The organism is Streptomyces sp. NPDC102278 (assembly GCF_044766345.1).
In the GTDB taxonomy this organism is placed as follows: domain Bacteria; phylum Actinomycetota; class Actinomycetes; order Streptomycetales; family Streptomycetaceae; genus Streptomyces.
In genome coordinates this window covers 56435-104644 of sequence record NZ_JBIWLV010000020.1, presented here as the reverse complement: position 1 = coordinate 104644, position 48210 = coordinate 56435, and the positions used below count along the sequence as shown (strand labels likewise).

Genomic DNA, 48210 nt, shown 5'->3' with positions numbered 1-48210 from the left:
GACACCCCACCCCGTCCCCGCCCCCGACCAAACCGTCCACCCCCGGTCGGATCAACCTCCCCGGCAGGACCGAGCCGCTTCGCCTTCCGGTACGGGCCGGCCAATCCCAACCCCGCCGGCGTATGAGGCGCAGGAGTACGGGCCGCTTCTCCGGCACGGTCCGGCAAATCCAGCCCGGCCGGCGCTTGAGGCGCACGGATACGGGGCCACCCTCCCGGTCCAGGCCCGCAATCGAGCCTCGCCGGCGTTTGAGGCGCGCGTACGGGCCCCTTCCGGGTTCGGGGCCGGCCAATCCCAGCTCCGCCGGCGCTTAAGGCGCAGGGTACGGGTCACCCCCCCCGGTTTGGGGCCGCCAATCCAGCCTCGCCGGCGTTTGAGGCGCGGGGTACGGGGCGGAGCCCCGGAAAGCGCGACGGAGTCGGGGCCGCTTCGCGCGACGGCGCGGAGCCGCACATTCGGGCCTCCGTTGGCGCGGAACACCAGTCGGGTACGGACCCGCACATCCAGCCTCGCCGGCGTTTGAGGCGCGGGGCGGGGCCCCGTGAGCAGGGCGCGGGTCCGGCCCGTTACGGCCAGAGGAGGGTTCGGGTCCAGGGGGTGGTGGGGGTGCGGCGGTAGTGGAGGCGGGTGTGGCGGCGGGCCGCGTCGCCCTGGAAGAACTCGGCCTCCGTCGCGTCGAGCACGTACCGCGTCCACGTCGGTGCCACCGCGTCAGGCTCGGCGCCCGCGCGCTCCCATGCCGCCGCCGAGGCTTCGGCGAGGTCCGTGAGGGAGGGCAGGACCTCACTCTGGTGTCCCGTCAGCGCGGCGGCGAGCGCACCGCGGGACCTGACCGCGAGGTCCGCGCGGCTTTCCTCGGGTCCGCATGCCGTGACCCGGCCGCGGAGTCGGATCTGTCGGCCCACGGTGGGCCAGTAGAAGCCGAGTGCGGCTTCCGGTCGCGCCGCGAGCTGGCGGCCCTTCTCGCTGGTGGCGTGCGAGGCGAAGTGCCAGCCGCGTTCGTCGGCGTCGTGCAGCATCAGCGTGCGGACGTCGGGCCGCCCTTCGGCGTCGACCGTGGCCAGGGTCATCGTGTGCGGTTCGAGCTGTCCGGCCTTGGCGGCGTCCACGAGCCACTCCCGGAACAGGGGCAGCGGGTCGGTCGGTGCCGTGTCGGGGTCGAAGGTGGGCAGCCGGGTGTCCCACACGCGCAGGGAGTGGAGGGTGGCGTGGAAGTCGGCGTCGCTCGTCTCACTGGTCATGGCGCCATCGAACACCATCGCACCAAGGGGTGGATTGTCATTGGATGGGTCGACATGAGCGTCAGGCGGGCGCCCGGTGCGGCCCCCGTTGGCCCGGGTGGTCGTGGCGTGCGGGCCGGCGGAGAGGGTAGGCCGAGGGTGGGCCGGCCGGCCGGTTCCCCGTCGGGATGCGGTCGTCGGCTCCGGTGGAGCCGATGCCGAGGGTCTCGCCGACCCGCGGTCGTGGCCCCGACGCCCACCCGCGCGTCGCCAACCCGCGCGTCGCCGCCCGCGACGCCCACCCGCGCGACGCCAACCCGCGCGTCGCCGCCCGCGCGACGCCAACCCGCGCGTCGCCGCCCGCGGCGATCCCGGCCGCCGGGGCGTCCGTTGCGAAGGTGCCGTCCGGGCCTGCGGGCGCGGTCCCGGCGAAGGTTCCGGCTAGGGGCCCGGGCAGGGCGCCGGCGAAGGTCCCGGCGATGGCTCCGGGTACGGCTCCCGAGCAAGGTCCCGAGCAAGGTCCCGGCGCAAGGCCGGGCACGGCTCCCGAGTCGCACGGCGGGCGCGTAGAGGGTTTCGAGCGCGGCTCCCCGCACGGTTTCGGGCACGGCCCCCACGGAGGCGCCGCCGGAGGTGGTGGTGGGTGGGTGATCGTCTCCTGGGTCGGGAACTGTCGCCGCGCCGGGCGGTTCTGCCGCGAGGCCGACGGGGGGCGGCCCCGCGCACGGGCAATGGCCGGGTTCATCCATTGACGGCAGGACGGCAGGACGGCAGGACTGCACGCGGCCGCGCCGGCCGTGCCGAGGTCTCAGCCCCGGCCCAGGATGACCGTCCCCGAGGAGCAGAACCAGCCGCCCGTGCCCGAGGCCAGGGCCACCTCGGGGAGTCGGCCGCCCGCCTTGGTGACCTGGCCGGCGCCGGCCTCGCCGCGGAGTTGGCGTACGGCCTCGACCAGCAGGAAGAGGCCGCGCATGCCGGGGTGGCAGGCCGAGAGGCCGCCGCCGTCGGTGTTGACCGGGAGTTCGCCGTCGCGCAGCAGTCGGCCCTTCTCGACGAACGCCCCGCCCTCGCCCTTCGCGCAGAAGCCGAGGTCCTCCAGCGTCACGAGGGTCATGTACGTGAAGGCGTCGTAGATCTCGGCGAGATCGATGTCCGCGGGGGTCAGCCCGGCGCGCTCGAAGGCCTGGCGGCCGGAGACGGCGGCCGGGGAGACGGTGAAGTCCTCCCATTGCGACATGGTGGTGTGGGAGACGGACGCGCCGGCGCCCAGGATCCAGACCGGGGCCTTCGCGGTGTCCGGTACGAGGTCCTCCGCGACCAGCAGTACCGCGCAGCCGCCGTCGGAGCGGATGCAGCAGTGCAGTTTGGTGAACGGGTCCGCGATCATGTCGGAGGAGAGGACCTCGTCCACGGTCAGCGGGGTGCGGAACATGGCGTCCGGGTTGGTGGCGGCGTTCGCCCGGGCCTGTACGGCCACCGACGCGAGCTGTTCCAGGGTCGTGCCGTACTCGTGCATGTGGCGACGGGCGGCCATCGCGTACTTGGCGACCAGCGTGTGTCCGTACGGGACCTCGAACTGGAGGGGTCCGCGCGCGCCGAAGGAGAGGTTCGCGGTGCGCCGGCGGGCCTTGATGTCGGCGCGGGCGGTGGATCCGTAGACCAGCAGGACGGCCCGGGCGTGGCCGGCGGCGATGGCGTCGGCCGCGTGGGCCGCCATGACCTCCCAGGTGGAGCCGCCGACCGAGGTGGAGTCGACCCAGGTGGGGCGCAGTCCCAGGTACTCGGCCACCTCGATCGGGGCCAGGGTGCCGAGGCCGGCGGAGGCGAAGCCGTCGATGACGCAGCGGTCGAGGCCGGAGTCGACGAGGGCCCGGCGCGCGGCCTGCGCGTGCAGGGCGTAGGGGGTGGGGCCGTCCACCCGGCCGCAGTCCGAGAGGGCGACGCCGGCGACCGCGACCCGGCGGCGCGGTGTGGGGGCGGTGGGGGCGGTGGGGGTTCGGATCGGTCCAGGCAGTCCAGGCATGGGGCGACGGTATAGCTGACGATGCGTCAGGCGCCAGGGTGCGAGCCGTGGTTCGGGTGGTTGTTCTCTTTCGTCGCGACCGTTCGCGCCGGAAGTCCGATGCGGGTGCCGCGCCCCGGTTCCTACGGTGTCCCCATGACCTCCTCGCCCTCCGCCGGCCACCCGCTCAAGGGGATGGTGGCCCTGCTCGGCGGCGCCCTCCTCGTCGGTGGCGTCAGCGCCCTGTTGCACGAGTGGTTCGGCTTCATCCGCTTCCTGGGCTTCCTGCGGTTCCTCGTCCCCACCGGCCACGAGATCCTCGGCAACGCCGTCATGGCCGGCCTCGGCTGCGTGCTCCTCGCGGTCGCCGGGCTCCTCGGCGGGCGGGGCCGCCGCTGACCGCCCCCTTCGCGGGTCGTCGAACCCTCCTCGCCCGCCCCCTGTGCATCTGGCTCCCACCGCCCTAACATGACGGCCCGTCAGATACGGGGAGGAGCCCGACGATGGATGCCGCCTTCACCGCGGAGCAGCACGAGATGCGCCGCACCCTGCGCGAAATCCTGGGCAAACGCTGCGGCCCGGACGAGGTCAGGGCCGCCGTCCGGACCGCCGCCGGACACGACCGCGAACTGTGGCGACAACTGGCCGGCCGACTCGGCCTGCCGGGCATCGCCATCGCCGAGGAGTACGGCGGCGTCGGATGCGCCCCGGCCGATCTCGCGCTCGCCTGCGAGGAGACCGGGCGGGTCCTGCTGCCCTCGCCGCTGCTCGCCACCGCCGTGCTCGCCGCGCCGCTGGTCACCACCCTCGGGACGGAGGCCCAGCGCGCCGCGCTGCTGCCCCCGCTCGCGGCCGGCGGGCTGACCGCCGCGCTCGCCGTACCGGGGCCCGCGCTGGCCACGGCCCTCGCGCTGACCGGGGACAACGCGGCGGGGGAGTGGGCCGGCGGCGGGCGCGCCGGCGGGGTGCAGGCCACGCCGGGGGAGAACGGCTGGCGGCTCTACGGGGAGGTCCCCCAGGTGCTGGACGGCCACAGCGCCGGACTGCTCCTGGTCGCCGCGCACACCGGCGGCTTCGCCCGCAGTCGGACCCTGCTGTTCCTCGTGCGGGAGGACGCGCCCGGACTCGTACGGGCCCGGCAGTCCACCCTGGACGAGACCAGGCCGCAGGGCCGTGTCCAACTGCGGGACGTGGCGGCGGAGTTGCTGGGGGACGGGCTGGGGGACGTGCCGGCGGCCCTCGCCGCCGCGGGGCGCACCGCGGCCGGCGTGCTGGCCGCCGAGGCGGTCGGAGCGGCGGCGCAGGCGCTGGCCCGCACCGTGGACCACGTACGGCAGCGCGAGCAGTTCGGCCGCGCCATCGGGTCCTTCCAGGCGGTCAAACACCGCCTCGCGGACCTGTACGTCCAGGTGCAGGCGGCCCGCTCCGCCGCCTACTACGCCGCCTGGGACCCCGACCAGGGCGCCCTCGCCCTCGCGCAGGCGCTGGAGGCGCTGCGCATCACCTCGGGCGAGGCGATCCAACTGCACGGCGGCATCGGCTTCACCTGGGAACACGACGCGCACCTCTACTTCAAGCGGGCCGCGGCCGACGAGCTGCTCTTCGGGCCGGTGCACCGGCTGCGGGCGCACGCCGCCCGGCGGGCGGGCCTCTTCGGTCCGTCCGTACCGACCACCACAACGGAGAGGGTGGCCGTCTGATGGCTCCCGTCGGCGTCAGGCTGATGCAGAAGGTCTCCTCGACCATGCTGTTCGCCAAGATCGCACCGCACGTCATCCCGGCGCTGGACAAGGCCGTGCACCGGCTGACCCGCGGCAAGGTCATCCTGAGCGCGCGGATGCTGCCCGGCGTGATCCTCACCGCCAAGGGCGCCAAGTCCGGCCTGCCGCGCACCACGCCGCTCGCCTGCATGCCGGAGGACGACGGCGCGAGTTGGCTGCTGATCGGCTCGAACTTCGGCCGCCCCGGACACCCGGCCTGGACCGGGAACCTGCTCAGGCACCCGGACGCGGACGTGAGCTGGCGCGGTCGGGACATCGCCGTGCGGGCCCGGCTGTTGCAGGGCGAGGAACGCGCGGCGGCGTGGCAGGCGGCGCTGAGGTTCTGGCCGCCGTACGCGACGTACCAGGCGCGCATCGAGCGCGAGATCCGGCTGTTCCGCCTGGAGCGTCGCTGATCGCGGCGGAGATCCGGGATCCGGTTGAAGCCCGGCGGAGAGCCGGTGGAGTCCGGCGGGAAGCCGGTGGGTGCCGGCGGGGTGGTGGGGGCTGCGGGAGCGGGCCCGGGCGGCGGACCAGGACCCCTGGCGGGGGCCCGGGGTCCGCCGCTACTTGGTCGGCTTCTTGCCGGTGATGCCGAGGTGGACGAGCAGCGCCAGGTTCGGCTTCAGCTCGGCCTGCTTGACGCCCCAGGTCTGGAAGCCCTTCTGGTGCGAGGCGACGGCGGCCAGCATCGCGACCAGCGATCCGGCCATCGCCGCCGGGCTGAGGTCCTTGTCGACCTTGCCCTTGGCCTGGAGCTCCTTCATCGACTCCGTGAGGGAGTTGGTGACGGAGTTCAGGATCTTCATGCGGATCTTGTAGAACCGCTTGTCGCCCTCGGCCGCGCCGAGGTCGACGACCCGGAGGATCGCGTCGTTGCGCCGCCAGAACTCCAGGAAGCCTTCGACGAGTTCCTCGGCCGCCGCCCAGCCGGCCTTGCCGACCCAGTTGCGACCTTCGACGAGCGCCGTCAACTGCGCGCCCTCCGTGGCCATTTGTTCGGCGATCTCCAGGACGGCGCCCTCGACGTCCGGGAAGTACTGGTAGAAGGTCGCGGGGGAGGTTCCGGCCTTGCGGGCGACGTCGATCACCTTGACGTCGCGGTACGGCGAGGAGCTGAGCATCTCGCCGAGGCAGTCGAGCAGCTTCTGCCGCGTCGCCTGGCCGCGCCGGCCGGCGACACGCCCGTCGACGGTGCGTACTTGTCCTGTCATGCCGTCAGCTTACCGAGGGGTGATCGGCGCGCTATTCGGCCGCCTGCAAATGGGGTTACGGGGCCGCCGGCCTGCACGGGAGCGGCTGCGGGCCGGCTCCTCGACCGGTCTCGCGGGAAGCGGATCCGCCGCCCCGGGGAAAGGTTCGCGCCGGCGGTTTCCGGCCGGCGCGCATCGGCGGCGCCGCTCCCGTGCCCCGCCCGCGCTCGCGAGCCGCCCCCGCCCCCCGCCTCCGCCCGCGCTCGCGAGCCGCCTCGCAGACGAGCGCGATGCGCCCACACCCCCGATCGGGACCCCGCGCGTATCGTGACGTATCCCCCGAATAGTCTTGTCAACAGGCTGTGGACAAGTTTTCGGACACATCATGGCTGGGAGGTACGGAGGGTACACACCCCCGCACAACGGAAGGAACCGGGCTGATGGCCGCATTCGCGGAAGGCTCCCCCTGCTGGGTGGACGCCTCGCTTCCGGACGTCGAGGCGGGCAAGCGCTTCTACGGTGAGCTCTTCGGATGGTCCTTCGGCGACAGCGCGGGCGCCCAGTACGGCCACTACACGCAGGCCTACGCCCGGGGCCACAACGTGGCCGCCCTCGCGCCCAAGCCCGACGGCCGCATGCCCACCGTCTGGGGCGTCTACCTGTACACCTCCGACGCGTACGCCTGCGCCGCCCGCATCCGGGCCGCCGGCGGCCAGATGGTGATGGACCCCCAGCCCGTGGGCCCGTACGGCACGGCCGCCATGGCGGCCGACCCCGGCGGGGCCGTCTTCGGACTGTGGCAGCCCGGCACCCACTACGGCTTCGAATCGCAGCAACAGCCCTACACCTACTGCTGGTCGGAGGTCTACACGCGGGCCCGCGACGCCGTGGACGTCTTCTACGACAAGGTCTTCGGCTACGTCCCCGAGGACCAGGACGACGCCGAGACCGGCATCGAGTACCGCGTCTGGTCCCCGCCCGGCACCCGGCCCGGATCCGACACCGCCGTGCTGGGGCGCAGCCTGATCACCGACGCCTTCCCGGAGATCATGCCCGCGCACTTCCTCGTCTACTTCGCCGTCCCGGACTGCGACCAGACCGTCGCCACCGTGCAGCGACTCGGCGGCCGCGTCACCGCAGATCCCTTCGACACGCCGTACGGGCGGATCGCCGTCGTCGCGGACAATCAGGGGGCCGTCTTCGGCCTGCTCTCCGAGCCCCGTACGAAAGCCGCTCCCGAAACCCACCCCTGACCCGGGGCCGGACCAGGCGCGGGCCTGACAGAATCGAGCATGCGCGACGTCCGGCACCGCCGGGGTGAGACGCTGCACGGGTGCGGTGGGGCGAACCTCCGCACGGGTGAGACCCGCACGGGCGGCCCTGCGCGAAACCGACCGCCGTGCCGGTGCGCGTGCTGGTGGAAGCGGGTCCGGCGTGGGCCCGTACGGGGAGGTGTGGAGGCGAGTGGTGGAGCAGCTGACGCAGCACGACCCGAGACGGATCGGCCCCTTCGAGGTGCTGGGACGGCTCGGCGCCGGCGGCATGGGGCTGGTCTATCTCGCGCGGTCGGCGTCCGGACGTCGGGTCGCGATCAAGACGGTGCGGACCGAACTCGCCGAGGATCAGTTGTTCCGGGTGCGCTTCACCCGCGAGGTGGAGGCGGCGCGCGCCGTCTCCGGCTTCTACACCGCCGCCGTCGTCGACGCCGACCCGCGCGCCGCGGTGCCCTGGCTGGCCACGGCGTACGTCCCGGCGCCCTCGCTGGAGGAGATCGTCAACGAGTGCGGGCCCATGCCCGCGCAGGCCGTGCGGTGGCTCGCGGCCGGCATCGCCGAGGCCCTGCAGTCCATCCACGGCGCCGGACTCGTCCACCGCGACCTGAAGCCGTCCAACGTGCTCGTCGTCGAGGACGGCCCGCGCGTCATCGACTTCGGCATCGCCAGCGGGGTCTCCAACACCCGCCTGACCATGACGAACGTCGCCGTGGGCACCCCCGCCTACATGTCGCCCGAGCAGGCCAAGGACTCGCGCAGCGTCAAGGGCGCCAGCGACGTGTTCTCGCTCGGCTCCACGCTGGTCTTCGCCGCGACCGGCCACCCGCCGTACCACGGCGCGAACCCCGTCGAGACGGTGTTCATGCTGCTGCGCGAGGGTCCCAACCTCGAAGGGCTCCCCGACGAACTGCGGCCCCTCATCGAGTCCTGCATGCAGATGGAGGCTGGCCGGCGCCCCAGCCCCGCCGACCTCCAGGCGCAACTGGCCCCGCACCTCTTCGACGGCGACGACGACAGCGGGACCGCCTCGGCGTGGCTCCCGGGCCGCGCCGTCGCGATGATCGAGGCCCGGCGCGCGGGCCTGCGCACGGCGGCCGTCCCGTCCGGCCGCCCCGGATCCGGTCGTCCCGCGCCGGGCCGGCCCGCCTCCGGGGACGGCGGCCACGGACCGGTCTCCGGCCCCGCCACGCACCGCCGCCAACGCGGGAGCGACCCCTGGGCGGACCCGCGCACCGGCCAGGCCGCCCCGCCGCGCCCGCACCACCCGCCGCAGCCGGGCCTGGTGCCCTCCGGCGATCCCGTCCGGCTCGGCGCCTCGCCCGTGCCGATCGGGCCCGGTCCGCGCGCCACGGCCGCCGCGTCCTCCGCGATGGTGGCCGACAAGGCGACGGGCTGGATCCGGCCGCCCGGCGGCGGCGCCTCGGCGGTGGAGGCCGTACCGGCCGTGACCGGTGCGCCCGCCGTCCCGAGCCCCGGCCCGTCCCCGGACAGCGGCCGCTGGCGCCCGTGGCGCTTCCGCATGTCCAACGAGGTCTGGGGCACCCCGACCGTCGCGGGCGACCTGCTCTACGTCACCTCCTTCGAGGTGCACGCCCTGGACGTCGGCAGCGGTCGCCGGCAGTTCAAGACCCGGGACGTCGCCTGGTCCATGGCCGTCTCCGACGGGCGCATCCACGCCTCCGACGGCCCCTCCCTGTACGCGCTGGACTCCTCCGACGGCTCCGAGCGGTGGCGGCTGGCCACCGACGCCTGGGTGTACGCGCTGCGCGCCGAGCGGGGCACCGTCATCACCGCCACCCGCGGCGGCGGCGTCCAGGGCTGGGAGGCCTCCAACGGTCAGAAGCTCTGGGAGCTCGCCGGCGCCCAGAGCGACTTCGAGACCCCCGAGGCGGCGCCCGTCCTGCACGAGGGCACCGTCTACGTGTGGCAGGACGCCCGGCTGCGGGCCCTGGACGCCCGCAGCGGCCTGGAGGCCTGGTCGTATCCCGTCGGAGACGCGGCCGCGTGCGGCAACGTCCCCGTGCGCGTCACACCGGCCCCCGACGGCAACGTCTACGTCGCCGCCGGCACCCGCGTGCTGTCCGTGGACCGGGCCTCCGGCCGGGTCCGCTGGCACTTCGAGGCCCCGGCGGTGTTCCTGGCGGCCCCTGCCTTCGCGCCGGGCGCGGCCGTGACCGGCGGCGGGGTCTACCTCGTCGACTACCTGGGCACCGTCTACGCCCTCGACGCGGTCACCGGCAAGGACCGCTGGCGCATCGCCACCGAGCCCCGTCCGGCGGCGGACCCGGTGGTCGTGGCCAACGGCAACGTCCACCTGGGCTCGGGCAGCGCCCTGTACACGCTCGACGCGGTCACCGGGACCCCGAAGTGGCGGTTCGCGGCGGGCGGCGAGATCACCGGCCTGCCGGCGGTCGCGGACGGCCGGGTGCACTTCGGCTCGGCGGACCACTGCCTGTACACCCTCGACGCGGCGGGCGGTCAGCTCCGCTGGAAGCTGGCGACCGGCGGCGAGATCACCGGGGCCCCGGTGGCGGAGGCGGGGGTGGTCTACGCGTGCAGCAAGGACCGCTGCGTGTACGCCCTGGACGCGGCGAAGGGGACGGGTACCCGTACCGGCACGTGACGGCGGCGCGGCCCCGCCGATTCGCGTACCGCACCGGGAGTGACAGGATGGACCCCATGAGCAACGTTTACTTCGACATCAACATCAACGGCGAGGCCGCCGGCCGCATCGTCTTCAACCTCTTCGACGAGGTCGTTCCGAAGACGGCGACGAACTTCCGCGAGCTGGCCACCGGTCAGCACGGCTTCGGCTACGCGGGTTCGCCGTTCCACCGCGTCATCCCCCAGTTCATGCTGCAGGGTGGCGACTTCACCAACCAGAACGGCACCGGCGGCAAGAGCATCTACGGCGAGAAGTTCGCCGACGAGAACTTCGACCTGAAGCACGACCGCCCGTTCCTGCTGTCGATGGCGAACGCCGGCCGCAACACCAACGGCTCGCAGTTCTTCATCACCACCGTCGTCACCCCGTGGCTCGACGGCAAGCACGTCGTCTTCGGCGAGGTCGTCGAGGGTTCGGACCTGGTCCAGAAGATCGAGTCCCTCGGTTCCCAGTCCGGCGCCACCCGCGCCAAGATCGAGATCGCGGCCTCGGGCGTCGTCGAGAAGTGATCTGACCCACCCGCCTTCCCGCCGGACGGCCCCGCCCCCTTCGGGGGGATCGGGGCCGCCGCCATGTCCGGGCCCGTTCACCCCCGGCGGTCGGGCGCGCGGCGGTCAGTGGCCGGCGAAGGCGGCGGCGTTCTCGCGGGCCCACCGGGCGAAGGTGCGGGCGGGGGTGCCGAACAGGGTCTCGGTGGTGTCGGCGAGGGCGACCGGGGTCACGGTGGCGGCGGCCCACAGGTCGAGCAGGGAACCGACCACGGGAGCCGGCATGTACCGGCCCATCTCCCGCTCGGCCTCGGCGCGGGTGATCTCCTCCACGGGGACGTCCCGGCCGAGGACGTCGGAGAGGACGGCGAGCTGCTCGCGGAACGTCAGCGACTGGGGGCCGGTCAGGGTGATCGCACGGCTGGCGAGGTCGTCGCCGGTGAGGGCGCGGACCGCGATGTCGGCGATGTCGTCGGGGTGGATGGGGGCGAGGGCGGCGTCGGGGTGGGCGAGCCGGACCGGCTGCCGACGCCCGATGGGGTGCGCCCAACCCAGCGCGTTGCCGGCGAAGGCGTCCGGGCGCAGCAGCGTCACGGTGAACGGGGCGTCGGCCAGGGCGCGTTCGACCCGAAGGCTGTGCGAGGCGAGCGGATCCGTGTCGGCGCCGGGTGCGAGGACCGAGGCGGAGGACAACAGGACGACGTGCTCCACGCCGGCGGACCCGGCGGCCTCGACCAGGTCGTGGATGCCGGCGGGCTCGGGGTAGAGGAACACCCGACGGATCCCGGCGAGTGCGGCGGCGAAGGTCTCGGGGCGGTTCAGGGCCAGCTCGACGGTGTCGACGCCGGCCGGGACGGCCGGTTCGGCGGGTCGGGCACTGGCGGCGCGGACGGCGGTGCCGGCCGCGTGGAGGCGGTCGACGACCGCCCGCCCGATCCTGCCGCGGGCTCCGGTGACGAGGACGGTCATGCGGGGTCTCCTTCACGGTGATGTACATGGTGACGTACATATGCATGCTTGCATGCACACAATTTCAGGTCAACACATATATGGCCACCTTCATGAATGTACGATGCGACACATGACGACGAACGAGCCGAACGAGCCGAAGACAGCCGAAGAGCTGCTGGACGCCGTGGGCCCGGCCTTCTCCAAGCTGCGGCGCACCTCACTGCTGGAGGTCGAGAACCCCGTCTCCGCGAAGGACCTCAGCCGCACGCTGGTGCTCAACCACGTCATGGAGGCCACCCGGGACCCCGGGCAGGAGATCACCGTCGGAGGGGTCGCCGAACTCCTCGCGGTGGACCCCTCGGTCGCGAGTCGGATGGTCACCGACAACATCAAGGCGGGCTACCTGGTCCGCGGCGCCTCCCAGCAGGACGGCCGCCGCAGCGTGCTCCACCTCAGCCCGGCCGGGCGCGAACTCATGGAACGCTTCCGTCGCCATCAGCGCTCGGCCTTCGAGTACATCACCGCCGACTGGCCGGAGAACGAACGCCTGGACTTCGCCCGCCTCATGCTCAAGTACGTCGACTCCCTCGGCGACCTGCGCCGGCGCGGCCCGGCCGCCGACGCGCCGCGCTGAACCGACGGACTACGGCTGCTCCCGGTGCGGGGGCGGCCGGTGCCACGGCTCGGTCGCCGGGTCGGCCGGGCCCGAAGGCGGCGGGTACGGAGTGGTCGAGCCCGGGGGATACGACCCCTGCGGCCGGTCGGGTGCCGGCGGGTACGGGTCGCCCTGCGGGTACGGGTCGCCCTGCGGGTACGGGGTGTTCGGCGGGTACGGATCGCCCTGCGGGTACGGGGTGTCCGTCGGGGGGAGGTCCCGCGGCCGGCGGCGCGCGGGGCGTCCGCGCATCACGAACGCCGCGAGGATGAGCAGCGCGCCGCCCCCGAAGGCGTTGGCGACCCCGTCGCCGAGGCCCCCGCCGTCACCGCCGACCGAGAGGCTGCCCGCGGCCTGCCCCTGGCGGACCATCCACAGCACGGCGAAGCCGATGACGACCACCCCCGCGAGGGCCATCAGCAGCCGTGAGCGCAGCAGGACCGCCGTGAGGGTGAGCAGCGCGGCGAGGACGAAGGGCATCAGGAACGAGGCGAGCAGCGCGCCCCTGGCGTCGGTCACGCCGGCGGACGAGAAGAGGTCCGCGAGGCGGTAGTCGAGCCCGCGCCGGCCCTCGTACCAGACGCGGAAGGGGCTCCACACGGCCACGGCCGCCCCGATCAGACCGAGCAGGGAGCCGAGTACGTTGCGGATCAATGCCCGGCCCTCCGGGGTAGCGGTCCTGATCGAGCGGTCGTGATCCGACGCTACGCCCCCGCCCCCGGACCCCGCACGCCGGACGGGGCGGGCGGGGGGCCCGGCGAAGACGCCGCAGGGGCGGGGCCGACTCAGGGGGTGGTGTGCACGGCTTCGACGCGGGCGCGCAGGGCCTCGTTCATCGCCGCGAAGTCCCGGGCGTTCCTCGCCGCGAGCCTGCCGAGGAAGGGGGCGAGCAGCCCGCGGACGCGTTCGCCGTGCTCCAGCCGGGTGGTGCGGCCCGGCCCCTCGGCCAGGTGGAAGAAGTGCTCGGTGTCGAGGAGGCCGGGTACGAGCGTCCTGCGGACCCAGCGCAGTTCGACGGCGGGCCTGGCCGTCAGGACCCGCGGCCGCAGCGTGACCGGGTCACCGGCCTCCGGGTACGTCCGCAGGATCAGCCGCTCGCCCGGTACCGGTTCGCCGTACGCCTCGCGGATGTACGGGTTCCAGACGCAGTGGCGGGGCAGGTCGGACAGGGTCGCCCAGACCTCTTCGGGCGTCGCGCCGATGGTGATGGTGGTGGAGATGGTGCGCACTGGTGCCGTGCTCCTCGTGGTGGTCGGTGTGCACCGAAGGGACGCGGGGGTGTGCGGTTCCGCCACCGGGTTCGGTCGTCGGGATGGAACCACGGATTCCGTCCGATGTGGCCGGCGGTCCGCGGATCTTCGCCGGCGGCGAAGAGAGCGGAATGAATTGTTCCGGTCATGGGTGGACGAATGCCGATACGTCCGGCTGCCGCGTCGTCCGGCCCGGTCCACCGCCCCCGCACGGCTGGTAGCGTGACGCGCCGTTGTCCAGGGGGAGGGGTCAGGCCATGGTGGCTGGACGTCGTGTCAGGTTCATCGCCGTCCTCGTGGGGGTGGTGCTCGCGCTCACCGGCTTCTCCTCGCACGGCGGGTCGAGCGGCAAGAGCAAGAGCGGCGGGGGAGGCTGCTCCAGCTCCAAGAGCGGCTCCAAGAAGAAGTCCTACAGCGGCAGCAGCGGAAGCGGCGCCAGCGGGAGCAGCGGGACCGCGACGTCCTCGCCCACCCCGGCCCCCACCGCGGCCGGCGCCCGCGCCGAGGTCGTGACCTGCGCCGGTCCGGGCCGGCCCGAGGCCACGCTCAAGGTCACCTCCGAGTCGGGCGTCGAGCGCACCTTCTCGGTGTCCGTGGTCTTCGAGGGCGCGAACGGGCGGGTCGACTCCGGCTCCGCCGAGGTGCGGCTGAAGGCCGCCGAGAGCCGCGTCGTGGACGTGCCGATGACGTTCCCGGACCGAGCCGCCGACGTCCTGCGGTGCGTGGTCGGGCGCGTGGAGGCCGTCTCGTCCTCGACGGCCGGCCCGTCGTCGACCCCGACCGGCGGTTCCGGCGGCGTCTCCAGGCCCAAGTCCACGAGCAAGCCCAAGAGCACGACCAAACCGAAGTCGAGGTCCACCCGCTGAGCCCCGGGCGGACCGGTCGGCGCCGTACGGTCAGCGCACCCGCGGTCGTGGCGCCGATCGCCGGTCGGTGAACAGGGCCGCCTGTCGCTCCGGCGCCAGGTTGCCCAGGGTGATCAGCGCCGGCGCCTGGTCCAGGGCCTGGTGCAGGGCGGCCCGTTTCGCCGACCAGAGCGCGCGCACGGTGCCCTGTACGGCCTCCGTCGGGTAGCCGGCCAGGACGTGCGCCGACCGCAGCGCCGCCGGCAACAGTTCCTCGGGCGTGGTCAGTTCCGAGACCAGGCCGATCTCGTACGCCCGCCGCGCGGAGAGCCGTTCGGCCGTGCCCATCAGCGACATCCGGGCGACCTCGCCGAAGGGCATGCGCTGCGCCATGTACACGGCCTCGTAGGCGCTGACCATCCCGTAGGTCGTGTGCGGGTCGAAGTACGTCGCCGTCGAGGAGGAGACGATGAACTCCGACTCGCCCAGCAGGTAGAACGCCCCGCCGCACGCCATGCCGTTGACGGCGGCGACCACCGGTTTCCACAGGTCGGCCGCCTTCGGGCCGATCGCGATCAGCGGATCGTCCATCGCGTACGGGGACGCGGGTTGCGGCACCTGCACGGACCGGTCGATCCCGGTGCAGAAGGCCGCGTCGCCCGCGCCCGTGAGCACCACCGCCCGCACGTCCTCGTCGAAGCGGAACTCCCGCCACGTGGCGCTCAGTTCCGCGGCCGTGTCCAGGTCGACGGCGTTGTGCCGGTGTTCCCGGTCCAGGGTGACGACCGCGACCCCGGTCGTCTTGTCCCGCTCCACCCGCACCGTCACGACTTCTCCAGGATCCAGCGCGGCACGGCCATCCCGCCGGTCTCGGTGAACACGACCTGGACGCGCGCCCCGATGCGCAACCGGGCCGGGTCCACCGAGTCCAGCGGGGCGTCGGCCGCGGTCACGAGGTTGCCGACCAGCCGGATCCGCGGGGCGTCGGCGAGCTCGACGAGGATCACGTTGTACGGGGCCTGCGCGGCGTAGGCGGGCAGCAGGGGCGGGTGGGGTCGTACGTAGGACCAGATGCGGCCCCGCCCGTTCGTCAGCCGCCACGTGGAGGCGAAGGACTGGCAGTGCGGGCAGCACGGGCGCGGCGGGAAGCGGGGTTCACCGCAGTCGGAGCAGTCCTGGACGCGCAGTTCGCCCCGGGCGGCGTACTCCCAGAAGGGGGCGCCGTCCTCGTCCGGTACGGGGAGGAGGAGCGCGTCGGTACCGGCAACGGCCGCGTCCGCGGTCGTCGCGGAGGGGGGCGTCGCGGACGGGGTCACGGCGGCGGTCACGGGGATCAGCTCCTCAGCAGGATCGCGGACGTCGGGACACCCTCGCCCGCCGTCACCAGGCAGGTCGCGGCGTCCGGCACCTGGGCGGTGGAGACGCCGCGCAGTTGCTTGACGCCCTCGTTGATCAGGTTGAAACCGTGTACGTAGGCCTCGCTCAGGCCGCCGCCCCCGGTGTTGATCGGGAGCCGGCCGCCCATCTCCAGCGCCCCGCCCTCGGTGAACGCGGCGCCCTCGCCGCGCCCGCAGAAGCCGTAGCCCTCCAGGGAGAGCGGGATCAGCGGGGTGAAGGCGTCGTAGATCTGGGCGACGTGCACGTCCCGGGGCCCGAAGTCGGCCTGCTTCCACAGGTGTCGGGCGGCCGTCCAGGCGGGGCCGGAGAGCGGGTCGTCGTTCCAGTAGTTGACCATCCCGTGGTGCTGGGCGGGCAGGCCCTGGGCGACGGAGTGCACGTAGACGGGTCTCTGGCGGCAGTCGCGGGCCCGTTCGGCGGAGACGATCACGCAGGCGAGCGCCCCGTCCGTCTCCAGGCAGTTGTCGAAGAGGCAGAGCGGGTCGCTGATCATGCGGGAGGTCATGTACATCTCGCGGGTCAGCGGGCGCTCGTACATCATCGCGGCGGGGTTCTCGTTGGCCCGGTTGCGGCAGGCCATCGCGACGTTGAAGAGGTGATCGCGGGTGGCCCCATACTCGTGCATGTAGCGCCGGGCCAGCATGGCGATCTCGTCGGCCGGGCGCAGCAGTCCGAAGGGGCGGGTCCACTGGCCGGGCGTGGGCAGTTGCACGGCGGTGTTCTTCCACGGGCGCGGGCCGGAACCGCGTTTGCGCGAGCGCCAGGCGACGCCGACGGAGGCCTGGCCGGTGGCGACGGCGGCGGCGAGGTGGCCGACGGTCGCGCAGGAGCCGCCGCCGCCGTAGCCGACCTTCGAGAAGAAGGTGACGTCGCCGGCGCCGATGGCCTTGGCGACCTCCACCTCGTCGGTCTCCTCCATCGTGTAGGAGGCGAACGCGTCCACCTCGGCGGGTTCGATGCCCGCGTCCGCGAGCGCCGCCAGGACGGCCCGGCAGGCCAGTTCCTTCTCGGAGCCCGGCAGTCGTTTGGCAAAGGGGGTCTGGCCGATGCCGACTATTGCCGTAGCGTCCTTGAGCGTTGCCGCCATCGCCACCTCCGGGGCTGCACCAGTACTGACAGCCGCGAAGGCTACAGCTAATCTGACGGATAGTCAGCTACTGGGCTTCGGGGAGGCGCACGATGGGCGAGCACCGGCGCGACGACGGCACCACGCGAGGCGACGCGAACGATGGAGGTGTCACCGCCGCGGCCGGGCCCGGTGCCACCGCCGCGGCCGGGCCCGGTGCCACCGCCGCGGCCCGCTCCAGCGGGGACGCCGACCCCCGCGGCGATCTGCGCTGGCGCAGCATCCCCGGCCTGGTCCGCGCCGCCGCCGCCCGCCACGCCGACCACGAAGCCGTCGTCGACGGCCGCGTCCGCGTCAGCTACGCCCAGCTCGGAGAGCGGGTCGAACGCGCCGCGGCGGCCTGCATCGCCGCCGGTGTCGAACCGGGCGACCGGGTCGCCGTCTGGGCACCCAACACCCTCGACTGGATCGTCTCCGCGCTCGGAGCCGTCTCGGCCGGCGCCGTGCTCGTCCCCCTCAACACCCGCTTCAAGGGCGCCGAGGCCGCGTACGTCCTGCGACGCAGCCGCGCCCGACTCCTCTTCGTCACCGGCACCTTCCTCGGCACCTCCTACGTGGCCTCCCTGCGCCGCGCCACCGCCGAAGGCACCGGCACCGGCCCGCTGCCCGGGCTGCCGCACCTGGAACAGGTCGTCGTCCTCGCCGACGACGCCCCCGAGTCCTTCCGCACCTGGAAGGACTTCCTGGCGGGCGGCGACCGCGTGCCCGCCTCCGTCGTCCGCGAACGCGCCGACGCCATCGCACCCGACGCCCCCTCCGACATCATCTTCACCTCGGGCACCACCGGCAGCCCCAAGGGCGCCGTCATCACCCACGCCCAGACCCTGCGCTGCTACGAGGTGTGGAGCGAGCTCGCCGGGCTGCGCGAGGGCGACCGCTACCTGATCGTGAACCCCTTCTTCCACACCTTCGGCTACAAGGCCGGCATCATCGCCTGCCTGATGCGCGGGGCCACGATGGTGCCCCAGCCCGTCTTCAACGTCGACACCGTCCTGGCCAACGTCGCCGCCGAACGGATCTCCGTCCTCCCCGGGCCGCCCACCCTCCACCAGTCCCTCCTCGACCACCCCCAGCGCGACCACCACGACCTGTCCGCCCTGCGCCTGGTCGTCACCGGCGCCGCCGTGGTGCCCCTGCGGCTCGTCGAACGGCTGCGGGCAGAGCTGCGCATCGGGGTCGTCCTCACCGCGTACGGGCTCTCCGAGGCCGGCGGCATCGTCACCATGTGCCGGCGGGGCGACGAGGCCGAGGTCATCGCCGCCACCTCCGGCCGGGCCATCCCCGACACCGAGGTGCGGGTCGCCGGCCCCGACGGCCTGCCCCGACCGGTCGGGACCGCCGGCGAGGTGTGGGTCCGCGGCCACCACGTCATGCGGGAGTACTTCGAGGACCCGGTCGAGACGGGCCGCGCCATCACCCCCGAGGGCTGGCTGCGCACCGGCGACGTGGGGGTGCTCGACCGGGCCGGGAACCTGCGCATCACCGACCGGATCAAGGACATGTTCATCGTCGGCGGCTTCAACGCCTACCCGGCCGAGATCGAGCAACTCCTCGGCCTGCACCCGGACATCGCCGACGTCGCGGTGGTCGGCGTCCCGGACCCGCGCCTGGGCGAGGTGGGCAAGGCCTACGCGGTCCGCCGCCCGGGCTCCACCCTCACAGCCGACGACCTGATCGCCTGGTCCCGGCGGGAAATGGCCAACTACAAGGTGCCGAGGGCGGTGGAGTTCGTCACCGACCTGCCGCGCAACGCGAGCGGCAAGGTCCTCAAGACGAGACTCCGGGCGCGCCGGGCCTGAGACGAGCAGCGGCGCCGCGGCAGCCCCCCGCGCCGGGGGATCAGGCCGCGGGCACCGGGCGGGCGGCCGGGCGTCGGGCCAGTGCCAGGCGCCAGCGCGGGCTGCCGTCGGGGCGGCGACCGAAGTGTTCCAGCGGGGTCGTCTCCACGGTGAAGCCCGCCGCGCGCAGGTCCGCGCGGACCGGGCCCCAGGGGAAGGTGCGGTAGTACATGACGAACGGCGGCCGCCACACGGCGTTGCGCACCCGCATCGCCGCGTCGAAGCCGGCCGTCGCCCACCACAGCGGCGAACCCGGCGGCAGCGGCGCCCCGACGGGGAAGGCGAACACCCCGCCGGGGCGCAGCACGTCGTGCACCGCGCCGAAGAGGGCGGGCCGCTCGGCGGGGAGGAAGTGACCGAAGGCCCCGAAGCTGACCGCCAGGTCGTAGGTGTCGCGGAGCGTGTCGGGAAGCGCCCGAGCGTCCGCCCGTACGAGATCGGTCCCCTCGGGGAGGGTCAGGGCGGCCCGCGCGAGCATGCCCGCGCTGAGATCGACCCCCGTCACCCGGCCCCGGCACAGCCGGCGCAGCATCGCCAGCCCCGCACCGGTGCCGCAGCACACGTCCAGCCCGGCGTCGAAGGACCCCTCGCGCAGGGCCAGGGTCTCCTCGACGGAGTCGAGGATCCGGTCGGGGGTGCGGAAGGGCGTCTCGTCGAACGTCGGCGCGAGCAGGTCGTAACCGCGCTCGACGGACGAGAGGGCCTGTACGGCCAGCTCGCGCAGGCTTGGTCCCTGTGAGGTGAACACGCCCTCAGCCTAGTGCGGTGAACCTTTCCGGTCAGAGCACCAGTGACCGGTGGACGCGCACGTGCGGCGGCCGCGGTGGTCCCCCCGGGCCACCGCGGCCGCCGTCCCCCGTACGTTCCCCCGAGTCGTTCCCCGCGGGTCCCCCGTACGTTTCCCCCGTACGTGCCGTGCTCGCCTCCGCTACGGACGCGGACCGGACGCGTGGTTGTCCAGCGTCACGATCTCCTCGCCCGCGGCTTTGTCTTCCTGCCCGAGCAGCGGCGTACCGCCCGAGGCATGGTTGTCCAGCGGTTTGATCTCGATGCCCGACGCGTGGTTGTCGAGCGGCTTGATGTCGCCTTCCTTCGGAAGGGCGTTCTCGTTCGTCGTCATCGGATCTCCTGATGGATGAGTCGGGCCCGTTCGGCGATTCCCCCGTGGACCGCCGAACGGGTAGTCCTCCAGTCGACCCGCGAGTCCCCCCGACGCGTCGAGTCGATGTACCCATGATGACGTGCGGCGATAAACGAACGATGAACGTCCCGTTCATCCGGCGAAAGCGCTGGTCAGGCCGCTACCTGCGAGGCCAGCAGGGAGCGTACTTCGGCCAGTTCCGAGGAACCGAGCCGGTCGAAGACCGTCTCGGCGTCCCGCCAGCACACCCGCGCCCGGTCCGTCTGCCCCAACCGCACCAACGCCTTGCCCAGCACCGTCAGCACCGTGGCCCGTCGCCACTCGCCGCCGATCCCGCGCAGGGCGATGGCCTGCTCGGCGTGCGAGGCCGCCAACGTGGGCCGGCGGGCCGCCAGATGGGCCTCCGCGAGCCGGAAGTGCGTGACGCCCTCCCACAAGGGCTGCCGGTTGTCGTGGAAGAGCGTCAACGCCTCCGCGAGCTGCGCCAGGGCCTCGCCGAGCCGTCCCGCCTGGGTGAGGGCGATGCCCAGCGCGTACCGGCCGTTGGCCAGCCGCAGGGTCAGGCCCATCCGGTCGTAGATGTCGATGCCCTGCTGGGCGAGGTCTATGGCGCTGGTGAGCCGGCCCAGCATCACGTGGATCCGGGAGAGGTTGCACAGGGCGCTGGCCTCGCCGACGAAGTTCCCGTCGGCCCGGAAGTTCTCGATGGCCTCCAACAGGAACCGTTCGCCGTCCGCGTGCCGGCCCTCGTACAGGGCGATGATCCCGCGGTCGTTGGGCGCCCAGCAGTTCGGCAGCGGGTCCTCGGCCTCGCGGGCCAGCGCCATGGCCCGACTGGCCTCCCCGTCGGCCTCCGCGAACCGGCCCGCGACCAGGTGGACGATGGTGAGGGTGATCCGCGCCCGTCCCTCGGCGTGCGGATCCCCGGCGGCCCGCGCGGCCTCGCACAGGGCGACGGCGGCCGACTCGTACTGCTTGGAGTTCGCCCCCGACTCCGTCAGGTCCTTGGCCGCCCACAACAGGTCCACGGACCGGCGCAGCACGTCGACCAGGCCACCGCGCCCGGTGGTGCGCACGGAGGCCTGGCGGACGCACGCCAGCAGCGGGCCCGCCTCGGCGAACAGCCAGTCCAGCGCGGCGCGCGGCTCGGTGAACACGAGGCCGGCGTGGTGGGTGGCGGCCATGTGGGCGGGCAGCCGGTCGCCCGGCCGTTCCAGGGCGTACACGCCGGCGGCCGTGGCCAGGTAGAAGTCCAGGAGCCGGTCGAGGGCGGCGTCGCGGCCGCTCGGCGGGAGTTCGTCGCGCTCCGCGCAGGCCCGCGCGTAGAGACGTACGAGGTCGTGGAAGCGGTAGCGGCCCGGTGCGGCGGATTCGAGGAGGGAGCAGTCGACCAGAGCCTCCAGGAGGTCCTCGGTGTCGTGCTCGGGCCGGTCCAGGACGGCCGCCGCCGCGGCGAGCGAGATGTCGGGCCCGTCGGCGAGCCCGAGGAGCCGGAACGCCCGCTGCTGGGCGGGCTCCAACTGGCCGTACCCCAGCTCGAAGGTGGCCTTCACGGCGAGGTCCCCGGCCTGGAGTTCGTCGAGGCGGCGACGCTCGTCGGCGAGCTTGGCCGCGAGGACGGACACGGTCCAGGTGCGGCGGGCGGCGAGCCGGGACGCGGCGATGCGGATGGCCAGCGGCAGGAACCCGCAGGCGCCGACCACGTCGAGGGCGGCCTGCCGTTCCGCGCCGACCCGTTCGGCGCCGACGATCCGGGTGAAGAGCTGGAGCGCTTCCTCGGGGCTCATCACGTCGAGGTCGACGAGGTGGGCCCCGGCGAGACCCGACATCCGGACCCGGCTGGTGACGAGCGCGGCGCAGCCGGCCGTGCCCGGCAGCAGCGGGCGGACCTGGGCGGCGTCGCGGGCGTTGTCGAGCAGGACCAGGACGCGCCGGCCGTCGAGGATGGACCGGTACAGCGCGGCCCGTTCGGCGGGGGAGTCGGGGATGGCGGTGTCGGGGGTGCCGAGGGCCCGCAGGAAGGAGCCGAGGACGGCGACGGGCTCGGCCGGTCGCGGTTCGGTGCCCTGGAGGTCCACGTACAGCTGGCCGTCGGGGAAGTGCGGGCGGGCGGCGTGCGCGACGTGCACGGCCAGGGTGGTCTTGCCGACGCCGCCGATGCCGGCGAGCGCGGACACCGCCATGACCTGGCCCTCGGCGCCGGACAGGATCTCGCCGAGTTCGGTGACGAACGGGGCGCGGCCGGTGAAGTCGGGGACGGTCGCGGGCAATTGGGCCGGCCTCACGTGAACGGGCGCGGCGGCCGGCGCCGGGTCCTCCGCGAGGGCCAGTTCGGCGTCCGCGCACAGGATCCGGTTCTGGAGGGCGGAGAGTTCGGGCCGGGGGTCGACGCCGAGTTCGTCCGCCAGGAGCCGGCGGGTGTCGGCGTACACGGCGAGCGCCTCGGCCTGCCGGCCGCTGCGGTACAGGGCGAGCATCAGCAGCTCGCGCAGCCGCTCCCGCAGGGGGTGGGCGGCGGTGAGGGCGGTCAGCTCGGAGACGGCCTCGGCGTGGTGACCGACCTCCAGGTCGAGGTCCAGGCGGGTCTCCAGCATCTGGAGGCGCCATTCCGCGAGTCGGGTGCGCTCGGTGTCGGCGTGCGGGCCCGGTACCCCGGCGAGGGGTTCCCCGTCCCACAGGTCCAGGGCGCGGGCCAGGAGCGTACGGGCGAGGGCGCGGTCCCCGGCGGCGCGGGCCTTGTCGGCGTCGCCGGCCAGGGCGCGGGCGATGCCCAGGTCCAGGGCGCCGGCGGGGGTGCGGATGGCGTAGCCGCCGGCGTCGGTGACGAGCAGCCCGGGGTCGAGGACCTTGCGCAGGCGGGAGGCGTACGTGCGGATGGTGGCGAGGGCCTGCTGCGGCGGGTCCTCGCCCCAGATGGCGTCGATCAGCTCGGGCGCGGTGGCGGTGCGGCCGTCGCGGAGCAGGAGCGCGGCGAGCAGGGCCCGCTGTTGGGGGCTGCCGGAGGGCAGCAGCTCGGGTCCGCGCCAGGCGCGGATGGGGCCGAGGACGGCGAAGCGGTTCCCGCCGGGGGTGGGTCGGGGCCGGTCGGTGTCCTCGACGGCGGACCGCGGGGCGGCGGTGCTCCCGGTGGCGGAGGTGTTCTCGGAGACGGCCGCGGCGGTGCTCCCGGCGACGGTTCGGGAGGAGTTCTCGGGCGGGGCGTCGACCGCGTCCGTGGTGGTCCGGGCTGCCTCGGGGTGGTTCCGCTGGTGCGGGATGGCCGGTACGCCGTCCATCTGTCGTCCCCCCTGCCTTCCGTCGTTGTAAGGGTCAGTCTGCCCTGTCTCGCACGTACCCGTCAGCCCGCAGCGGACTGATCGCTTCCCCGGTGCCGTCCAAGTAGCTGACGGTTCGTCAGATGAGCGCTACCGTGGTGCACATGGAGACCTTCCCGAAGATCATCTCGGTGGACGACCACACGGTGGAGCCCCCTCATGTCTGGCGGGACCGGCTCCCGTCCAAGTACCACGACGTCGGCCCGCGCGTCGTCCGCGCCCCCCTGAAGGAAATGACCTTCCTCGGCGGCAAGTTCGCCCCCGTCATGGGGGCGAAGGGCGACGACGGCCCGATGGGCGACTGGTGGGTCTACGAGGACCTGCACCGCCCGCTCACCCGCCTCGACACCGCGGTCGGGTACGACCGCGACGAGATCAAACTGGAAGTCATCACCTACGAGCAGATGCGCCCGGGGTCCTTCTCGGTTCCCGACCGGCTCGCCGACATGGACGTCAACCACGTCCAGTCGGCGCTGTGCTTCCCCACTTTCCCGCGCTTTTGCGGGCAGACCTTCACCGAGGCCAAGGACCGGGAACTCGGACTGCTCGGCGTACGGGCCTACAACGACTGGATGGTGGAGGAGTGGTGCGGCCCCGAGGCGGCGGGCCGGCTCGTCCCGCTCACCCTCGTCCCCCTCTGGGACGCCCGCCTCGCCGCCGCCGAGGTCCGCCGCAACGCGGCCCGCGGCGTGCGCGCCGTCGCCTTCTCGGAGATCCCGCCCCACCTCGGGCTGCCGTCCATCCACACCGACGACTGGGACCCGTTCCTCCAGGCGTGCGACGAGACCGGCACGGTCATCGCCATGCACATCGGCTCCTCCTCGCGCATGCCCTCCACCTCCGCGGACGCCCCGCCGGCGGTCGGCTCGACCATCACCTTCGCCAACTGCTGCTTCTCGATGGTGGACTGGCTGATGAGCGGCAAGTTCGAACGCTTCCCCAACCTGAGGATCATGTACGCCGAGGGGCAGATCGGCTGGATCCCCTACATCCTGGAGCGCGCGAACGTGGTGTGGGAGGAGAACCGCGGCTGGGGCGGGGTGGCCGACAAGGTGCTTCGCCCGCCGTCGGAGCTCTTCGCCGAGCACGTCTTCGGATGCTTCTTCGACGACGCCTTCGGGCTGAGGAACCTGGACTCGATCGGCGTGGCCAACGTCCTCTACGAGACGGACTACCCGCACTCCGACTCCACCTGGCCCAAGTCCCGGGAGGTCGGCGAGGCCCAGATGGGGCACCTCGCCCCGGACGTGGTCGACCGCATCGTCCGCGGCAACGCCATCGACCTGCTGGGCCTCACCCCGGAGGGCCTCTGGCCGGGCGCGTAGCCCGCGTGGCCGGCGCCCCACCCGGCCCACCCCGACCACCGGTCCGCCCGTCCCACCCGGTCCCGCGCCACCACGATGGGCCCCGCGCCACCACGGTCGGCCCCGGACGGAGCGCGTCCGGGGCCGATCCCCGTCCTCGGGGCGGGCAAGGGGCGGGATCCGGCGCGAGCTTGGCGCACCCCGGCCTTGCGGCGGAAGTGACGTCAGGGCATGATTCGCCAGAGCAAACTGGGGGAGGAACAACTGTGGTGGACAAGCGGACCGTGGTGACCGTCGTGTTGTGTGCGGTGGCCGCACTGGGAGCGTCCGCAGCGATGACGAAGGTGGTGCCGGCCGCGGACCAGGCCGGGGCCGTGCAGGCGAAGGGGGCCCCGCCAGGATCGGCGTCACCCAGCCCGTCGTCGCGATCGCAATCGCCGAAGCAACCGCAACTGGCCACGACTCCGTCGTCCCGGCCGACCGCCGTGACTCCCGGGCCGGGCGGTCCCGTCAAGTTCGCGGGGGCGTTGTTCGAAGGCAATGCCGAAGGCCGGGTGGACGGTGATCACTTCTGCACCGCGACCGTCGTGCACAGTCCCGGACGGAACCTCATCGTCACCGCCGGGCACTGCCTGGCGCCCGGCAAACAGGGCGCGAACGGCCCGATCTTCGCACCCGCGTACGCCGGCACCACGGCTCCGTACGGCGCCTGGCGGCTCGACGAGGTCTACGAGGACGAGCGCTGGACGGACGACGCGAACGACGACTACGACCTCGCCTTCGCCCGACTCGCCCCCGACTCCTCCGGTCGCAACATCGAGGACGTCACCGGCGCGGCCGTCCTGGACACCACCGGCCGCACGGGCGAGGAGGTCACGGTGACGGGCTACCCGGCCGACCGGGGCGTACCGCGCACCTGCACGGCGGTGGCGGTGCGGGAGAAGGCGTCGGAACAGCGGTTCGACTGCGCCGACTTCCCCGGGGGCACCAGCGGCAGCGCGTGGATCGCCCGCGACGGGAAGATCGTCGGCGTGCTGACCGGCGGCGACACGGACGACGTCTCGACGAGCACCGTCCTGGGGGAGTACGCGGCCACCCTGTACCGCCGCGCGACCGGAACCGCGACCGGGTCCGCGGCCGGGGCCGGAACCACGACCGGGAGCCCCGCACCCCGCTGAGTCGTGCCGCGTCGGGTCGTGCCGCGTCGGGTCGTGCCGCGTCGGGTCGTACCGCCTCGGGTCGTACCGCCTCGGGTCGTGCCGCGTCGGGTCGGTACGTCGGCGCGGTCGTCCCCGACCGCGCCGCGTCCCGTCGGGCCGGACCCGGGCCGGCCCCGGCTCACACCATCAGCCCGAGGTGCACCGGCTCGGTGGACACGTCCGCGAGCAGGTCCGCCAACCGCGGCGGCCACAGCGGCTCCCCGAGCGCGGCCAGCGCGTCCCGCGAGAGCCAACTCCACTGGGCGTCGGGCGACTCCGGGACGGGATCGCGGCGCGGGCCCGTGGTGACGTAGATGTGCTCGTGCTGCCGGACGGGGATGCCCTGGTGGGTGAAGTCGTGCTCCCAGGTGCAGAGCAGTCGCTGCGGTTCGAGATCGGTCCACCCGGTCTCCTCGCGCAACTCGCGCCGCACACATTCCTCGGGGCTTTCCCCGGGGTCGATTCCCCCGCCGGGGGGAAGCCAGTGGATGCCCACTTCCACATTGTTCTCCCGAAAGAGAAATACGGATCCTGTGGGCGACAGGACCACAATGCGCGCTGCCTGACGTGGAGTTCTCATCAGATCAGGGTACGACCGGCACGGCCGGGCGGTACCCGTCGTGCAGCCGGACGCATTTGTCGAATTCCCCGGAACGCGGACGATTGAACAGGGCGCAAACGGGGGAGCCCGCTGCTTTCCCGGGTCGTTGGAGAAATCGGATCGGCGCCGGCGCGGTGCCCGCGCGGGTGCCCGTGCGGGTGCCCACGCCCCGAGGGGCGTGGGCCCTTCTCATTCCGCGCGGGACCGGATCGGGGCGTCGTCCACGCGCCCGACGCACCAGTCGAGGAGCGAGGTCCAGGAGCCGTAGCCCGCGTCCTCGCCCAGGTGGCCCTGGCCGGCCAGGACGTCCGCGGGGAGGCCGAGCGGCTCGGCGTAGACGGCGGCGGCGCCCCCCGGGCAGCAGGGATCGTTGTCGCTGCCGACCATCCGGACGTACCGCGCCGTGGCGGACAGTTGGGCGGCCGACACCCGCGGCGGCGCGAACGCGGCGACCTCCGGGTGCCGCCCGAGGAAGCCGGCGGACGGCGGGGCGACGAGGACCACCCGGTCGACCGGGACCGCCACGTCGCCCCGGGCCGCCGCGTGGAGCCACGCCACGCAGGCCAGACTGTGGCATACGACCGTGCGCCGCCGACCGCGCAGCGCGTCGACCCGCTCGCGCAGCGCGGCCAGCCACACCTCCAGGTCCGGATGGTCCGGGTCGGGCAGCGCGGGGTAGTCGACGGCGTGCCCCGAGGCCGTGAGCCGGTCGGCCAGCCAGTGTTCCCAGTGACCGGCGGGCCGGTGGTTCTGCCAACCGTGGAGTATCAGGAAGCCGTCCTCGACCAGGGCGTCGGTCATCGTTCTCGCAATCGTGGGAAGACACCGGGAAGTTCGAAGCGATCATGACCGCGCCCCGCCCCCGGGTCCAGTCCCGGCCGTCCGCCGCTGCCCGCCGTCCGCCCCGGTCGCCCCGTCCGCCCGGTCCCGCCTACCCCGCCTGCAACGCCAGCGTCGGGGAGAGGCGGGCCGCGCGGACGGCCGGGTAGAGGCCGGCGAACGTCCCGATGGCCAGGGTGGAGGCGAATCCGCCCGTGACGGCCCAGAGGGGGACGATCCAGGGCAGGTCTCCGGCTCGGGCGTAGACGGCCGTGGCCGCGCCACCGAGGACGATGCCCGCCACCCCGCCGAGTCCGGACAGCAGCAGGGACTCCGTGACGAACTGGATCCGGACCTGCCCCTTGGTCGCACCCAGCGACCTGCGCAGGCCGATCTCGTGCCGGCGCTCCAACACGGAGATGATCATCGTGTTGGCCACCCCGACCCCGCCCACGAGCAGGGCGATGCCACCCAGGCCGAGCAGCAGGGTGCTGAAGGCCCCTTCCGTGGCGGCCTTGGCCTGGAGCGCCGCCGAGGGATCGGTGACGGAAACCGTGCTCGGACTCGGCGGGTTGGCCGTCCGGGCGGCGAGGTCGCGGACGGCGGTGACCCGGTCGTCCGCCGAGCGTTCGTAGACGGCCGTCGGGTGGCCGTCGAAGCCGAGCAGCCGCTCCGCCGCCTCCCAGCCGACCAGGGCGGAGCGCTCGATCTCCGGGGCCAGCGGGATCGGTTCCAGGATGCCGATCACCGTGAAGTACCGCCCGCCGATGAAGACCTGTCGCCCCGGCTCCGTGATGCCGAGCCGGCGCGCCGAGACGTCGCCGAGCACGACGGAGGGATAGCGGCCGGTGGCCTCGTTGAGCCAGGTCCCCTTCGCCGTCCGGGCGCGCAGCGTCTCCAGAAGTCGATCGCGGGCCGCCTTCACGGCGATGGCTCCCGTCTCCTCCTTCGGGATGTTCTCCGACCGGCGGACGGACTCCTTCACGTCACCCGTCGTGCCGACCGACTCGACCCCCTCGATGCGGGCGATCATGCCCGGGGCCTCCTTCGGCAGTTTCGTGTCCTGCCCGCTGAACATGGACTGCCCCGGCGTCACGACCAGCATGTTCGTGCCCAGCTTGTCGAGTTCGCGCAGCAGCTTGGCCTGGCTGGACGAGGAGATCCCGACGACCGCGATCATCGTCGCGATGCCGATGGCGATCCCGAGCGCCGAGAGGAACACCCGCATGGGCCGCGACCGCAGACCCGCCGAACCGACGTGGAACACGTCCCGGGGCGTCAGCCGCGGCGGGACGAGCCGGCGCGCGCGGGTCCGCCCACCGGTCCTCGTACGTGCCCTCGTACGGCCCTTCGCGCGGGCCCTCGTGGGGGTGTCGCTCACATGACCGCCCCCGACCGGTTGCGGTCCGGGCCCTGCCCCGCGCCGGGGTGCCACACGTCCGCGACGATCTCGCCGTCGCGGATCCGCACCTGACGGGGCAGGCTCGTGGCGATCTCCTGATCGTGGGTGATCACGGCGATGGTGGCCCCGTCCCGGTTCAGTTCGCGCAGCAGCTCCATCACCGACTGCCCGGACGCCGTGTCCAGCGCCCCGGTCGGCTCGTCCGCCAGCAGCAGATCCGGTTCGCCCGCCACGGCCCGGGCGATCGCTACGCGTTGCTTCTGCCCCCCGGACAGTTCGTGGGGCCGGTGGTCCATCCGGTCCCCGAGACCGACCCGCTCCAGGGCCCGCGCCGCCCGGCGGGCGCGTTCGGCCCGCGAGAAGCCGCAGTAGAGCAGCCCCTCGGCGACGTTCGCCCGGGCACTGATGCCCGGTACCAGGTGGAAGGACTGGAAGACGAAGCCGACATGGCGTGAGCGCAGGGCGGACAGGGACCGGTCGGACAGGGCCGCGACGTCGTACCCGGCGATGGAGACCGAGCCGGCGGTCGGCCGGTCCAGGGTCCCGACGATGTGCAGCAGCGTGGACTTGCCGGAGCCCGACGGGCCGACGATGGCGAGGAGTTCGCCGCTCGCGACGGTCAGGTCGACCCCGCGCAGGGCCGCGACCCCGCCCGGGTACTCCTTCGTGACGCCGGTGAGCTCCACGACGGGCGTGGCGGGTGGCGTGGTGTCGGGTGCGGTCATGTCGCGGGGACCCCCACGTGCATGCCCGCCTTGAGGGAGTCGCCCTTGACCTCCACCCGGCCCTGCCCGAACATGCCCAGTTCGACCCGTACGTCGCGCACCGCGCCGCCCTCGACCACCTGCACGCCGAAGCCGCCGCCGGTCAGCGCCAGCAGCGAGGCGACCGGTACGGACAGCACGCCCGTCCGGGTCTCCCCGGTGAGCCGTACGGTCACCGGGGACCGGTCCGGGCCCTTGGCCTCGGCGGCGTCGTCCAGCGCCACGGCCACCTCCACCTTCGGCTTGTCGCCGCCGCCGGAACCGCCGCCCGCGCCGCCCGGGGGGTCGTCGGGATTGGCGGTGCTGCCCACCGACTCGATGGTCCCGCCGACCGTCCCGCCGCCCGGCAGCTCGACCGTCACCTCGTCCCCGGTCTTCGCCGACCCCGCCTTCGCCACGTCCAACGCGAAGCGGACCGAACGCCGCGTCCCGGTCAGCGTCAGCACCGGCTTGCCCGGGGCCGCCTCGTCGCCGACCGCCGCGTCGTTCTTCTGTACCCGCTGCGGCCCGGACGCGAAGGCGACGGCCTCCCTGGCCACCTCGCCCGTCTCCTTCACCTTGTGGGCCTTCTGCCACCGTTTGACCGCGGCCGTCGTGCCGGCTGTGAAGGTGCCGTCGGACGCGTCCAGGCCCGTCCCGTACCCGAGGGCCATCAGGTTCAGCTTGAGCTGCTTGACGTCCTCGCCCTTGTCCCCGGCCTTCAGCGGGCGGTACATCGGCGTGGACCCGTACATGAGGCGCACCGCCCGGCCGGCCACCTCGTACAGCCTGCCGTCCCGCTCGACCACGGAGCCCTCCTGCGCCGTCCAGGTCAGCACCCCGGGTCCGGCGGCGTTCAGCTTGCGCTCCTTCGCGTACCCGAGGGTGCCCTCGACCTGGAGGCCGGAGCTGAGGTCGCCGCGCTCGACGGGTGCGGTGGCCGGCGGGAGGCCGTCGGCGCGCCCGTCACCGGGCCGGCCGGAGTCCCCGTGCGGTCCGGCCATCACCACGTAGCCGCCGCCGGACGCCGCGAGCAGCACGGCCAGGGAAGCGAGCAGCCACCCGCGCCGCTTCCTCACGCCGCCTCGCACTTCTTCTGGGCCTCCTCGAAGGCCTTCTCCTGCCCCTTGGGGATCTCCGTCGCGCTCTTCATGCCGCCCGTGTACTCGGGGTCCTTGAGGTTCACGCCGTGCTCGCGCATGCACCGGACCCACTTGAGTTCCTTGTCCTTCTCCTCCTGCGTGGGACCGGCGCCGGAGCCGGGGCCCTTCAGCCCGCACGCCTCCATCGCCTTCTGCATCTTCTCCGGATCGGCGCCGCCGCCCAGCGTCATGCCGCGCGGGTCCTGGCCGGGTTCCGGGTCGGGCGCGTCGATGCCGTGTCGGCGCAGGCACGTGCGCATCTTGAGCGCGTCGTCGGCGATCTTCCCGCTGTCGCCGCCGCCCGCGCCGCCGTTCGACGCGTTGCCGCCGGCCGCGCCGTCCTTCTTCCCGTCCGAACCGTCCGAACCGTCCGAGCCGTCAAAGGCGCCTGTTCCGCCCGTGCACGCGGTCACGAAGAGGGTCAGACCGGTGAGCACCGCGGCCGTGCCCAGGGTCATCGATCGCTGCGAGGGTCGCCGTATGAGTCGCTTCATGGGCCCGACCCTGGGGCAAGGCGGGGTTTCGCTTCCCTCTCCCACCGGCCTTACGACGAGGAAATGTCCTTCTCGGGTAAAGAGGACGGATGCGAGTTCTGGTGGTGGAGGACGAGGAGTTCCTCCGGGAGATGATCGCCGAGGGGCTGCGCGGTGACGCGCTCGCCGTCGACGAGGCGGGCGACGGCCTGGAGGCCTTGAACCGGCTGCGCCTCGGGGAGTACGACGTCCTCGTGCTCGACCGTGATCTGCCCGGTCTGCACGGCGACGAGGTCTGCCGCCAGGTGGTGCGCGAGCGGCTGCTGACCCGGGTGCTGATGCTGACCGCGTCCGGGAGCGTCCGGGACCGGGTGGAGGGGCTCGGCCTCGGCGCGGACGACTACCTCACCAAGCCGTTCGCCTACGACGAGCTGCTCGCCCGGGTCCTGGCGCTGGGCCGGCGCGCCCATCCGGCGCTGCCCCCCGTGCTGGAACGCTCGGGCATCGCCGTGGACACCGCCCGGCGGTCCGCCACCCGTGACGGCCACCGGCTGGCGCTGTCCCGCAAGGAGTTCGCGGTGCTGGAGGCGCTGCTGCGGGCCGAGGGAGCCGTCCTCGGCAGTGACGACCTGATCGAGCGGGTGTGGGAGGAGGACACCTCCTACCGCACCAACGCCGTACGGGTGACCGTGAGCAAGCTGCGCGCGAAGCTGGGCGAGCCGCCGCTGATCGAGACGGTGCCGGGCGTCGGCTACCGGATCGGTGGTCCACGATGAGAGCGGTGCTCCGCTCCGAGCGCGCCCGGCTCACCACCCTCTACGGCGCGCTGCTCCTGCTCGCCGGCGGCGGCCTGGTCGCCCTGGTGAACGTCCTGCTCCGCACGGGCCTCCCCTCCCGCATCAACGGGGCCGTGACCACCACCATCCCCGCCTACCGGGAGGGCCTGGGCCCGGTACCCGGCGAGAAGGTCTGGGTACCCGCCGAGCGACTCCCGGCCGAGGCCGTGCCGACCGCCGGGCAACTGGAGTCGTACCGGGTCACCCGCAACGTCTCCGCCGCCGTCGAACAGGCCACCCTCCACGAGCTCCTCGTCGTGTCCCTCGTCGCCCTCGCCGTCTTCGCCGCCGTGTCCATCTGGTTGGCCTGGTGGATGGCCGGCCGCGTACTGCGCCCCGTCGGGGTGATCACGGAGACCGCCCGCCGGCTCTCCGGCGCCAACCTGCATGAACGGATCGACCTCCAGGCGCCGCCCGGGGAGCTGAAGCGGCTCGCCGACACCTTCGACGGGATGCTGGACCGGATGGAGGGCCTGGTCGGGGCGCAGTGCCGGTTCGCCGCGAACGCCGCCCACGAGCTGCGGACCCCGCTGGCCGTGCAGCGGGCCGCCGCCGAGATCGGGCTGGCGGGGGAGCCGACCCCGCAGAAGGTGGCCCGGATCCGCCGCAAGCTGATCGGGGTCGCGGAGTCGAGCGAGCACCTCATCGAGTCGCTGCTGCTCCTCGCGGTCTCCGAGGAGGGGCTGGAGGCGACGACACCGGTGGACCTGGCGGCCCTCACGGCGACGGAGACGGACGCGGCGTCGGACGCGGCGTGGGGTGCCGGGGCGGGCGGGGTCGAGGCGTCTGCGACCGGGGCCGGGGTCGGCGCCGCGGGATCGGTGACCGGGGCCGGGGCCGGAATGCCCGCCGCGGCGACCGGGGCCGGGGTCGGCGCCGCGGGGTCGGCGACCGGGGCGGGCGGGGCCGGGGCGCCCGCCGCGGCGAACGCGGCCGGGACCGGGGCGTCGGTGGCGCCGCCCGGTCCGAGCATCGTGCGCGACCTCGCGCCGTTGACCGTCGCCGGCGACGGGGCACTGCTCGGTCACCTGGTGCGGAACCTGCTGGCCAACGCGGTCCGGCACAACCGGGCGGGCGGCCGGGTGAGCGTCACGACCTCCGCCGACGGCTCGTTGACGGTGTCGAACACGGGGCCGGTGATCGAGCCGACCGATGTGCCGCGCCTGCTGGAGCCGTTCCGGCGTCGCGCCGAACGGCTGCACACGGCCGGCGAGGGCGCCGGGCTGGGGTTGTCGATCGTGGCCTCGATCGCACGGGCGCACGGGGCGGAGCTGAGGGCCCGGGCCAACCCGGCGCCGGAGGGCGGCCTCACCGTCCGTGTCGAGTTCCCGACCCCCGGCCCGACCCCCGACCGGGCCGACCGGGCCCCCACCCCGGCCCCCGCGCCACCCGCGCCACCCGCCCCCGCCCGCGACCCGGACCGTACGACCCACCCCGCTCCCCGCCCCGACCCCGCCCCCAGCCCCGAACCCCGTCCCCGCCCCGCCGACGGCCCACCCGGTGGTCCTGCCGCGCCGAAGAGGTCCCCCCTTCGGTGAATTCGAAGATCGGCTGTGTACGGTCGATTGAATGAGCAAGCACGTCCGAGCCCGCTCCGGTCGACCCGCCCGCACCCGAGCCCCCCGGCAGCGCAACCTCCGGGCGCTCGCCGTCGCGGCGGGCGTCGGCCTGCTCGTCTTCGCGGCCGGCTGGGTCCACGTCGCCCGCGACACCCCGGAGGCCGATGCCGCGCGGGCCCACCAGGACTCCCGCCCGAAGAGCGCGACGGACCGCGCGGCGCGCGGCGAGGACCGGGCCCGCCCGCGGGGCAGCGACGCCCTCCCGGGGCTCAGCAAGGCCACCCGCAAGAGGATTCCCGCGGACTCCCGGCAGTTGATCGTGGTCACGGGCAAGGCGGTGGGCTCCTCCGAGTCGGTGGTGACCCTCTGGTCCCGCTCCGCGCCCGGCGGCGACTGGAACCGGGCGGACACCTGGCCGGCCCGCAACGGCGCCAAGGGCTGGTCCGCGCCCGAGGCGCGCACCTACGGGGACCTGACCTCCCCGCAGGGCGTCTACTCCCTGACCGACGCGGGCGGCCTGCTGCCGAAGCCGCCGGGCACCAGGTTCCCGTACGACGAGGACGACGGCTTCGTCGCGACGGGCACCGGGGTGAACGGCGAGCCCCTGACGGGCGCCTTCGACTACGTCGTGGCGATCGACTTCAACCGGGAGCGGGGGGTGTCGCCGCTCGATCCGAGCAAGCCGCAGGGCGAGGAGCGGGGCGGCAACATCTGGCTGCACGTGGACCACGACGGCCCCTCGCAGGGCTGCGTCGGCATCCCCAAGGAGGCGATGAAGAAGCTCCTGCAGACCCTGGACCCGGCCTCGAAACCGGTCGTCGTCATGGGCCCCCAGGGCTTCTGACCGCCGCCTCCCGGCGACCCCCCGACCACCCCGGCCGCCCCGGTCCGGTCCAACCCCTTGCCTGACGCACCGTCAGCTATGACGATGGCCCCCGGTGTCGACGACCTCCGAACAGGTCGAAGTCGAAGGCGAGGTGGGGACGGTCATGGCGCGCGTGTTTCCCGAAGGCCGGCTGGTGTACGGGATGCAGCTCCCGATCCAGTCGCAGAGCACCCTCTATGCCGAGCCCTGGGAGGCGACGGCCGGCGCCGTCGAGCTCGCCGAGGTGGCCCGGGCCGCCGACCGGGCCGGTTTCGGCTACGTGGCGACCTGTGACCACGTGGCCATCCCGCGCGGCATGGCCGGGCCCATGGGCACCGTCTGGTACGACCCGGTGGCCACCCTGTCCTTCCTCGCCGGGATCACCGAACACGTCCGGCTGCTGAGCCACGTCGCGATCGTCGGCCTGCGGCATCCGCTGATCACCGCCAAGCAGTACGCCACGCTCGACCACCTCTGCGGCGGCCGCCTGATCCTCGGGGTCGGCGCGGGGCACGTGCGGGAGGAGTTCGAGGCCCTCGGGGTCGACTTCGAGCGGCGCGGGGCCGTGCTCGACGAGACCCTGGACGCGTTGCGCGTGGCGCTGGGGCCGCAGGAGTACCCGGATTTCGAGGGCGAGACGTTCTCGTTCCGGGACCTCGGCCAGTTGCCCCGTCCCGCGCAGGTCCGCGTCCCCGTCTGGGTCGGCGGTTCCTCGCCCGCCGCCCTGCGCCGCGCCGCGGTGCGCGGCGACGGCTGGCTGCCGCAGGGGGATCCGCGCGAGCGGCTCCCGGAGCGGATCGCCCGGATCAGGGAGCTGCGCGAGGCGGCGGGGGTCACCCGCCCCATCGAGATCGGCGCCATCACCGAGGCCCTGTACGTGGGCCAGCCCGGCTGGGACACCGGTCGGCGGGCCCTCACCGGAAAGGCCGAGGCGCTCGCGGAGTCCCTGCGGGAGTACGCGGCGCTGGGCGTCGACCAGATCCAGGTCCGGTTCCGCAGTCGCGACGTCGCCGAACTGACCGACCAGATCGCCGCCTTCGGGGCCGAGGTGGCGCCACTCCTCAACACTTAGCGGCAGGGGAAACCGTCATGGGCAAGCTGGACGGACGCGTCGTCGTCATCACCGGCGCGGCGCGCGGTCAGGGGGAGCAGGAGGCCCGGCTCTTCGCCGCGGAGGGCGCCAAGGTGCTCCTGGGCGACGTGTTGGACGAGCAGGGCGCCGCGGTCGCCGAGGAGATCGGCGAGGACCGGGCCCGGTACGTACGGATGGACGTGAGCCGCGAGGAGGACTGGGCGGCGGCCGTCGAGGCGGCGAAGGAGGCCTTCGGGCGGATCGACGGGCTGGTCAACAACGCGGGCATCCTGCGCTTCAACGAACTGACCGCGACCCCGCTGGAGGAGTTCGAGCAGGTGGTCCGGGTCAACCAGGTCGGCGCGTTCCTCGGCATCAAGACCGTGGCGCCCGAGATCGCGGCGGCCGGCGGGGGCACGATCGTCAACACCTCCTCGTACACCGGCCTGACGGGCATGGCCTACGTCGGCACGTACGCGGCGACCAAGGCCGCGATCCTGGGCCTGACCCGGGTGGCGGCGCTGGAGCTGGCGGCGCGCAACATCCGGGTCAACGCCATGTGCCCGGGCGCCGTGGACACGCCGATGGCCAACCCGGGGCTGTTGGACCCGGCGGGCGTGAGCGCCGAGGCCAGGGACGCGATGGCCGAGCTGTACAAGCGCGTCGTGCCGATGGGCCGGGTCGGCCGGCCGGACGAGATCGCGCGGCTGGCCCTCTTCCTGACCAGTGAGGACTCCTCGTACATCACCGGGCAGCCGTTCGTCATCGACGGCGGCTGGATGGCCGGCGTCAGCATCCTCTAGCCGTCCCATCTGATGGAGCGTCAGGTATTGACGCTCGCGCCCCGACGGTGGAACAGTCGGGGCATCGAATCTGACGCAACGTCAGAAACCAAAGGACGGTGAACCCCCTTGGAATTCGGGCTCTTCGTGCAGGGATACGTGCCTGAGGCGCGGTCCAAGGTCGACCCCGAGGCGGAGCACAAGGCGCTGATCGAGGAGACCGAGTACGTCATCCAGGCCGACAAGTCCGGCTTCAAGTACGCCTGGGCCTCCGAGCACCACTTCCTGGAGGAGTACTCGCACCTCTCGGCGAACGAGGTCTTCCTCGGCTACCTCGCCCATGCCACCGAGCGCATCCACCTCGGCTCCGGCATCTTCAACCCGCTGGCCCCGGTCAACCACCCGGTCAAGGTCGCGGAGAAGGTCGCGATGCTCGACCACCTCTCCAAGGGGCGCTTCGAGTTCGGCACCGGCCGCGGCGCCGGCAGCCACGAGATCCTCGGCTTCCTCCCGGGCATCGAGGACATGAACGGGACGAAGGAGATCTGGGAGGAGACCATCGCGGAGTTCCCCAAGATGTTCCTCCAGGAGGAGTACGAGGGGTTCAGCGGCAAGCACTGGTCGCTGCCACCGCGCAAGATCTTCCCCAAGCCGTACGGCAAGGCCCACCCGGCCATGTGGTACGCCGCCGGATCCCCCTCCTCGTACGCCATGGCCGCCAAGAAGGGCCTCGGCGTCCTCGGCTTCAGCGTCCAGAAGGTCTCCGACATGGAGTGGGTGCTGGAGCAGTACAAGACGGCCATCCAGGAGGCGAAGGCCATCGGCGCGTTCGTCAACGACAACGTCATGGTCACCTCGACCGCGATCTGCGCCGAGACCCACGACAAGGCCGTCGAGATCGCCGTCAACGCCCAGATGAACCGCTTCCAGTCGCTGGTCTTCCGCTACCACGACACCTTCCCGCGGCCCGAGGCGATCCCGCAGTGGCCCGAGACCCTGCCCGAGTACAACGCGGAGATCATCGAGCTGCTGATCGCCGAGGAACTGCTGATCTGCGGAGACCCGTCCGAGGTGCTGCGGCAGTGCAAGCGCTGGGAGCAGGCGGGCGCCGACCAGCTGTCCTTCGGCCTGCCGACCGGGGTGTCCTACGAGGACACCATGACCACCGTGAAGCTCATCGGGGAACACGTCATCCCGAAGATCGACACGGACCCGGTGCACCGCACCACCCGCTTCCGTGAGGCCTCCGGGTCCTGACCGGACACCGACCCGGGCGGCGTCTTCCCGGACCGCCGCCCCGGAAAGGGCCTTCGGGGGCCGCGCCCCCGGGGCCCGCGGAACCGGCCGGAGTGCGCACGGGCCGCGGCCTGCCAGTGCGCCTCCGGCCGTCCCGGCCGGACCGATCCAGCCTCGCTATGCCATGGCAGCCTCGCCGGACCGATCCAGCCCCGCCGGCTGGATTGGCCCGGCCCCGCGCCTCAAACGCCGGCGAGGCTGAGAGTGCCGACCCCGTAAGACCGCGTCAGCGAACTCGTCAGGGAAGAAGGGACGTCATGCTCGACCACCTGATCAAGGGAGCCACCGTCGTGGACGGGACCGGCGCCCCCGCGTTCGTCGCCGACGTCGGCACGAGGGACGGTCGGATCGCCGTCATCGCCCCGCCGGGCACCGTCATCGAGGCGGCCCGGACCAGCGAGGACGCCGCCGGGCTCGTCCTGACCCCCGGGTTCATCGACCCGCACACCCACTACGACGCCCAGCTGTTCTGGGACCCGTACGCCACGCCCTCCATGAACCACGGCGTCACCACCGTCGCCGGCGGCAACTGCGGGTTCACCCTCGCCCCGCTCCACCCCGACCGGCCCGAGGACGCCGACTACACCCGGCGGATGATGAGCAAGGTCGAGGGGATGGCCCTCAAAGCACTCGAAGAGGGCGTCGACTGGACCTGGTCCACGTTCGGCGAGTACCTCGACGCCCTGGAGGGCCGGATAGCCGTCAACGCCGGTTTCATGGTGGGGCATTGCGCGCTGCGCCGGCACGTGATGGGCGAGGACGCCGTCGGCGGACAGCCCACGCCCGAGCAGCTGCGGGAGATGCTCGACCTGTTCCACGACGCCATGAACGCCGGGGCGTGGGGCCTGTCGACCACCCAGTCCTCCACGCACTCCGACGGGGCCGGTGCCCCGGTGGCCTCCCGGCACGCCGAACCGGAAGAGCTGCTCGCGCTGTCCCGCGCGGTCTCCGAACACGAGGGCACCCAGCTCGAAGCGATCGTCGCGGGCTGCCTCGACCAGTTCGCCGACGAGGAGATCGACCTGTTCGTCGAGATGAGCGCCGCCGCCGGCCGGCCCCTGAACTGGAACGTGCTCACCATCGACGCGTCCGTCCCCGAACGCGTCCCGCGTCAGCTGATCCCCAGCGAGCGCGCCCGCAAGGCCGGCGGCCGGATCGTCGCGCTCACCATGCCGATCCTGACGCCCATGAACATGTCGCTCGGCACGTTCTGCGCGCTGAACCTCATCCCCGGCTGGGGCGAGGTCCTCGCCCTGCCCGTTCCCGAGCGGATCGCCAGGCTGCGCGACGCCGACGCGCGCGCCGAGATGCTGCGCCGCGCGGACAGCAGGGAAGCCGGCGTCTTCCGGCGCCTCGCCGACTTCGGGCGCTACGTCATCGGCGACACGTACAGCAAGGAGAACGAGGGCCTCTCGGGCCGGGTCGTCGGCGAGATCGCCGCCGAACGGGGCCAGGACGCCTTCCACTGCCTGGTGGAGATCTGCGCCAACGACGACCTGCGCACCGTCCTGTGGCCGATGCCCACGGACAACGACCCGGCGAGTTGGGCCCTGCGCCAGGAGACCTGGCAGCACGAGGACGTCATGCTGGGCGGCTCCGACGCGGGCGCCCACCTGGACCGGATGTGCGGCGCCCCGTACACGACCCGCTTCCTCGGGGACTGCCTGCGCGGCCGCCGGCTCCTGCCACTGGAACAGGCCGTACGGATGCTCACGGACGACCCGGCCCGACTGTTCGGCCTGCGCGAGCGCGGCCGGATCACCGAGGGCTTCCACGCGGACCTGGTGCTCTTCGACCCCGAGCGGATCGAGGCCGGCCCGGCGACGCTCGTCCACGACCTGCCCGGGGACAGCCCGCGGCTGGACGCGCGGGCGATCGGGATCGTCTCCGTACGCGTCAACGGCGTGGAGACCGTCCGCGACGACGAGGTGACCGGCGCGATCCCCGGCATCGTGCTGCGCTCCGGCCGGGACACGAGGACGGTGAGCACCCGATGACCTCTGCCGGGCCACAGCGGCTGTACATCGGCGGCGAGTGGGTCGAACCGGCCGCCGGCCACTACGAGGTGGTCAACCCGGCCGACGAGTCGGTGGTCGGACTCGCCCCCGAGGCCACCCGCGCCCAGGTCGAGGAGGCCGCCCGCGCGGCGGCGGAGGCCTTCGAGGGCTGGTCGCGGACGACGCCCGAGGCGCGGGCCGCGATCCTCGACCGGGCCGCCGACGTCATGCGGCGCGAGTACGAACCGTGGGCGGACCTGGCCCGCGCCGAGACGGGCGCGCCCACCGGCATCGCGCGCGGCATGCAGGTCGGCGTGGGCGTGGCCCGCTTCCGGCGGTATGCGAGGGGCGCCCTGGAGCCGGTGGAACGCGGCCTGCCCCCGCAGGTCACCGACGCCGGCCCGATGGGGCGGGCGAGCATCCTGGGCGCGCTGGAGGTGCGCCAGCCGGTCGGCGTGGTCACCTGCGTGACCTCGTACAACAACCCGTGGGCGAACCCGGCGGGCAAGGTGGCCCCGGCGCTCGCCATGGGCAACACGGTCGTGGTCAAACCCGCCCCGCAGGACCCGCTGTCGGTGTTCAAGATGGCCGAGGCCCTCGCGGAGGCCGGGGTCCCGCCGGGCGTCGTGAACGTCGTCAACGGGCAGTCGGTGGAGGTCGGCGAGGCGGCCGTCGACTCGCCCCACGTGGACATGGTGTCCTTCACCGGCTCCACGGCCGTCGGGCAGCGCATCGCCGAGGTGTGCGGTCGGACGATGAAGCGGCAGTTGATGGAGCTGGGCGGCAAGGGCGCGGCGATCGTGCTGGAGGACGCCGACCTCGACGCGGCGGTGGCGGGGATCGGCACCACCTTCTCCTTCTACTCCGGTCAGATCTGCACCGCCCCGACCCGGGTGATCGTCCACCGGTCGGTGTACGAGCCGCTGGTGGAGAAGCTGACCGGCTACCTGGCCTTCATGAAGGTCGGCGACCCGGGCGAGCACGGCACCGTGGTCGGCCCGGTGATCTCGGCGGCGCACCGGGACCGCGTGGAGTCGTACGTCGAGCTGGGGAAGAAGGAGGGCGCGCGGATCGCGTACGGCGGTGAACGCCCGGTCGTGGGGGCGGGCCGCGGCTTCTACGTCGCGCCGACCCTCCTGGTGGACTGCACGAACGACATGCGGGTCGTCCGGGAGGAGATCTTCGGGCCGGTCGTGGTGGTGGTCCCCTACGACGGCGGCGAGGACGAGGCCGTGTCCCTGGCCAACGACAGCGACTTCGGCCTGCTCTCCTACGTGTGGTCCGGGGACCCGGCGCGCGCCTTCCGGCTCGCGCGGCGGCTGCGCGCCGGCGGCGTCGGGATCAACACCATCGGCCGGAACATGGAGGCCCCGTTCGGCGGCTTCAAACGGTCGGGGGTGGGCCGGGACGTCGGCTCGTACGCCCTGCACGCCTACAGCGAGATCCAGTCGATCGTCTGGCCGGGCTGAGGCCGGGCGGGGGCCGGGCTGAGGCCGGGCGGGGGCCGTCGCGGCGCGGCCGGGTCGGGGAGCGCCCCGACCCCCGGCCGCGCCACCGGTCCTACCCGCGTTCCGGCCAGGGGTGGCCGAGTGCCTCGGCGTGCTCCCGGCTGCCGCCCCGGACCTCCGCGTAGGTCTTCGGGTCCGTCGAGGCGAGCCGGTCCAGTACGGCGGCGGCCCGCTCCCCGACCGGGCCCCCGTCCTGCGGGATCCGCCACCCGAACTGGAGCCACGGCCCCTCGCGGTCCCGGTTCCCGGCGGCGAGGCCGGGCCAGTACGTGAAGTACACCTCCACGGTGTCGGGTTCGTCCCAGGCGGTGCCGACCCAGCCCGGCAGGGCGTCCCAGCGGGTCAGCAGATCGGGGCGCTCGCGCAGGCCGTCCGCGACGAGCCGCGCCGTGCTGCGGGCCGGCCAGGACCAGGGACGGTCCCGGTCGGCGCGTTCCAGCTCGGCGTCGTAGCCGGCGGCGTCGAAGCGGTACTCCGGTGGGGGCGGCCCGACCGCCCCGCGCCAGTCGCCCCACACCACCTCCTCGCCCTCGCGGCGGATGGTCACGTCCAGCGCGCCGCAGCAGCCCTCGGAGCAGTACGCCTCGGCGAGCCGGACCTCCCGGGGCTCGGAGCCGGCCCGCAGCAGCCCGGTGTCCAGGAGCCGTTCCGGGCTTGTGCCGGGCCCCTTGCCGAACAGGGCGGGTACCAGCGGGCGGCCGTCGACCAGGATCCGGGTCTCGACGTCGTTCCGGTCGGCGGGGTCCTCGGCGACCACCTCGATGCGCAGCCGCTCCCCGTCCGGCGGGACGCGGAACGGCTGCCGCCCGGTCCGTGCCATCCAGTCGGCGCGCCGTCGCTCGGCGGGATCGCCGGGCGCGTCGCCGGGCGCCGGGGCGGCCGGCAGCCGCCCCAGCGCGTCCAGCAGCACCTCGCGCCGGCCGGGCCGCCAGTCGAGCAGCGCGGCGGGACCGCTGTGCAGGTCGAGGGCGATCGACAGGAGCACCGCCCGGTGCCCGGGGGTCGCGGGCAACAGGTCGGCGTGCGAGATCAGCGTCTCGTACGCGTCCGTGGCCGGCCCGTAGTCGAGGATCTCGGCCCGTACGTCGTGCCGGCCGGCCATCCGGTGCAGCAGCCCGGCGGCCCGGGCGAGCAGCGCCGGGTTCCGCGGATGCGCCCGGAGCAGCCGGTGGAGGTCGGCGGCCTCCGCGATCCGCCGGGCGCACCCGAGCGTCCGGAAGTCCGGCGGCAGCCCGGTCAGGGCGGCGAGGACGGCCGCGTCGTCGCCCGCCTCCACGGCGTCGAGCAGCGGGTACAGCGCGGTGTCCCGGACGCGGGTACGGAGCATCAGCAGGGCGGCGGCCTGCCGGTCCAGGCGGTCGAGCGCGGCGACGACGGGCCGCTCGAAGCCCTTGAGCAATCCGAGGACCGTGAGCCAGGGCGCGTCCTCCGGTTCGCCCAGGCGGCTCAGCAGCCCCAGGCCGACCTGGACGGCGGCCGGGGTGGTACCGGTACGGACCAGCCGTCGGCCGGTCCGCCGGGCGGCGGCCTCGTCGGTCAGGGGAAGCCGGATGACGCAGGCGCGGAGGGTGCGGTGGGGCATGACGAGCGAGCGGACCCGCCGGTGGACGGCGGCCGCGGCCCGGACCGGGTCGGGGTCGGCCAGTGTGTCGGCGAGGGCGGAGGCCACTTCCTCCTGCGCCTCGCGCAGGGTCAGCCGGGGCCGACTGGGCTCCGGTGGCCCGTCGGGCAGCGGGTAGCCGCGTGCGGGGACCCGGCCGTCCGGCTCGATGCCGTGGCGGAAGAGGGCGTAGTCGTGCAGGGAGGTCTCGTGCGAAGAGGTTTCCCGTGGTGCGCTCTCGCATGGAGAGGTCGTGTCGGGAGAGGGCCGGGAGGTGGGCGCCGGGCGCTCCTCGGGGGCGCTCAACGGGCGGGGTGGTGCTCGATTCCGTGAGTCATGGGCCCGAGACTGCCAGGCCGGTCAGGGGACGTCCAGTGAAAATGTGGCCTCGCCGCGGACGCGGCCGTTGACCTGGAGCTGCACCAGGTGCTCCCCGGGGTGGTAGCGGCGGGTGGTGATCGGCTTGAAGGAGTGCCGTTTGGTGCCGGTGAGGGTCTCGCCGGGGGCGAGGCGGCGCGTGGTGAGCTTGAAGACCTTGGGGGTACGGGTCCCGTTGGCTTTGACGTGGTGGATCACGTAGTCGACGACCAGCTCGGCGGGCGGTTCGCCGGTGTGGGTGAGCGCGTACGAGAAGACGAGGTGCTCGCCGACGGTGACGCGCGGGGTGCCCACCAGCGGCCCGTCGACGGAGACGGGGACGTCCGGGGAGTGCCCCAGCAGGGTCAGCGCCTCGGGGTGGCCGGCCTTGATCAGGGTGCGCAGGCCGTGCCGCACGACGCGATCCGTGGTGGTGTCGGCGTCGGCGCGCCACTTCGCGGCGATCTCCACGGCGAGTGCGGGTTGGTCCCGGCTGATGTCGTTGAGGTGGTTGGCCACGGAGCGGCGTACGTACTCGGACGGGTCCCGGTGGAGGGCGTCGAGCACGGGCACGGCGGGCCGCGGGTCGGCGATGAAGGCCGGCAACCGCGCCGCCCACGGCAGCCGGGGTCGGGTGCCCTCGCTCGCGAGCCGCCTGACGTGCGGGTCCGGGTCGGCGGTCCACTCGCGGATCACGGTCAGCGCCCGGTCGGGCTCGGCCCGCAGGAAGGGGCGTACGGCGGATTCGGCGGTCAGCCGGGGCGTGAGCTCGCGCAGCAGCGCGAGCCCCGGCTCGAACGCCGCCAGCCCGCGGACGGCGACGGCCTCGTTGACGGGGAAGGTCATCCAGCCGGCGAAGTCGGGGTCCTCCATCGCCGTGCGCAGCACGGCCTCGAAGGCCGGCCAGTCCTCGGGCAGGTCGGCGAGGACGGCGTCGCGGACGGCGGCCACGCGCGCGCCGAAGCCGAGTCCGTCGAGGGATCCGGCGCGGGCGGCGAGAGCGCGGGAGCGGGGTGCGCGGGCCGCGCGGGCGAGCAGACCGGCCAGGTTACTGACGGTATCCGCGCTGAGGAGCTCGTCGGCTGTGGGCATGGGGCCAGTCTGGCGGACGGCGCCCCGGTATTGGGGGCCCGAAAATTTGCACGGGAAAGTTTTGAAAGGGGCAAAACGGGCAAGGCTACGGTTTCCGCATTCCGGAAGGTCCGCCCCCGTGCCTTCCGAAGCATGAATAGATGCCTGAGTGAACCTTGTATTGCCAGAGTGTGAACTGTTTCGGCCTCAGGATTCCAAGGAGTTTGGACCTGTGCGGTAGCGGACCCAAGCCCTCCGGATGAGGAAACCGCAGCATCTAACGTCCCTACCCATGACACAGCTGGACGTTCGGCCTCGGGTCGGAGACACGGTAAGCGGCGTCGCCGAGGGCGATGTTCGTGGCAAGGGCCTCGGCAAGGGGTCCGTCGGACTGGTGGGAAGCGCCGTCATCGGCATCTCCACCGTCGCCCCCGTCTACTGCCTGACCTCGACCCTCGGCTCCACCGCCGGGGAAGTCGGCGTCCAGATGCCGGCGGTCTTCCTGGCCGGCTTCCTCCCGATGCTCCTGGTCGCCTTCGCCTACCGCGAGCTGAACAAGGCCATGCCGGACTGCGGCACCTCGTTCACCTGGACCGTGAAGGCCTTCGGACCGCGGATCGGATGGATGTGCGGCTGGGGCCTGGTGATCGCCACGATCATCGTCCTGTCCAACCTGGCCGGCGTCGCCACCTCCTACTTCTGGCTGCTGGCCGGCGAGATCACGAACAACCCGTCGATCTCCGCCCTGGACGACAACAAACTCGTCCACATCGCCACCTGCCTCACCCTCATCGCCGCCGCGACCGCCATCAGCTACCGCGGCATGACGGCCACCAAGGGCGTCCAGTACGCGCTGGTCGGCCTCCAGCTCGCCGTCCTCGCCATCTTCGTCGCGATGGCCTTCCAGAAGGCGTCCGCCGGCTCCTTCGACACCGGCCTGGACTTCTCCTGGCAGTGGATGAACCCCTTCGCGGTCGAGTCCATGGCGGCCTTCACCGCCGGACTCTCGCTCTCGATCTTCATGTACTGGGGCTGGGACGCCTGTCTCGCCACCAACGAGGAGACCACCGGCTCCGCCAAGACCCCGGGCCGCGCCTCCCTCATCGCGATGATCGTCCTGGTCGGCTCGTACCTGGCCACCGGCATCGCCGCCCAGATGGCCGTCGGCTCCGGCACCTCAGGCCTCGGCCTCGGAAACCCGGAGACCTCCGACAACGTCTTCGCCGCCCTCGCCGGCCCCGTCATGGGCCCGATGCTCGGCATCCTGCTCTTCGTCGCCGTCCTGGCCTCCGCCACCGCGTCCCTGCAGACCACCTTCATCCCGGTCGCCCGCACGGTCCTCGCGATGTCCACGTACGAGGCGCTGCCGCCCTCCTACGCCAAGGTCCACCCCCGGTTCAAGACCCCCGGCCGCGCCACCGTCATGGCGGGCGTCGCCACCGGCGTCTTCTACACCGTGATGACGCTCGTCAGCGAGAACGTCCTGACCGACACGATCTTCGCGCTCGGCCTGATGATCTGCTTCTACTACTCGCTGACGGCCTTCGCCTGCGCCTGGTACTTCCGCAAGGAACTGCGCGACTCCGCCCGCGACCTGTTCTTCAAGGGCGTCTTCCCCGTCCTCGGCGGCCTGCTCCTCGCCACCGTCTTCTTCAAGACCCTGATCGACATGTGGAACCCGTCCTACGGCTCGGGCTCCACGGTCCTCGGCGTCGGCAGCGTCTTCATCATCGGCGTCGGCCTGCTCGCCCTCGGCCTGGTCGTCATGTTCGTCACCGAACGCCGCAGCCCCGCCTTCTTCCGCGGCCAGGTCCTGACGAAGTCCACGCCGGCCCTGGTGGTCGAGGACTGACCCCCGGCGGGCCACCGCCCCGCCCCACCGCACGGCCGTGTCATCCCGGAGCCCCGGATCGTTCCCCCACGATCCGGGGCCCCGGGCGTGCGGGCCCCCGCCGGATCCCGGGGAACGCGGTGACCCCGGTCGAGCGGCGTCGTTGTTCCGGCCATGAAGAAGACCATGAAGCGCAACCTCGCCGCCCTGGTTCTTTCCGGCGGCGCCGCCCTCGCCCTCACCCCGGCCGTCGCGCACGCCGACGGACCGGTCGTCCGGGGGGACACCCCGATCACCCAGCGGGTGGTGGAGATCGCCGACCACCCCGCGCAGACCGTCACCGACGCCAAGACGGCGGTGAACGTCACCGCCTCGGCGGCCGGCAGCGCCACCAAGGCCACCGACGCCTCCCTCTCCGGCGCCGGCACGGCCCTGGCCGCCGGCCTGCCGAACGCCCCCGGCGTCAGCTGACCCCGACACCCGACACCCGGCTCCCGAGCCGCCCGTGACGAGTCCGGCCCTTCGGCGGTCACGGGGTTCGTGCGGTCACGTGGTTCGTGCGGTCACGTGGTCCGTGCGCGAAGGCGTCGGGCCCGCCGGTACAGGAACACGGCGGCGCAGGTCAGGACGACGGCAAGAACGACCTGCACGTGGACGAGCACGTTGATCGACGGGGAAAGGTGCTCCACCGTCGAGCCGTCGGAATAGACGCAGGCGTTGCGAAGGGGCCAGAAGTCCTGCGCCAGGTCCGCCAACCGGGAGCCGGACCCGTTCTCGTCCTCACACAGCTCCGGGAACGGCCCTCCCAGGGCGACGGAGAACCAGCCGTAGCAGTACAGAGCCATGGCCGAGAGACCGAAGAGCAGGGCGAGCACCGCACAGATCCCCGGCAGCGTACGGGGCGGGTTCCTCAGCACGAGAACGAGCAGAGGCATCGGCATCGTGTCCCCTCCATCCGGTCCGGTTCGGCCTGGCCCCGGGCGCGGGAGCAGAGGATGAGACGGTGGCCGTCGGCGTCGGCTGAGCGGTCAGGCGCCGACGCGGGCGCCGGTGACCTTCGCCGTGAACGCGTCGAGGTTCCCGAGCGCCCGCCCGATCCGCTCGTCCAGGCTCAGGGTCTCCACGTAGGCGCCCGTCGCCCGCTTGGACCGCCGCTTGCCGCGGAGATACAGCGAGCAGGCCAGATCGGCGCACAGGTAGATGCCGACGGTGTTGCCCTCCCGGCCGCGGGCCCCCGCGAGGGGAGCGGACAACAGCGCCACGTCGGACGACGCGTGCCCGGTCAGGCAGATCATGCAGATGCTGGACTTCAGGGCACTGACGCCGTTCGAGGCGGGCACGCGCAGGGTGATGCCCACGGGCACGCCGTCGGGGCCGGTCCGTACGAGGTGGGCGCGCAGCGGGGCGCCCGGGTCCACCCAGCCCAGGAAGTCCAGGTCCTCCCAGGGCAGGTCGCCGAAGTCCAGCGGCAGCCGGAGGCGGGAGGCCTCGCCCTTCGTGCAGTTCACGAAGGAGCCACGGATCTGTTTCTCGGTGAGCGGGTCCATGCGGGGGACGATACGCCGATATGCGTGCCCACTGCATGTGCTTTGTCCGGTGCGGCCGGCCGCCCCAGCCCGCGCTCCGGCGGGACGATCACGTGAAGCGACGGCGAAAAGCAGGTGCGGGCCGTCGGGGGCGCGCCCTAGCGTGAGGCGGTGAGCAGCGACTATCCATTCGCCGATGGGCACAATCTCGTCTGGGACCTGAACGGCTTCGGGCCTGACGAGGAGATGGTCGAGTCCTGCTCGCTCTCGCGGGAACAGTTCCTGGTGGTCCGGCACCTGTTCGTGCTGGGCGACGATCCGTGGATGGTGGCGGGGGAGTACCGGGTGGTGCCGGGCATATGGCCCCACCTGCGGCGCATCGTCCCGGGTCTCGGTTTCCAGCGCGACGCGGACTACTTCCTCGGCGCCCGTCAGGCCCTGCCTGACGGGCGCTTTTGGCGTCCGGCGATCGGCGTGACCGCGCCGGGACCGATACCCCCGCCGTAGTCGGGTGGAGCGCTAGCTGACGCCGCCGAGGAACGCCGTCCACACGGCGGGCGCGACGGCGAGCGCGGGACCGGCGGCGACCTTGGAGTCCCGGACGTGCACGGTGTCGGCGCACGCGGCGACCTCGACGCAGTCGTCGCCCTCACTTCCGCTGTACGTGGACTTGTGCCAGGAGAGGGCCACCTCGACGCAGTTGTCCCCGTCTCCACTGCTGTAGCTGCTCTTGAACCACCGCAACTCGGAGCCGTTCACAGAGAACCTCGCATTCGCATCAACAGGTCCGCGCTGTCCGCCGGATTGAGGGCCTGGATGCGAAGTTTGGCATACCGCTGGTGGAGGAGGCTGAGGTCTTTCGGGTCATGCATGACCCGTCCGGACTGCTGTCCCTCGCTGTACCCCACCCACTCGTGGTCCTCGGTTTCCAAGAGGCAGAAGGGGCCACCGAGACCAGCGTGTTGTGAGCTGATCATCGGCATGATCTGCAAGTCCACGTTCGGCAGGCGGGTCACCTCCAGCAGGTGGTCGATGAGCTGGAGGGTCACCTCCCGGCCGCCGGTCCGTCGTTCGAGCACGGCGGCGTCGATGATGAAGCTGAACACC

46 protein-coding genes (1 of these 46 running past the window's edge) are annotated in these 48210 nt (G+C 73.2%); 22 read left to right on the top strand and 24 right to left on the bottom strand.

The features are described 5' to 3' along the window. Nucleotides 1-566: 566 nt before the first annotated feature. Together ACIRO3_RS32360 and ACIRO3_RS32355 are read right to left on the bottom strand one after the other, a co-directional pair. Nucleotides 567-1241, bottom strand: a complete 675-nt coding sequence (locus ACIRO3_RS32360; RefSeq protein ID WP_404142773.1) for a pyridoxal 5'-phosphate synthase — start codon at nt 1239-1241, stop codon at nt 567-569. Between the two features lie 787 nt (nt 1242-2028). Then, on the bottom strand, nt 2029-3243 hold the full coding sequence (locus ACIRO3_RS32355) for a thiolase C-terminal domain-containing protein (protein WP_404142771.1): 1215 nt from the start codon (nt 3241-3243) through the stop codon (nt 2029-2031). 135 nt (nt 3244-3378) lie between these two features. Here ACIRO3_RS32355 and ACIRO3_RS32350 point away from each other — a divergent pair, with 135 nt between their 5' ends. The 3 genes from ACIRO3_RS32350 (at nt 3379) to ACIRO3_RS32340 (ending at nt 5398) form a co-directional block, all read left to right on the top strand. After that, entirely contained in the window at nt 3379-3621 is a 243-nt protein-coding gene (locus ACIRO3_RS32350; RefSeq protein WP_404142768.1) for a hypothetical protein, read from the top strand. A 104-nt stretch (nt 3622-3725) separates the two neighbouring features. Beyond that, complete coding sequence (locus tag ACIRO3_RS32345; protein ID WP_404142765.1) at nt 3726-4922, top strand: acyl-CoA dehydrogenase family protein; 1197 nt, start codon at nt 3726-3728, stop codon at nt 4920-4922. Then, nucleotides 4922-5398 (top strand): nitroreductase family deazaflavin-dependent oxidoreductase, encoded by a 477-nt coding sequence (locus tag ACIRO3_RS32340; RefSeq protein WP_365998512.1) that lies wholly within the window; start codon nt 4922-4924, stop codon nt 5396-5398. Before ACIRO3_RS32345 ends, ACIRO3_RS32340 begins: the two co-directional genes overlap by 1 nt. Before the next feature lie 150 nt (nt 5399-5548). Here the strand turns inward: ACIRO3_RS32340 and ACIRO3_RS32335 are convergent, their stop codons facing one another. Further along, nucleotides 5549-6196 (bottom strand): TetR family transcriptional regulator, encoded by a 648-nt coding sequence (locus ACIRO3_RS32335; protein WP_361777155.1) that lies wholly within the window; start codon nt 6194-6196, stop codon nt 5549-5551. A 419-nt stretch (nt 6197-6615) separates the two neighbouring features. Between ACIRO3_RS32335 and ACIRO3_RS32330 the strand changes: the two genes are divergently transcribed. From ACIRO3_RS32330 to ACIRO3_RS32320, 3 genes are all read left to right on the top strand, one after another. Beyond that, on the top strand, nt 6616-7428 hold the full coding sequence (locus tag ACIRO3_RS32330; protein WP_361777152.1) for a VOC family protein: 813 nt from the start codon (nt 6616-6618) through the stop codon (nt 7426-7428). A 211-nt stretch (nt 7429-7639) separates the two neighbouring features. Continuing rightward, nucleotides 7640-10072 carry a PQQ-binding-like beta-propeller repeat protein gene (locus tag ACIRO3_RS32325; RefSeq protein WP_365998511.1) on the top strand — a complete coding sequence of 811 codons (2433 nt, stop codon included), beginning with the start codon at nt 7640-7642 and terminating at the stop codon, nt 10070-10072. Nucleotides 10073-10128: 56 nt separating this feature from the next. Then, on the top strand, nt 10129-10623 hold the full coding sequence (locus ACIRO3_RS32320) for a peptidylprolyl isomerase (RefSeq protein ID WP_361777146.1): 495 nt from the start codon (nt 10129-10131) through the stop codon (nt 10621-10623). 105 nt (nt 10624-10728) lie between these two features. On the opposite strand, the gene ACIRO3_RS32315 is transcribed toward ACIRO3_RS32320, so the two are convergent. Beyond that, nucleotides 10729-11571, bottom strand: coding sequence for an NAD(P)H-binding protein (locus ACIRO3_RS32315; protein WP_404142760.1), 843 nt, complete (start codon nt 11569-11571; stop codon nt 10729-10731). A 112-nt stretch (nt 11572-11683) separates the two neighbouring features. Here ACIRO3_RS32315 and ACIRO3_RS32310 point away from each other — a divergent pair, with 112 nt between their 5' ends. Continuing rightward, entirely contained in the window at nt 11684-12187 is a 504-nt protein-coding gene (locus tag ACIRO3_RS32310) for a MarR family winged helix-turn-helix transcriptional regulator (protein WP_404142758.1), read from the top strand. 9 nt (nt 12188-12196) lie between these two features. Here the strand turns inward: ACIRO3_RS32310 and ACIRO3_RS32305 are convergent, their stop codons facing one another. Then, a complete protein-coding gene (locus ACIRO3_RS32305) occupies nt 12197-12862 on the bottom strand; it encodes a hypothetical protein (RefSeq protein WP_404142756.1) in 666 nt (221 codons plus the stop codon). Nucleotides 12863-12993: 131 nt separating this feature from the next. Continuing rightward, entirely contained in the window at nt 12994-13437 is a 444-nt protein-coding gene (locus ACIRO3_RS32300) for an SRPBCC family protein (protein WP_404142753.1), read from the bottom strand. 278 nt (nt 13438-13715) lie between these two features. Here ACIRO3_RS32300 and ACIRO3_RS32295 point away from each other — a divergent pair, with 278 nt between their 5' ends. Further along, entirely contained in the window at nt 13716-14324 is a 609-nt protein-coding gene (locus ACIRO3_RS32295) for a hypothetical protein (RefSeq protein ID WP_404142750.1), read from the top strand. A gap of 30 nt (nt 14325-14354) precedes the next feature. On the opposite strand, the gene ACIRO3_RS32290 is transcribed toward ACIRO3_RS32295, so the two are convergent. From ACIRO3_RS32290 to ACIRO3_RS32280, 3 genes are read right to left on the bottom strand one after another with little or no spacing between them, the layout of a single operon-like run. Then, nucleotides 14355-15131: an enoyl-CoA hydratase/isomerase family protein gene (locus tag ACIRO3_RS32290; RefSeq protein ID WP_404142748.1), complete on the bottom strand. Its 777-nt coding sequence runs from the start codon at nt 15129-15131 to the stop codon at nt 14355-14357. Continuing rightward, on the bottom strand, nt 15128-15631 hold the full coding sequence (locus ACIRO3_RS32285) for a Zn-ribbon domain-containing OB-fold protein (protein ID WP_404142746.1): 504 nt from the start codon (nt 15629-15631) through the stop codon (nt 15128-15130). Before ACIRO3_RS32285 ends, ACIRO3_RS32290 begins: the two co-directional genes overlap by 4 nt. Nucleotides 15632-15636: 5 nt before the next feature. Next, nucleotides 15637-16788 (bottom strand): lipid-transfer protein, encoded by a 1152-nt coding sequence (locus ACIRO3_RS32280; protein WP_404142743.1) that lies wholly within the window; start codon nt 16786-16788, stop codon nt 15637-15639. A gap of 92 nt (nt 16789-16880) precedes the next feature. Between ACIRO3_RS32280 and ACIRO3_RS32275 the strand changes: the two genes are divergently transcribed. Further along, nucleotides 16881-18626, top strand: a complete 1746-nt coding sequence (locus tag ACIRO3_RS32275; RefSeq protein ID WP_404142740.1) for a FadD3 family acyl-CoA ligase — start codon at nt 16881-16883, stop codon at nt 18624-18626. A gap of 40 nt (nt 18627-18666) precedes the next feature. On the opposite strand, the gene ACIRO3_RS32270 is transcribed toward ACIRO3_RS32275, so the two are convergent. The 3 genes from ACIRO3_RS32270 to ACIRO3_RS32260 all read right to left on the bottom strand — a co-directional run bounded on the left by ACIRO3_RS32270 (nt 18667) and on the right by ACIRO3_RS32260 (nt 23081). Next, the gene (locus tag ACIRO3_RS32270; protein ID WP_361777116.1) at nt 18667-19413 is read right to left on the bottom strand and encodes a class I SAM-dependent methyltransferase; all 747 of its coding nucleotides are present in this window, start codon (nt 19411-19413) and stop codon (nt 18667-18669) included. Between the two features lie 180 nt (nt 19414-19593). Then, complete coding sequence (locus ACIRO3_RS32265) at nt 19594-19785, bottom strand: hypothetical protein (protein ID WP_361777113.1); 192 nt, start codon at nt 19783-19785, stop codon at nt 19594-19596. A gap of 173 nt (nt 19786-19958) precedes the next feature. After that, a complete protein-coding gene (locus tag ACIRO3_RS32260; protein WP_404142736.1) occupies nt 19959-23081 on the bottom strand; it encodes a BTAD domain-containing putative transcriptional regulator in 3123 nt (1040 codons plus the stop codon). Between the two features lie 143 nt (nt 23082-23224). On the opposite strand from ACIRO3_RS32260, the gene ACIRO3_RS32255 reads away from it, so the two are divergent. Both ACIRO3_RS32255 and ACIRO3_RS32250 read left to right on the top strand, forming a co-directional pair. Continuing rightward, nucleotides 23225-24445 carry an amidohydrolase family protein gene (locus ACIRO3_RS32255; RefSeq protein WP_366150325.1) on the top strand — a complete coding sequence of 407 codons (1221 nt, stop codon included), beginning with the start codon at nt 23225-23227 and terminating at the stop codon, nt 24443-24445. A gap of 506 nt (nt 24446-24951) precedes the next feature. Further along, nucleotides 24952-25602, top strand: a complete 651-nt coding sequence (locus tag ACIRO3_RS32250) for a trypsin-like serine peptidase (protein ID WP_404142734.1) — start codon at nt 24952-24954, stop codon at nt 25600-25602. A 160-nt stretch (nt 25603-25762) separates the two neighbouring features. Here ACIRO3_RS32250 and ACIRO3_RS32245 read toward each other — a convergent pair whose 3' ends face one another. The 6 genes from ACIRO3_RS32245 to ACIRO3_RS32220 all read right to left on the bottom strand — a co-directional run bounded on the left by ACIRO3_RS32245 (nt 25763) and on the right by ACIRO3_RS32220 (nt 30824). Then, complete coding sequence (locus tag ACIRO3_RS32245; RefSeq protein ID WP_361777100.1) at nt 25763-26203, bottom strand: NUDIX domain-containing protein; 441 nt, start codon at nt 26201-26203, stop codon at nt 25763-25765. A 210-nt stretch (nt 26204-26413) separates the two neighbouring features. Next, complete coding sequence (locus tag ACIRO3_RS32240; RefSeq protein WP_404142732.1) at nt 26414-27025, bottom strand: RBBP9/YdeN family alpha/beta hydrolase; 612 nt, start codon at nt 27023-27025, stop codon at nt 26414-26416. 130 nt (nt 27026-27155) lie between these two features. Next, complete coding sequence (locus ACIRO3_RS32235; RefSeq protein WP_404142730.1) at nt 27156-28271, bottom strand: ABC transporter permease; 1116 nt, start codon at nt 28269-28271, stop codon at nt 27156-27158. A gap of 149 nt (nt 28272-28420) precedes the next feature. After that, nucleotides 28421-29170, bottom strand: a complete 750-nt coding sequence (locus ACIRO3_RS32230) for an ABC transporter ATP-binding protein (RefSeq protein WP_404142727.1) — start codon at nt 29168-29170, stop codon at nt 28421-28423. Then, nucleotides 29167-30267 carry a peptidoglycan-binding protein gene (locus ACIRO3_RS32225; protein WP_404142724.1) on the bottom strand — a complete coding sequence of 367 codons (1101 nt, stop codon included), beginning with the start codon at nt 30265-30267 and terminating at the stop codon, nt 29167-29169. The genes ACIRO3_RS32230 and ACIRO3_RS32225 overlap by 4 nt, the downstream gene beginning before the upstream one ends. Next, nucleotides 30264-30824, bottom strand: coding sequence for a hypothetical protein (locus ACIRO3_RS32220; protein WP_404142721.1), 561 nt, complete (start codon nt 30822-30824; stop codon nt 30264-30266). The genes ACIRO3_RS32225 and ACIRO3_RS32220 overlap by 4 nt, the downstream gene beginning before the upstream one ends. Before the next feature lie 89 nt (nt 30825-30913). Here ACIRO3_RS32220 and ACIRO3_RS32215 point away from each other — a divergent pair, with 89 nt between their 5' ends. From ACIRO3_RS32215 to ACIRO3_RS32180, 8 genes are all read left to right on the top strand, one after another. Continuing rightward, nucleotides 30914-31579: a response regulator transcription factor gene (locus ACIRO3_RS32215; protein ID WP_404142718.1), complete on the top strand. Its 666-nt coding sequence runs from the start codon at nt 30914-30916 to the stop codon at nt 31577-31579. Nucleotides 31580-31584: 5 nt separating this feature from the next. After that, nucleotides 31585-33177 carry an ATP-binding protein gene (locus ACIRO3_RS32210; RefSeq protein WP_404142715.1) on the top strand — a complete coding sequence of 531 codons (1593 nt, stop codon included), beginning with the start codon at nt 31585-31587 and terminating at the stop codon, nt 33175-33177. Between the two features lie 31 nt (nt 33178-33208). Beyond that, entirely contained in the window at nt 33209-34042 is an 834-nt protein-coding gene (locus ACIRO3_RS32205) for a L,D-transpeptidase family protein (protein ID WP_404142713.1), read from the top strand. Nucleotides 34043-34226: 184 nt separating this feature from the next. Next, nucleotides 34227-35135, top strand: coding sequence for an LLM class F420-dependent oxidoreductase (locus ACIRO3_RS32200; protein ID WP_404142778.1), 909 nt, complete (start codon nt 34227-34229; stop codon nt 35133-35135). 17 nt (nt 35136-35152) lie between these two features. Beyond that, nucleotides 35153-35938, top strand: a complete 786-nt coding sequence (locus ACIRO3_RS32195; protein ID WP_365998493.1) for a glucose 1-dehydrogenase — start codon at nt 35153-35155, stop codon at nt 35936-35938. Between the two features lie 108 nt (nt 35939-36046). Continuing rightward, complete coding sequence (locus ACIRO3_RS32190) at nt 36047-37174, top strand: LLM class flavin-dependent oxidoreductase (RefSeq protein WP_361777073.1); 1128 nt, start codon at nt 36047-36049, stop codon at nt 37172-37174. A 296-nt stretch (nt 37175-37470) separates the two neighbouring features. After that, nucleotides 37471-39210: an amidohydrolase family protein gene (locus tag ACIRO3_RS32185; protein WP_404142710.1), complete on the top strand. Its 1740-nt coding sequence runs from the start codon at nt 37471-37473 to the stop codon at nt 39208-39210. Further along, nucleotides 39207-40679, top strand: a complete 1473-nt coding sequence (locus ACIRO3_RS32180; RefSeq protein WP_404142707.1) for an aldehyde dehydrogenase family protein — start codon at nt 39207-39209, stop codon at nt 40677-40679. The genes ACIRO3_RS32185 and ACIRO3_RS32180 overlap by 4 nt, the downstream gene beginning before the upstream one ends. A gap of 91 nt (nt 40680-40770) precedes the next feature. Here the strand turns inward: ACIRO3_RS32180 and ACIRO3_RS32175 are convergent, their stop codons facing one another. Beyond that, the gene (locus ACIRO3_RS32175; protein WP_404142705.1) at nt 40771-42624 is read right to left on the bottom strand and encodes a hypothetical protein; all 1854 of its coding nucleotides are present in this window, start codon (nt 42622-42624) and stop codon (nt 40771-40773) included. A 54-nt stretch (nt 42625-42678) separates the two neighbouring features. Then, a complete protein-coding gene (locus tag ACIRO3_RS32170) occupies nt 42679-43767 on the bottom strand; it encodes a DNA alkylation repair protein (protein ID WP_404142703.1) in 1089 nt (362 codons plus the stop codon). Nucleotides 43768-44038: 271 nt separating this feature from the next. Here ACIRO3_RS32170 and ACIRO3_RS32165 point away from each other — a divergent pair, with 271 nt between their 5' ends. Together ACIRO3_RS32165 and ACIRO3_RS32160 are read left to right on the top strand one after the other, a co-directional pair. Continuing rightward, complete coding sequence (locus ACIRO3_RS32165; protein WP_404142700.1) at nt 44039-45598, top strand: APC family permease; 1560 nt, start codon at nt 44039-44041, stop codon at nt 45596-45598. 153 nt (nt 45599-45751) lie between these two features. After that, a complete protein-coding gene (locus tag ACIRO3_RS32160; RefSeq protein ID WP_404142697.1) occupies nt 45752-46048 on the top strand; it encodes a hypothetical protein in 297 nt (98 codons plus the stop codon). A 92-nt stretch (nt 46049-46140) separates the two neighbouring features. Here the strand turns inward: ACIRO3_RS32160 and ACIRO3_RS32155 are convergent, their stop codons facing one another. After that, nucleotides 46141-46518, bottom strand: coding sequence for a hypothetical protein (locus ACIRO3_RS32155; RefSeq protein ID WP_404142695.1), 378 nt, complete (start codon nt 46516-46518; stop codon nt 46141-46143). 87 nt (nt 46519-46605) lie between these two features. Further along, a complete protein-coding gene (locus ACIRO3_RS32150) occupies nt 46606-47124 on the bottom strand; it encodes an FBP domain-containing protein (RefSeq protein WP_404142692.1) in 519 nt (172 codons plus the stop codon). 150 nt (nt 47125-47274) lie between these two features. On the opposite strand from ACIRO3_RS32150, the gene ACIRO3_RS32145 reads away from it, so the two are divergent. Next, nucleotides 47275-47610, top strand: coding sequence for a hypothetical protein (locus ACIRO3_RS32145; RefSeq protein ID WP_366000830.1), 336 nt, complete (start codon nt 47275-47277; stop codon nt 47608-47610). 12 nt (nt 47611-47622) lie between these two features. Here ACIRO3_RS32145 and ACIRO3_RS32140 read toward each other — a convergent pair whose 3' ends face one another. Together ACIRO3_RS32140 and ACIRO3_RS32135 are read right to left on the bottom strand one after the other, a co-directional pair. After that, complete coding sequence (locus tag ACIRO3_RS32140) at nt 47623-47862, bottom strand: DUF397 domain-containing protein (RefSeq protein WP_404142690.1); 240 nt, start codon at nt 47860-47862, stop codon at nt 47623-47625. After that, nucleotides 47859-48210, bottom strand: partial view of a Scr1 family TA system antitoxin-like transcriptional regulator gene (locus tag ACIRO3_RS32135; protein WP_404142687.1) — the 3' end only. The gene runs 485 nt beyond the window's last position; 352 of the gene's 837 nt are visible here — the last part of the coding sequence; its start codon lies off the right edge, out of view; it ends in the stop codon at nt 47859-47861. Before ACIRO3_RS32135 ends, ACIRO3_RS32140 begins: the two co-directional genes overlap by 4 nt.

Bases quoted from the DNA above. Each gene is read 5' to 3' on its own strand.
- ACIRO3_RS32335 (WP_361777155.1), bottom strand. From the start codon at position 6,196: ATGACAGGACAAGTACGCACCGTCGACGGGCGTGTCGCCGGCCGGCGC.
- ACIRO3_RS32195 (WP_365998493.1), top strand. From the start codon at position 35,153: ATGGGCAAGCTGGACGGACGCGTCGTCGTCATCACCGGCGCGGCGCGC.
- ACIRO3_RS32170 (WP_404142703.1), bottom strand. From the start codon at position 43,767: ATGCCCACAGCCGACGAGCTCCTCAGCGCGGATACCGTCAGTAACCTG.
- ACIRO3_RS32260 (WP_404142736.1), bottom strand. From the start codon at position 23,081: ATGGACGGCGTACCGGCCATCCCGCACCAGCGGAACCACCCCGAGGCA.
- ACIRO3_RS32155 (WP_404142695.1), bottom strand. From the start codon at position 46,518: ATGCCGATGCCTCTGCTCGTTCTCGTGCTGAGGAACCCGCCCCGTACG.
- ACIRO3_RS32280 (WP_404142743.1), bottom strand. From the start codon at position 16,788: ATGGCGGCAACGCTCAAGGACGCTACGGCAATAGTCGGCATCGGCCAG.
- ACIRO3_RS32255 (WP_366150325.1), top strand. From the start codon at position 23,225: ATGGAGACCTTCCCGAAGATCATCTCGGTGGACGACCACACGGTGGAG.
- ACIRO3_RS32235 (WP_404142730.1), bottom strand. From the start codon at position 28,271: ATGCGGGTGTTCCTCTCGGCGCTCGGGATCGCCATCGGCATCGCGACG.
- ACIRO3_RS32355 (WP_404142771.1), bottom strand. From the start codon at position 3,243: ATGCCTGGACTGCCTGGACCGATCCGAACCCCCACCGCCCCCACCGCC.
- ACIRO3_RS32315 (WP_404142760.1), bottom strand. From the start codon at position 11,571: ATGACCGTCCTCGTCACCGGAGCCCGCGGCAGGATCGGGCGGGCGGTC.
- ACIRO3_RS32330 (WP_361777152.1), top strand. From the start codon at position 6,616: ATGGCCGCATTCGCGGAAGGCTCCCCCTGCTGGGTGGACGCCTCGCTT.
- ACIRO3_RS32180 (WP_404142707.1), top strand. From the start codon at position 39,207: ATGACCTCTGCCGGGCCACAGCGGCTGTACATCGGCGGCGAGTGGGTC.
- ACIRO3_RS32340 (WP_365998512.1), top strand. From the start codon at position 4,922: ATGGCTCCCGTCGGCGTCAGGCTGATGCAGAAGGTCTCCTCGACCATG.
- ACIRO3_RS32350 (WP_404142768.1), top strand. From the start codon at position 3,379: ATGACCTCCTCGCCCTCCGCCGGCCACCCGCTCAAGGGGATGGTGGCC.
- ACIRO3_RS32310 (WP_404142758.1), top strand. From the start codon at position 11,684: ATGACGACGAACGAGCCGAACGAGCCGAAGACAGCCGAAGAGCTGCTG.
- ACIRO3_RS32230 (WP_404142727.1), bottom strand. From the start codon at position 29,170: ATGACCGCACCCGACACCACGCCACCCGCCACGCCCGTCGTGGAGCTC.
- ACIRO3_RS32320 (WP_361777146.1), top strand. From the start codon at position 10,129: ATGAGCAACGTTTACTTCGACATCAACATCAACGGCGAGGCCGCCGGC.
- ACIRO3_RS32240 (WP_404142732.1), bottom strand. From the start codon at position 27,025: ATGACCGACGCCCTGGTCGAGGACGGCTTCCTGATACTCCACGGTTGG.
- ACIRO3_RS32185 (WP_404142710.1), top strand. From the start codon at position 37,471: ATGCTCGACCACCTGATCAAGGGAGCCACCGTCGTGGACGGGACCGGC.
- ACIRO3_RS32345 (WP_404142765.1), top strand. From the start codon at position 3,726: ATGGATGCCGCCTTCACCGCGGAGCAGCACGAGATGCGCCGCACCCTG.
- ACIRO3_RS32200 (WP_404142778.1), top strand. From the start codon at position 34,227: ATGCAGCTCCCGATCCAGTCGCAGAGCACCCTCTATGCCGAGCCCTGG.
- ACIRO3_RS32275 (WP_404142740.1), top strand. From the start codon at position 16,881: ATGGGCGAGCACCGGCGCGACGACGGCACCACGCGAGGCGACGCGAAC.
- ACIRO3_RS32220 (WP_404142721.1), bottom strand. From the start codon at position 30,824: ATGAAGCGACTCATACGGCGACCCTCGCAGCGATCGATGACCCTGGGC.
- ACIRO3_RS32205 (WP_404142713.1), top strand. From the start codon at position 33,209: ATGAGCAAGCACGTCCGAGCCCGCTCCGGTCGACCCGCCCGCACCCGA.
- ACIRO3_RS32245 (WP_361777100.1), bottom strand. From the start codon at position 26,203: ATGAGAACTCCACGTCAGGCAGCGCGCATTGTGGTCCTGTCGCCCACA.
- ACIRO3_RS32295 (WP_404142750.1), top strand. From the start codon at position 13,716: ATGGTGGCTGGACGTCGTGTCAGGTTCATCGCCGTCCTCGTGGGGGTG.
- ACIRO3_RS32160 (WP_404142697.1), top strand. From the start codon at position 45,752: ATGAAGAAGACCATGAAGCGCAACCTCGCCGCCCTGGTTCTTTCCGGC.
- ACIRO3_RS32165 (WP_404142700.1), top strand. From the start codon at position 44,039: ATGACACAGCTGGACGTTCGGCCTCGGGTCGGAGACACGGTAAGCGGC.
- ACIRO3_RS32215 (WP_404142718.1), top strand. From the start codon at position 30,914: ATGCGAGTTCTGGTGGTGGAGGACGAGGAGTTCCTCCGGGAGATGATC.
- ACIRO3_RS32265 (WP_361777113.1), bottom strand. From the start codon at position 19,785: ATGACGACGAACGAGAACGCCCTTCCGAAGGAAGGCGACATCAAGCCG.
- ACIRO3_RS32150 (WP_404142692.1), bottom strand. From the start codon at position 47,124: ATGGACCCGCTCACCGAGAAACAGATCCGTGGCTCCTTCGTGAACTGC.
- ACIRO3_RS32360 (WP_404142773.1), bottom strand. From the start codon at position 1,241: ATGACCAGTGAGACGAGCGACGCCGACTTCCACGCCACCCTCCACTCC.